22 protein-coding genes and 1 other RNA gene are annotated in these 47,560 nt (G+C 57.9%); 14 read left to right on the top strand and 9 right to left on the bottom strand.

What is annotated here, in order from left to right; genetic code table 11:
- Positions 1–58: 58 nt before the first annotated feature.
- The 5 genes from ffs to VG146_05575 all read left to right on the top strand — a co-directional run bounded on the left by ffs (position 59) and on the right by VG146_05575 (position 3,647).
- Positions 59–155: signal recognition particle sRNA small type (gene ffs, locus VG146_05595), an RNA gene on the top strand.
- An 87-nt stretch (positions 156–242) separates the two neighbouring features.
- The gene (gene dnaX / locus VG146_05590; GenBank protein ID HEV2391821.1) at positions 243–2,033 is read left to right on the top strand and encodes a DNA polymerase III subunit gamma/tau; all 1,791 of its coding nucleotides are present in this window, start codon (positions 243–245) and stop codon (positions 2,031–2,033) included.
- Positions 2,034–2,079: 46 nt separating this feature from the next.
- Positions 2,080–2,391, top strand: coding sequence for a YbaB/EbfC family nucleoid-associated protein (locus tag VG146_05585; GenBank protein ID HEV2391820.1), 312 nt, complete (start codon positions 2,080–2,082; stop codon positions 2,389–2,391).
- 10 nt (positions 2,392–2,401) lie between these two features.
- A complete protein-coding gene (gene recR / locus VG146_05580; GenBank protein ID HEV2391819.1) occupies positions 2,402–3,001 on the top strand; it encodes a recombination mediator RecR in 600 nt (199 codons plus the stop codon).
- A 10-nt stretch (positions 3,002–3,011) separates the two neighbouring features.
- On the top strand, positions 3,012–3,647 hold the full coding sequence (locus tag VG146_05575; protein ID HEV2391818.1) for an HAD family phosphatase: 636 nt from the start codon (positions 3,012–3,014) through the stop codon (positions 3,645–3,647).
- Here the strand turns inward: VG146_05575 and VG146_05570 are convergent.
- Complete coding sequence (locus tag VG146_05570) at positions 3,615–4,331, bottom strand: hypothetical protein (GenBank protein ID HEV2391817.1); 717 nt, start codon at positions 4,329–4,331, stop codon at positions 3,615–3,617. The genes VG146_05575 and VG146_05570 overlap by 33 nt on opposite strands.
- A gap of 637 nt (positions 4,332–4,968) precedes the next feature.
- Here VG146_05570 and VG146_05565 point away from each other — a divergent pair.
- From VG146_05565 to VG146_05545, 5 genes are all read left to right on the top strand, one after another.
- Entirely contained in the window at positions 4,969–5,844 is an 876-nt protein-coding gene (locus tag VG146_05565) for a rhomboid family intramembrane serine protease (protein HEV2391816.1), read from the top strand.
- Positions 5,841–7,166, top strand: coding sequence for an MFS transporter (locus VG146_05560; protein ID HEV2391815.1), 1,326 nt, complete (start codon positions 5,841–5,843; stop codon positions 7,164–7,166). The genes VG146_05565 and VG146_05560 overlap by 4 nt, the downstream gene beginning before the upstream one ends.
- 92 nt (positions 7,167–7,258) lie before the next feature.
- Entirely contained in the window at positions 7,259–8,542 is a 1,284-nt protein-coding gene (locus tag VG146_05555; protein HEV2391814.1) for a C39 family peptidase, read from the top strand.
- A 66-nt stretch (positions 8,543–8,608) separates the two neighbouring features.
- Entirely contained in the window at positions 8,609–13,060 is a 4,452-nt protein-coding gene (locus VG146_05550; protein ID HEV2391813.1) for an acyl-CoA dehydratase activase-related protein, read from the top strand.
- A 266-nt stretch (positions 13,061–13,326) separates the two neighbouring features.
- The gene (locus VG146_05545) at positions 13,327–16,356 is read left to right on the top strand and encodes an immunoglobulin domain-containing protein (protein HEV2391812.1); all 3,030 of its coding nucleotides are present in this window, start codon (positions 13,327–13,329) and stop codon (positions 16,354–16,356) included.
- 165 nt (positions 16,357–16,521) lie between these two features.
- On the opposite strand, the gene VG146_05540 is transcribed toward VG146_05545, so the two are convergent.
- The 3 genes from VG146_05540 to VG146_05530 form a co-directional block, all read right to left on the bottom strand.
- Positions 16,522–17,580 (bottom strand): 3-isopropylmalate dehydrogenase, encoded by a 1,059-nt coding sequence (locus VG146_05540; GenBank protein ID HEV2391811.1) that lies wholly within the window; start codon positions 17,578–17,580, stop codon positions 16,522–16,524.
- A 297-nt stretch (positions 17,581–17,877) separates the two neighbouring features.
- On the bottom strand, positions 17,878–19,161 hold the full coding sequence (locus VG146_05535) for a lactate racemase domain-containing protein (protein HEV2391810.1): 1,284 nt from the start codon (positions 19,159–19,161) through the stop codon (positions 17,878–17,880).
- A 12-nt stretch (positions 19,162–19,173) separates the two neighbouring features.
- Positions 19,174–19,989: an SDR family NAD(P)-dependent oxidoreductase gene (locus VG146_05530; GenBank protein ID HEV2391809.1), complete on the bottom strand. Its 816-nt coding sequence runs from the start codon at positions 19,987–19,989 to the stop codon at positions 19,174–19,176.
- A gap of 123 nt (positions 19,990–20,112) precedes the next feature.
- Here VG146_05530 and VG146_05525 point away from each other — a divergent pair, with 123 nt between their 5' ends.
- The 4 genes from VG146_05525 (at position 20,113) to rimO (ending at position 24,539) form a co-directional block, all read left to right on the top strand.
- Positions 20,113–21,054, top strand: coding sequence for a DHH family phosphoesterase (locus VG146_05525; protein HEV2391808.1), 942 nt, complete (start codon positions 20,113–20,115; stop codon positions 21,052–21,054).
- A gap of 5 nt (positions 21,055–21,059) precedes the next feature.
- Positions 21,060–21,818 (top strand): ribonuclease PH, encoded by a 759-nt coding sequence (gene rph, locus VG146_05520; GenBank protein ID HEV2391807.1) that lies wholly within the window; start codon positions 21,060–21,062, stop codon positions 21,816–21,818.
- A gap of 51 nt (positions 21,819–21,869) precedes the next feature.
- Positions 21,870–22,787 (top strand): 50S ribosomal protein L11 methyltransferase, encoded by a 918-nt coding sequence (locus VG146_05515; protein ID HEV2391806.1) that lies wholly within the window; start codon positions 21,870–21,872, stop codon positions 22,785–22,787.
- Between the two features lie 120 nt (positions 22,788–22,907).
- Complete coding sequence (gene rimO, locus VG146_05510) at positions 22,908–24,539, top strand: 30S ribosomal protein S12 methylthiotransferase RimO (protein ID HEV2391805.1); 1,632 nt, start codon at positions 22,908–22,910, stop codon at positions 24,537–24,539.
- A gap of 74 nt (positions 24,540–24,613) precedes the next feature.
- Here rimO and VG146_05505 read toward each other — a convergent pair whose 3' ends face one another.
- The 5 genes from VG146_05505 to VG146_05485 all read right to left on the bottom strand — a co-directional run bounded on the left by VG146_05505 (position 24,614) and on the right by VG146_05485 (position 47,180).
- A complete protein-coding gene (locus VG146_05505) occupies positions 24,614–25,957 on the bottom strand; it encodes a multicopper oxidase domain-containing protein (protein HEV2391804.1) in 1,344 nt (447 codons plus the stop codon).
- A gap of 78 nt (positions 25,958–26,035) precedes the next feature.
- Entirely contained in the window at positions 26,036–27,388 is a 1,353-nt protein-coding gene (locus VG146_05500) for a hypothetical protein (protein ID HEV2391803.1), read from the bottom strand.
- Between the two features lie 123 nt (positions 27,389–27,511).
- Complete coding sequence (locus VG146_05495) at positions 27,512–28,369, bottom strand: rhodanese-like domain-containing protein (GenBank protein ID HEV2391802.1); 858 nt, start codon at positions 28,367–28,369, stop codon at positions 27,512–27,514.
- Positions 28,366–32,358: a hypothetical protein gene (locus VG146_05490; protein ID HEV2391801.1), complete on the bottom strand. Its 3,993-nt coding sequence runs from the start codon at positions 32,356–32,358 to the stop codon at positions 28,366–28,368. Before VG146_05490 ends, VG146_05495 begins: the two co-directional genes overlap by 4 nt.
- A gap of 5 nt (positions 32,359–32,363) precedes the next feature.
- Positions 32,364–47,180, bottom strand: coding sequence for an Ig-like domain-containing protein (locus VG146_05485; protein ID HEV2391800.1), 14,817 nt, complete (start codon positions 47,178–47,180; stop codon positions 32,364–32,366).
- Positions 47,181–47,560: the final 380 nt, after the last annotated feature.

The raw sequence follows: 47,560 nt of genomic DNA, 5'->3' as shown, positions 1-47,560 counted from the left end.
GGGGGGCAGGCAGGCGAATCTCCTTGAACCCCCCTTTGCGCTGCGGCACATTGAGCCTTGCCAGGGCCCATGGAATGTGGACTTACGAACCCCGCCAGGGCCGGAAGGCAGCAACGGTAGTTTGCTCTGCGTCTGCCGTGGTCACCCTGGCGTTCATAAACTCGAATGCGGCGTGGAATGCGAAACCAGGGCGCCTTGGCTGGCGCTTGTCCAACAATCAAAAGCCGCAAAGGCGCATCTGAATGAGCTATCAAGTCATAGCCCGCAAGTACCGGCCGCAACGTTTCAGCGATGTGGTGGGGCAGGAGCATGTCACGCGCACCCTCTCACACGCCATCGAACAAAAGCGCATCGCCCACGCCTATCTCTTTTGCGGGCCCCGAGGCACCGGCAAAACCACCATCGCCCGCATTTTTGCCAAGGCCCTGAACTGCACCGATGGCCCCAAGGCGGAGTTCGACGAGACGGACCCGCGCTGCAGGGAGATTGCCGAAGGCCGCTCGCTGGACGTGCTGGAAATCGACGGCGCCAGCAATAACGGCGTCGAGCAGGTCCGCGAATTGCGCGAGACCTGCAAATACGCGCCGGCCAGCTCCCGGTTCAAGATTTACATCATTGACGAAGTACACATGCTCAGCACGGCGGCATTCAACGCGTTGCTCAAGACCCTCGAAGAACCACCCGAGCACGTGAAGTTCATGTTCGCAACAACGGACCCGGAAAAGGTCCTCCCAACCATTCTCTCGCGTTGCCAGCGTTTTGATTTGCGCCGCATTCCCGCGGCCTTGATTGCCCAGCATCTGGCTCAAATCGCCAAAACCGAGCAAGTAAAGATCGAGCCTGCCGCGCTCTACGCGATAGCCCGAGGCGCCGAAGGGGCGATGCGCGACGCGGAGTCCACCCTCGACCAGCTCATCAGCTTTTGTGGCGATACAATCCAGGAGGCGGACGTCCTTTCGATGTTCGGCCTTACCGGCCAAACCCAGCTTCTGGAGCTGGCCCAGGCGGTCCTGGAAGGCCAGGTTGAAAAAGCCCTGCGCCAGCTCAACGATCTGGCGGTTCATGGCAAAGACCTGGGCCGACTCGTGAGCGATTTGCTCAACCATTTCCGCAACCTGCTTATTCACCAGGTTTCAGGGGGAGACCTGAAACTGCTGGAGGTTTCTGAGGCGGAGTCCGCCGCGTTGGCGGCCCAATCCAAAATGGTTGGACCAGAAGCCGTCACCCGCATGATGGAGGTCCTGGGAGACACCGAAATGCGCCTGCGCGATGCTGCCTCGAAGAAAATCCTGATCGAAGTGGCTTTGCTCAAATCGATCGAAGCCCGCAATGCGGTCAGCATCGATACGGTGCTCAAGCAACTCGAGGCCCTGCGCGAGGACAAAGGCGGCGAGGTGGTCAGCATCCCGGTTCCTTCTCAGGCGCCGGCCCCCGGACCGAAGCCCTTCCGCGCCGCAATGGATTTGGCTGAACCCGGGCGAACAGCGCCACCCTTGACGCCGGCTGCAGACCAAATGCACGAACAACCGGCCCCTGGCGGCCCGGCGCCGCAGCATGACTTGGGCGGCCTGTGGCTGAACCTGGTCGAAGCGGTTGGCCGTGTGAGCGCCTTTACGCGCACTTACCTGCTCGATGCCCATCCGGTTTCCTTTACAAAGGGCGTGCTCACGATTGGTTTTGACCCGCAATTCGAGGACCACCTTGGGCTTGTCGATAACGCGCGCAATCATACGCTGCTGCAAACCAAACTTGCTGAGCTGGGCCATCCCCATGCGCAAATCAAATTCATAAAAGCCGACGCTCCGGTGGCCTCATCCCTTGCCCCCACAGCGCCTCCTGGGCCTTCAGAACCCGCGCATACCCCAGCGCCAAAGACGGCGCCTGACCCTATCCCAAAAGCCCAAGCGAACGCTGCTGCGCCAAAGGAAAAAACCGAATCCGTGCCATTCAACAAAGACGAATTCAAAAATGACCCGCTGATTCAAAAGGCCCTCGAGATTTTCAGGGGGCAAATCGTGGATGTCCGCGCTTAAGAACCTGTTGTGAAAAACCGTTTAACGAATTTAACCCACTGACCCCATGTCGAGCATTGGCAAATTAATGAAACAGGCTGCGCGCATGCAGCAGCAGATGGAGCAGATTCAACAGGACCTGGCCAAGCGTACCGTCGAGGCCACCAGCGGCGGGGGAGCTGTCAAGGTGGTCGCCAAGTGCGACGGCTCGCTTGCCTCAATCAAGATCGATCCGCAGGCGATTAATCCCGCTGACGCGCAGTTGCTCGAAGACATGGTCCTGAGCGCGGCCAACCAGGCGCTGGGCCAAGCCAAAGAGATTTCCACTGCTGAAATGGGCAAGGTCACCGCCGGCTTCAATTTGCCTGGCCTGACTTGAGCCGGAGAGCATGTCCATTCTGCCTGAGCCGGTTGGGTCGCTGATTAGCGCTTTGGCGCGGCTGCCTGGAATTGGTCCGCGCTCGGCGGAACGCATTGCTTTGCACCTGGTGCAAGCCGAGGCCGGGACAGTCAAGCAGCTCGCCGAGGCCCTGCTCAACGCGCGTGAGCGGGTTGGATTCTGCCTCATTTGCGGGGCGCTCACCGAGCAATCCCCCTGCCCCATTTGCGCCGACGCTCGCAGAGACGCCTCGCTGGTTTGCCTGGTCGAACGGCCAGTGGATATCTTGAGCATCGAGAAATCAGGCACTTTCCGTGGCAAGTATCATGTCCTTGGGGGCAAGATTTCGCCCCTCGATGGCGTCGAGCCGGAGGACTTGCGCATTGCGGACTTGGAAAGCCGCCTTGGCCGCGAGCCGATTAAGGAAGTGGTGCTGGCTTTGGGGACGGATGTCGAAGGCGATGCAACCAGCTTCTACCTGGCCAAGCGCCTCGCGCGCGCCGGGCTGAAGGTCACGCGAATCGCCCATGGCTTGCCTGCCGGCAGCGGCTTGGAATTCGCGGACGAAATCACCCTCAGCCGCGCCCTGGAGGGGCGCCGCGAACTTTAGTTTTTCTCGAATGATTCAAGCTGTTGTTTTCGATTTGGGCAAGGTGCTGGTCGATTTTGATTATGGCATTGCGGCGCAGAAAATCGCCGCACGCGGCAAGATGAACGCCCAGGACATCGTCCAATTCCTTGCGACCTCGCCATTGCTTTATCGCTACGAAACCGGCCTGGTGACCAACGAGCAATTCTATCGCGAGGTGTGCGATGCCAGCGGTTTCTGCGGCAGCCAGGATGAATTCGGCGAGACGTTCGGAGACGTCTTTACTCCGATTGAGCCCATGATCCAAATCCAGGCTGAATTGCGACGACGCTCGATTCCAACCTACATTTTTTCCAACACCAACGAGCTGGCGGTGCGCCATATCCGCCGGAGCTTTCCTTTTTTCAAGCATTTCAACGGCTACATCCTTTCGTATGAACACGGCTGGATGAAGCCCGACCCGAAGTTATATGAAGTCGTTGAAAAGCAGACCGGCAGACGCGGCGCAGACCTGCTTTACGTGGATGATCGGCCCGAGAATATCGCCACGGGCGCCGCACGCGGCTGGCAGACGATTTTGCAGGAGACACCAGAGAAGACGCGAGAGGCGATGCAGAAGCTTGGAATTCCAACCTCAGCCTTGGTTTTTCAGCAGCGCTTCGAGTGAATAGTCGGTATCACCCAGAGAAAAGAGCCGTTCGGCGATATCATTCAGCGCCAGGCGTGTGGCCCCAAAGCGCTCTGAAAGGGTGCTCAGAATCTCGGTCAGTTCATAGCGATGGGCTAATCGGTGATCGCTTGCCACACGATATTGTGTCCGGCCCAAGCCCTCATAATACTTCAAATCCGGATAGCCCCGGGCTTCAGCGCGAAAGCGGATGCGCTCCGGGAAAACTCCTGAGAGGAATAGCGAATAATTGCCTATATGGACGCGGATGAAGAAGCTGGCGCGCTCATCAGCCGTCCTGAGAGCCGTGAGCATTTCAAAAAAGTAGTCCAATGGGTTGGCCTGGCCAGGCACAGTGCACCGAGCCCGTTCCGAACGCGCAAATTCCGCCAGCACCTCGGCCACATAATCCGCGACCCCCCTGTCCTGGATATCCGAGCGCCGAAACACATGGCGCACCAGGATGTAGAAGTAAAAACGCGTGGTGACCCGCAGACATCCCCGCCTTTCGAGCAACGCGTGAAGCAGAGTTTCGTCGTCCAGGATTAAATCTCTCGACTCCTCGTCCGAAAGCAATTGTATCAGGCATTCGGCTGTCCCGATTTTGCCACGGAGCACAGAAAGTATGAACTCGATGTCTTCCGCAGCAAATTGCGCCCGACAATTGGGTTGAATCATTTTCATCGTCTTTAATCTCAATTCATTTGACGAATCGTCTGACTGCGCCTGTTACCTCAGCACCCAAAGGCGCTGTTAGCCGGTTCGCGGTACTATAAAGCAAAATGCATTCCAAGAAAAGTATCCTTTACACTCAAGAATGCATGGAATTCCACTCCCATTTCCGCTATGTGACACCCTAATGAGCCGACCCCGAGGCCAAAGGCCTCGTTTATACCAGCCCAGGCCAGCGGCCTGGGAAAAGAGGCCGTCGCTGCGTCTTGCAGGCCAGGGGCCTGCCTCATAGGGCGAGTTCCAAACCTTTGTAGGAGACGACGCAAGGAGTCTCTGATCAGTAATGCCTCAGTGACGACGAGGCTGCCGGCTGAAGCCGGCGTTCCGGACATGCGGAACGCCGCCTTCAGGCGGCCGCGCCCGCCGTCACTAACCGATTACTCTGATCAAGATTAGCTGCCGACGGCCTTTGCTTCACCTGGAAGCTGTTGATCAGAGACTCCTTACGTTGTCTCCTACACTCAGGAATGGCGGCTCGTTGCTTGGGCTTTGTCATTAGGCCGGGGGAGAGGAGGCAGAGGAGGCCCTTTACCTTGCCTCCACGCTGAGGAGCTTCTACTGTGCCGCTCCTGCGCTACATTTTGAATAGATGAATGAGTCCGCACAGGGCCGGATTGCGGCGCGCTCGCGGCGCCAGGCCATGGACTGGAGCCTGGTGCTCATCAGCCAGGGCATCGAAAGCACCATCGAGCATTCCCCTGAAACCGGGGCCTGGGAGCTTGTGGTCCCCGAACCGGATAATGAGAAAGCAGTGGAAGCGATTCGCCTCTACGAGTTTGAGAATCGACGTTGGGGCTGGCGTCAGGACCTGTTCCAAGGCCGGGTGCTCTTTGACTGGGCCAGCCTGGCATGGGTGTTTTTGATCTGCGTGTTTTACTGGCTGGATGCGCAGGTCCGTGACCTCCGCTCGGTTGGCGTGATGCAGGGTGTCGCTGTGAGCCATGGCCAATGGTGGCGTCTGTTTACTTCGATTTGGCTTCATGCCGACCCGGCCCACCTGGCTGGCAATGCCATCTTCGGCTTTACCTTGCTGGGGCTGGCCATGGCCCGTTACGGTACCGGTATCGGTTTGCTGGGGGCTTACCTGGCGGGGGTCGCCGGCAATGGGCTCGTTTGGCTCCTCTCGCCCGGACCGGGGAGCCTTGGGGCCTCGGGCATGGTTATGGGAGCCTTGGGCTTGTTAGCGGCTCAATCCTTCAGACACGGGCCGAAAGACGTTCACAGCGCAAAGTATGCTGTCATCGGGCTTATCGGCGGTGTGCTGCTGTTCGTGCTGCTTGGATTCGGCCCCGAGACGGACATCCGCGCCCACTTCGGCGGCTTTGTCGCCGGAACAGTTTTTGGGGCACTCCTGAGCTTCGTGCCCAGACCCGCTTTTAATGTGAAACTCAACATCCTGTGTGGGGTGGCTTTTACGGCTCTCGTCCTTTGGCCGTGGTGGCACGCCCTTTCGCGATACAAATGAGAAACCTGGACCTGGGACAACAAGATGAGCCCCTCGAACCTGGAGCTATCGCTCGACAGGCCGACCGGCGGCATCAAGCCCGAACGCTGTGGCTGACAGGGGTTCTGCATGCGTTCACGCACCTGTACCAGGTGGCGTTACTGCCACTGTACCTGCTGATTCAAAAGGACCTGCGCTTGCAGGGTGTTGGACAGGCCACACTCCTATTGACCGTGTTGCTGGTGGCCTGCTTCGGACCGAGCTATCCCATCGGGGTGCTTGCGGATAGGTATAACCGAAAGCGGATGCTGGCAATTGGGCTGGCAATCAACGGTCTGGGTTTTGCAGCGCTATCGCTGGCGCCAAGCTACGGCTGGGCGCTTGCCGCGGTCGTGGTGGCAGGACTGGGAGGCAGCTTTTATCATCCAGCCGCAACGGCGATGATCGCGCGGCTGTTTCCGCGCACGACAGGCAAAGCGCTGGGCCTGGTCGGGATTGGAGCCGGAGCCGGGTTTTTCGTTGGGCCAATCTACAGCGGCTGGCGCGCCACGATGCTGGAACCGGCCCTGGGTTCGGCTGTCTGGCGGCGGCCAGTGCTCGAGTTGGGGCTGCTCGGCGTCGCGGTTTCAATTCTGTTCGCGTTATTGGCCGATGAGGAACGCCCAGCAACCGCTCCTGAGCACCAGCGCGCCGAGGCCCTGTTCCCAACGTTGCCCTTGTGGGGCTTTTTCGGCGCCTATTGCTTCGCCTTCAGCCTTCGTGACTTTGCCGGGGCGGGGATGGGGAGCCTGGGCTCTTTGTTCCTGCAGAAGGCGCACGGTTTTGACCCGAAACTCACCGGCCTGGCCCTGAGCGGCATTTACCTGGCGGCCATCATCAGCAATCCGCTGTTCGGCAGCTTGAGCGATCGAGGCCGCAAGCGCTGGGTGACCGTCGCTATCATCACGGCGGCCGCGATGATTGCCCTATTGCCTCACGTGCCTGCGCATTGGATAATTCCCGTGTACTTCCTATACGGTTTTTTCTTCATGGCCAGTTACCCCATGACTGAAGCGGCCATTATGGAAGCGGTCCCGGACAGCGTCAGGGGACGTGTTTTCGGGCTCTTCGTAATGACAGGCGGTATCCTGGGCAATCTCTCGCACTGGGTGGCAGGCGTGAAAGTGAGGCAACTTGGGGAAGCGGCGGCGAGGCCCGGGTCTTACTTTCCGCTTTACGCCGGGCTGGCAGTTCTCTTGTTACTCTCACTCGCCGGCCTGTTCTGTCTCAAACCCATCCGCAACCGGGAAGCCCTCCAACAGGCGGAGCAAGACAACCGGCCCATGCCGGTGGTGAATCATTGAAGCAGCCCTCTGCGGTCATTTCCAGGCGACATACCTCAACCGAGATGGCAAACTCTTGGAACCTTATGAATTCTCGATGTCCACAACTCGCCATGAGTGCAACCGAAGCGCGCGACTCGTCTGTGTCGCGCCGTTGGCCGGCGCGTTGGCTTGCCGCCTGGCGGACACCTTCAAAAAGAGTCCTATTGAGGCGCACTCCCGATACTTCGCGGCAAGCCCTGCCGCTCCACGTTTCTCGTATTCGCGCAGACGCCCTTTTAAATGGCGCTCTGCTCTTCACAGTTCTCAGCTTTATTGGCAATATCACCGCTGCTTCTCAACTCGATGCGCGCGGCGCTCAGTTCATCGGTTTCCACCGGTTTGGCAGCTTCGAAAAGACCCGTGGCGTCAAAATTGGCGAGCTTGTCCTCACGTCGCCAGTAATCGAGGCGCAAATCCCTTTTAATGAATTAATCACCTCCTGGAATGCTGATGCGCCGGACGGCACATTTCTAAAGGTGGAAGCGCGCGCCATCTATCTAGAAGGCGCAACCAAGTTTTACACGATGGGGCTGTGGTCGAGCAATCCGGCCCGCTTTCCCCGCCAGAGCGTTTCAGAACAGAAAGATTCCGACGGCGATGTTTCGACGGATACCCTGATTCTCAGGCGCCCGGCCCAGCGGCTGCAAATCCGGCTGACCCTGGGCGGGGATGACCTCGCTCGACCGAAATTGAAATTCCTGGGGATGTGCCTGAGCGATACCAATGCTTCTCCGCCCGCCCTGGCGGCGAACCGCGCCGCCTGGGGAACCATTCTTCCCGTGCCCGAGCGCAGCCAAATGGCTTATCCCAACGGCAAAGTGCTCTGCAGTCCGACCACCGTTTCGATGCTCCTGGCCTATTGGTCCCAGCGGCTGCACCGTCCTGACCTGGACCACAACGTGCCCGAGGTGGCCGACGGGGTCTATGACTCCCAATGGCAGGGCACGGGCAACTGGTCTTTCAACATGGCCTATGCCGGCTCGATGCGGCCTCTCCGCGCGTATGTGACCCGGATGAGCGACCTCTCCGAATTAGAGGGGTGGATCGCCCAGGGCATCCCGGTTGGCCTATCGGTCTGCTACGATCGGCTGCGGGGCAAGGGACCCGGTCCGAATGGTCATCTGGTGGTGTGCGTCGGCTTCACTCCCGATGGCGACCCAATCATCAACGACCCAGGGACCTCCAAAAATGTCCGCAAGATTTTCCCTCGCCGCAATCTCGTTTATGCCTGGGCCTATTCTCACCAGACCGCCTACCTCGTGTACCCGGAAGACTCGGAAATCCCCAAAGACCGCTTCGGCCACTGGGATTCCTGGACCGCTCATCAGCGAATCACAATTGTTCATCCGAATTGATTTTACCGATGAACTCCAAAAGATTATCAATTAAGCCAGTCAGTGGTCTTCCAGTAAAATGGAACCATGCGAACCCTGAGTCAGATGGAAACTGGTTGCTCGACAGGCGCGAGAAGGCCCGCTGCTGCCCACGAGCGTTTTCTTGGAATTGATATCGGCACTGAGACGGTGAAACTGGTCGAGTTGGCCTGCCAGCCAGGCGGACTGCGCATTGGCCGGCGCGAGGTATTCGAGCACGAAAAAAATCCAGGTCCCCGCCTCCTCGATGCGCTGCGTCGCTGGGACTGGTCTTCCTTCAGCGGCGCGGCAGTGACCGGTCGCTTTTCCAATCAGGTACAATTGCCGCGGGTTCCCACCAAACAGGCCCAGCTTCGCGGTTACCGGTTCCATTTTGGAACCAAGCCCGCCACCGTGGTGAGCATCGGGAGCCACGGCTTTTCTGTCCTCGAGATTCGGGACAGCGCTCCGAGCGTTTTCAGGGAAAACAGCCGCTGTTCGCAGGGGACGGGCAATTTTCTGCGTCAACTGGTGGAGCGCTTCTCGCTGGATGTCCAGGAGGCCAGCGCTCTCTGCTGCAATGTGCCCGATCCGGCCCCGCTCTCCGGGCGCTGCCCGGTCATCCTGAAAACCGATATGACCCACCTGGCCAACAAAGGCGAGGACCGCGCGCGCATCCTGGCAGGTCTGTTCGATGCGGTCTGTGAGAATGTCCTGGTGCTCATCAAGCCGGGGGTAAGCCCTCGCTGGGTTTTGCTGACGGGCGGCGTCAGCCGTTCGGCTCGCGTGCGGCGTGTTCTGGGCGAAGCCCTGGCACGGCAGCAAATGGAGCTGATTCCTTTCAGTGAGCCACACGCGCTGGACCTGGAGGCCCTTGGCTGTGCAGTCATCGCTTCCGAACAATCGGCCACGCTGCCGCCGCTCGAGTCTTTGTTAGCGCCTGCGCCTCCGCTGAATCTCGAACGGCTCCCGCCTCTTATCGAGGCGCTCGGGAAGGTTCAGCGAATGCCGGCTCGGCCCTGGGCTGAAATCGACGGCGAGGCGCGGCGGTCCGTGCTGGGGTTCGACATCGGCTCGACGGGAGCGAAACTGGTCGCCATCGACATTGCCAACCTGGAAACGCTCTGGGAAGGCTACCGTCAAACCCTGGGCGATCCAGTCGGAGCCGCGCAGGATTTGCTGAGGCGCTTCGTTGCCGGGCCCGCGGGCAAGTGCCCGCTCATTGGCTTTGGCGTCACTGGCAGCGGACGGGATATAGCCGGGTCTTTGTTGACCTCCTGCTACGGCAAAGAGGCTGTCTTCATCGTGAACGAGATCGTCGCTCACGCAACCGGTGCGCTTCATTACGACCAGCGAGTGGATACGGTTTTCGAGATTGGCGGCCAGGACGCCAAGTACATCCGGCTGGCCGAGGGGCGTATAATCGATTGTGCCATGAACGAGGCCTGCAGTGCCGGGACAGGTTCTTTCATCGAGGAACAAGGCCGCAAATTTCCCGGCATTCAGGATGTCACTCAATTGGGCCGGGCGGCGATGAGCGCGCCTTGGGGCATCTCGCTGGGGCAGCATTGCTCGGTCTTTATGGCGGAAGTCATCGATGAAAGTGTCGGAGCAGGCGTCGAGCCGCAGGCCATCATCTCCGGCCTCTATGATTCGATCATCAAAAACTACCTCAACCGGGTGAAAGGCAACCGCTCCGTGGGCAAGGTCATCTTTTGCCAGGGCATGCCTTTTTCGGCCGACGCCCTCGCGGCAGCCGTTGCCCGGCAGACCGGAAGCGAGGTCATCGTTCCGCCCAATCCGGGAACGGTTGGGGCGCTTGGCATCGCGGTGCTTGCGACCCGGGAACTCGCTGGGCTGAGCGGCTGTCAGCAGCCGGTCGCTGCTGGTGTTTCGCATTCAGCCGGTCGCCACCCTTTCTTCGACCCAAACCTCTTTCTCCATGCCAGCGTTGAAGAGAAGGATTCGTTTGTCTGCCGTGCCAGCTCCGGTTGCGGCGGGGTCGGCAACCGCTGCCGGATCGAACGCCTTCGAACAGTCGTCAACGAGCATCGGGCCAATTTTACCTGGGGCGGTGGTTGCGCCTTGCATGATAAAGCCACGCGCAAGAAAAAACTGCCGGACCTTGCCCCGGACCCCTTTCGCGAGCAGTCCGAGTTGGCTCAAAAGCTGGTGGTTCCTTTCTTGGGCGCCCGGGGGAAACCCCGAATCGCGTTGGCCGACGAGTTCATGCTCAAAGGGCTATTCCCATTTTTTGCGGCTTTCTTCCATCATTCAGGTTACGGCCTGGAACTGGTCTCGGGCAGTAACCAAGCGACTCTCAAACGAGGCATCCAGTTTGCCAATGTCCCTTTTTGCGCTCCGATGCAGCTCTTTCATGGATTGGCCGAGCGGATGGCCGAGACCGGCGCGGAGCGGCTTTTTGTGCCAATGGTCCGGAGCCTGGCGCCGGCCCATGACCAGCGGCGACTGGTGGTCTGTCCTATTGTTCAAGCAAGCCCGGATGTGATGCGCTGCTCGTTAAACGGCAGCCACGGACCTGCAGACCGCCTGCTCTGCCCGCTTATCGATTTCGGCCCGGGCGGGTTTGAATCTGAAGAGTTTCTGGCAAGCTGCCGGCGGCTTGGAAAGACGCTGGGGGTAAGTCAAAGAGTTTGGCGTAGCGCCTGGGCAGCCGGGGTGAAGTTGCAAAGGGAATTCGAACAGGGCAGCGGAGAGATTGGCCAGCGCGCGCTGGATTTTTGCCGGCAACGGGAGGTCGTGCCGGTAGTGGTTTTGGGGCGGAGCTATACAATTCATAACAAGCTCCTGAACTCGAATGTGCCGGCCATCCTGCGCGAGCAAGGCGCCATTGGCATCCCGGTGGATTGTTATCCGTTGGAACAGGAAGGGCCGCAGTTTGATGATATGTATTGGGCTTACGGCCAGAGCCTTTTGCGCGCAGCCCACCAGGTCCGGCGCACACCCGGCCAGTACGCCCTCTACTGCAGCAATTATTCCTGCGGTCCAGATAGTTTCAACCTGCACTTCGCGGCTTACGTCATGGAAGGAAAACCCTTCGCCATCATCGAAACCGACGGCCATTCCGGCGATGCCGGCACCAAAACCCGCGTCGAGGCATTTCTGCATTGCGTCGATGAGGACCGCCGGGCGCCTCACGCGGCCCAAAAACCAACCGACTTCGCCTCAATCCAATCCACCGGGTTGCGTCTGCGCGACGTTGGCCGTTACAACGGCGAGACCGAAACAATGCTCATTCCGTGCCTGGGCGCCACTTCGGATGCCGTAGCGGCAGTTTTTCGCGGGGTGGGTCTGAACGCCGAAGCCTTGCCGCCTCCAGATATGGAAGCGATGCGCCGAGGCCGCCGTTTTACCTCCGGCAAGGAATGCCTCCCCATGCCGCTGACCCTTGGCTCGTTGCTGCAGCGGCTGGAAAAGGCGCGCCCGGGCGAACGCTTCGTCTATGTGATGCCCAGCACCGATGGCCCCTGCCGTTTCGGTGTTTATAATCTGTTAAACCGCATCGTCCTTGAGCGCTTGGGCTGGAGCGACCGGCTCAGAATTTGGGCGCCGAAAGATTCTGGCTACTTCGACGATCTTCCCGCAGGCGCCGAAATGCTGATGGTCGCTGGCATCGTTGCAACGGATGTACTCTTTCAAGCGTTGCTGGATGTTCGCCCACTTGAACACGAGCCTGGCCACGCCGATGCGCTCTACCGCCGCTTTTCCTCCGAGCTTCTTGACCTGCTCGAACGGGCCGGTCGCGGTGACCTGCGCCTCAGCCCAGCTTTATGGCAAGTGGCGGGTGGACGGCTGTTCGGTATTCGCGATCTTCTGGCGCGCGCGGCCAAAGAATTTGCTGCCGCACGCGGTTCGGGCAGCCTGCCACGCGTCGAATTGACCGGAGAGATTTATGTCCGGGCAGTGGAGTTCAGCAACGACTTTCTGATTCAAAAGCTCGAAAGCCGGGGACTGCGGGTGCGCCTGGCGCCGCAATCGGAGTGGGTGGCCTACTGCGGCTACGTCGCCCGGCGCAGGAGCGGTCGCAACCTGGTGGCCGATCACTTTGCCGAATATATCCAAAAGCGCATTGAAACGCTGGTGCGCGCTGCCATGGCCCCTCACCTGGGCTGGCCTCGCCCCCCTTCGATTGAGCAGACCCTGGCCGCCGCACAACCGTACCTCAATCCCGAACTCGAAGGCGAAGCGGTGTTAACGGTGGGTGGCGCCCTCGAAGCTTTCCATCGCCGGCAGGTGGACGGAGTCATCTCGGTTGGCCCTTTGGAATGCATGCCGACCAAGATCGCCGAGGCGCAATTTCACTATTTAGCTGAGCGAGAAGGGTTGCTCAATCTCACTCTGGCCTTTAATGGTGACACCGTCTCTGGGGCCGCGCTGGATAACTTTGCCTTCGAGGTGAAAACCCGCTTCGCTCAACGCTCCGACGAGCTTAAGGAGACGCGAATTGCGCCGATTGTCACCAATGGAGCTTTGGTCGAAGAAACTCCTCATTCGCGCTAATTCGTGTCTCCAGCGCTCCGCATTCCCTGCCCCAAAGGCCCCAACCTAAGGGTATTTACGGACGACATGTTCGTTTTGTTAAAAAAAACTTTTTCATTTGACTTCATGCAACACTCTCTCCAAGAATTACGCTCGATTCGGGTGGCGGATCGTTTTCTTCAGCGGGATTCCCCATCCCCACCTCCTTGGCGAACCGTTGCCCGAATCCTTTTTTAATTTCTGTTCGCCATTCGGAATATCCGCGCTAAGCTGGAGCCAGTCTCCTTATGGGTATAATTAGCTTTTTTGCAATCTCCTGCTATCGTTCCGTGCTTTATTGCTTTCAAAGCGCCCGTGGCATCAAGACCGTTCCAAAAGGATTCCTGCACCTTGTGCTGGGGGCTTTGTTGTCTCTCGGGGTTATCGTTGCCGGCGCCGCCACGCCTGTGAGCGTGCTGACGCATCACAATGACAACGCCCGGACGGGGGCAAATCTGTCTGAACCGCTGCTGAACACTCAAAACGTCAATAGCAACGAGTTCGGCTTGGTTTTCACCCGCGTTGTTGATGACCAGGTTTATGCCCAGCCGTTGGTCATCGCCAACGTCGCTATCCCGGGCCAGGGCGCTCATAACCTCCTCATTGTCGCCACGGTTAATGATTCGGTTTATGCCTTCGACGCTGATAATGCCGCGGTGTCCACGCCCTATTGGCAGACCATCTTCATCAACCCGCCCGGCATTGTCCCTCCCTCCAATGATGACATGAGCGCCCTTGGCGCATGCGGCGGATATTATCGGGATTTTAGCGGCAATATCGGCATCGTCGGAACGCCGGTCATTGACGCGATTTCGGGCACGGTTTTTCTGGTGGCGCGGACAAAGGAATACGGGACGAATTTTGTTCAACGCCTGCACGCGCTCGATGTGGCGACGGGACTCGAACGGCCCAACAGTCCCGTCATTATCACAGCGAACTACACCGGCACAGGCGATGGGAGCGTGGGAGGAACCATTGCGTTTGACTCGGCCAGACAAAACCAGCGTCCTGCGCTGGCGCTGGTCAACGGCACGGTCTATGTCGCATGGTCATCGCATTGCGATAATGGGCCGTATCACGGCTGGCTCATTGGGTATAACACCTCGACGTTGCAGCAGACTGCCGTCTTCAATGACACGCCCAACGGCTATAACGGCGGCATTTGGATGAGCGGCCAAGGCCCCGCCGCCGATCCGAATGGCAACCTTTACATCTCCACAGGCAATGGATTGGTGGATACGTCCAGTACAGCCGATCGAGGCGAAAGTTTCCTCAAACTCACGCCCAATGCGGGAATGTTGAGTATTGCGAGTTGGTTTACGCCATATAACTGGCAGCATCTGGAGAATGGCGATATCGACCTTGGTTCCGGTGGGATGCTCTTGATTCCGGGGACAAGCCTGGCGTTTTCCGGCGGCAAAGAGGGAGTGGTCTATTTGGTGGACCGCGACAACATGGGGGGCTTAACCACGTCCACAACCACCAACGACAACATCGTGCAGAGTTTCAGGGTCACGACAGACGAGGTGCATGGCGGGCCCGTGTGGTGGGATGGACCGGATGCTTCATACGGTTACATTTGGCCCTCCTCGGTGTATTTGCAGCAGTACGCCTTCGACCGCGGCAAGGGCCTGTTTGTGCTGCCGGTTTTTGCGCAAAGCCCCACTGCCGCACCACGTGGCCAGCCGGGCGGCATCCTCTCTCTCTCGGCCAATGGAACCAATGCCGGCAGCGCCATCGTCTGGGCTGCCCACCAACTGACCGGCGACGCCAACCAGAGTGTTCGCCCCGGGATTCTGCGCGCCTACGACGCGCAGAACGTGTCTCGCGAACTCTGGAATTCCCAACAGGTGAGCGCGCGGGATTCGGTCGGCAATTTTGCAAAGTTTGTGCCGCCGACTGTCGCGAATGGGAAGGTCTATCTCGCCACATTCTCCGGGCGGGTGAATGTGTATGGGCTGCTGACGAGCCCGCCTTCCATCCTTCAGCAACCTCAGTCCGCAACGGGATATGTTGGCAACCCTGTTACATTTACGGTGTTGGCGGGCGGCACGGCGCCATTATCCTATCAATGGGACTTCAATGGGCAGCCGCTTCCGGGCGCAACGGCCAGCTCGCTCACGTTGCCCAGCGTCAGCCAGACAGCAGCGGGCTCTTACTCAGTGGTGATCAGCAGCCCATACGGCAGCGTTCTGAGTTCCAACGCCGTTTTGACCATCACTTCAATCGTCGGAGAAGGCGATAACTCGCTCGGCCAATTGAACGTTCCGACAGACTCGGCCCGGGCGATCGCCATCGCCGCCGGCGCCTGGCACAGCCTCTTTTTGCGCACAGACGGTTCTGTTGAAGCAGTGGGGCAAAACTATGAAGGCCAATGCACTGTTCCCTCATCTCTTTCCAATGTGATTGGCATCGCCGGGGGCGGTTACCACAGCCTCGCCCTGACCATTGAGGGCGCAGTCGTCGCCTGGGGCGGTAATTCCTATGGCCAGGCGACTCCCCCGCAAGGATTGTCCAACGTCATAGCCATCGCGGCCGGGACATGGCATAGCTTGGCCTTGCGCAGGGATGGGACGGTAGTGGCTTGGGGCGATGACAGCGCCGGCCAGCTCGATATTCCCTCGAATTTGACCAACGTCGTGGCAATCGCCGCGGGCGGTGATCATAACCTGGCCCTGCGCGCAGATGGGACCGTGGTGGCTTGGGGCGAAAACACGGATGCCCTCGCCGATTTTGCCGGCCAATCCCTTGTGCCCGCCGGTTTGTCCAATGTTATCGCCATTGGGGCGGGGGCTTATCACAGTTTGGCGGCGCAAGGTGGCGGCACTGTCGTGGGTTGGGGTGATAATTCCCAAGGCGAATCGCAGGCTCCTGCCAGCCTTGCCGGTGTCGTTGCTTTAGCCGGAGGGGGAAGCCACAGCGTCGCGCTCAAAGCGGATGGGACCGTTGGCGCCTGGGGCAACAACTGGAATGGTCAGTGTTCTTTGCCGGCGGTGACGAATGTGTTCGCCATTGCCGCAGGCCAGGCCCATACCCTTCTGCTGGTGGGTTCAGTTGGCGTTCATCCTCAAATCCTCCGAACCGTCCTGTTGGGAACCCAATTTGCCGTGCTCGTCCAAACCGTCGGGGGAAAGAACTACGCGCTCGAGTATTCTGCAACCTTGAGTTCCCCCACATGGCTGACAGCAGGCACGGTGCGTGGAACCAGCACGCCGCAATTGCTCATCGATCCAAACGCCAGCGGCCCGCGGCGCTTTTACCGTGTCCGACAATGGTAGGGATCTGGAACTAGCCGCAAAGGAACGCAGGGAACGCAAAGAACCGGAGAGCCTTCCGGGCATGCTTCGCGGAAACCGCCGGTCATCTTGAGATTCCTTCCGCCGCTTTCCCGCTTGGTTCTCGTTGCGTTCTTTGAGTTCTCTTGCGGCTAAAAAATCCGGTGCTCAGAGTGCGACCGCGACCAAATCCCCCACTTGCGTGGTGCTGTAGCCCATCTTGCCGGCTGCCAGGCTCTTTATCTTCTCCCGCACAATTTTGATGACCGCGTCTTCAATGGCCTTGGCGGCGGCGGCCTCGCCGAGAAAATCCAGCAGCATCTGCCCGGCGCAGATGGCGGCCAGCGGATTGATGACATTCTGGCCGGTGTACTTCGGCGCGCTGCCGCCAATCGGCTCGAACATGCTGGTCCCCTGCGGATTGATATTTCCGCCCGCGGCAATGCCCATGCCCCCCTGGACCATCGCCCCCAAATCCGTAATGATATCGCCGAACATATTGTCCGTCACAATCACATCGAACCATTCCGGGTTTTTGACAAACCACATCGTGGTGGCATCGACGTGCGCATAATCGCGCTTGATATCTTTGAAATCGGCTTCTCCGATTTCGTGAAACGCCCGCTCCCACAGGTCGAACGCGTAGGTCAGCACATTGGTTTTACCTGAAAGAGTCAGCTTCTTGTCTTTGTTCCTCTTGCGGGCATACTCGAAGGCATAGCGCAGGCAACGCTCGACGCCGCGCCGCGTATTGACGCTTTCCTGCAGAGCCACTTCGTTCGCAGTCCCTTTAAAGACAAACCCGCCCGCCCCGGTATAAAGCCCCTCGTTATTTTCGCGAACGACCACAAAATCGATGTCTGAAGGCTTCTTATCCTTCAACGGACAGAACCGCTCGTCATAAAGCTTTACAGGTCGCAGGTTAATGTACTGTTCGAGCTCGAATCGAGCGCGCAGCAGGATGCCTTTTTCAAGGATGCCCGGCTTGACGTTGGGATGGCCAATAGCCCCCAGGAGAATCGCCGGGAATTTACGCAACTCGTCCAGAACACTATCGGGCAGCACTTCGCCGGTCCGCAGGTAGCGGTCGCCGCCCAGGTCATAATGGGTGAAATTGAGCTTGAGATTAAACTTCCCGGCGGCTGTTTCGAGGACCTTGACCGCCTCACGGACCACCTCCGGGCCGGTGCCATCGCCGCCAATGACTGCAATGTTGTAGTTCTTCATGATATAGGTCGCATCCGGCCTGAGTTTTGCCGGCAAGGGGCAGATGCTAAGGATTCAAACGCTCGTCGCAATGGAAATTAATGAGGTTTTGTGAGAAATGGCCCTAAAGCCCGAATTCGCAGGCTAAATCTTCCAGACAGGAATTTGCCTCTCACGAGCTCCGCCTTCAGTCTGATTTAACTCCTGCTGATAAGGCTTTGGTCAGACGGAACCGCGACCACAAACCTCACCGTGATCTTCCAGCCCTTTAACACAAATCCGCCAATCTCACGTCCTTGAACTCTAGGTCCATGTGGTTCACGCCACGCTCGCGGAGAAGCGCCCATCAGCCCATGGAGGAGGGGTCTCGAGGCGGAAAAGCATTTCGCCCGCCTTGGGCACCAACAGGATGCCTTCCTCCTCGCGATTGGTGAAGTCCCCCGTATGAATGCTCTGCGGATGGCGATAGCCCAGGTTCAGGCGCCGACATTGCTCCTCTGGGATTTGACTGGCCAAGGTCACTCGCGCGCGGCATTCCTCAACTCCATTTTCGAAAGTGCCGAGGCCTCTGACGTGTGTCGAGTGGGCCAGAACGCCCCAAGGGACGTCTTTAAACCTATCCCACTGTTTCAGGAAGTAATCGCGACAATGGTAACCGATTGCTTCGATATGCTGGCCATGGCTGACAGAGACCTCTTTGAGATGAGGCGCATAAATGATCAGTTCACCCCCATCGGCCAGGACCGGCTCAAGTTTGTACATGCACTTGCCGGCCGTCCACAGCTCGTCGTACATCGGCGGGGCGCAGGAAAGGATCGTGTGAAAGGCCTTGAGTTTGCGGGTTATGTGGATTTGGTTGGAAAGGTCGCTCGCCTGGTCCCAAGCCTGCTCGGGTGTGCCGGCAAAAAGTCCTGCCAGATTCTTCTGCTCATCTACCACCAGGCAAAAACAGAGCTTATCCACCTTCACCATCGCCCCAGCCCGATCGACCACTTTCCTCACGGGGGTCCATTTGTTGCCAATAATCATCGGATTGGTCACCACTGCCCCGAGCCAATGGAAAAAGTTCAGAATCTGCGGCCCTCCTACGCCGGGAAAGAGGTACTTGTTGCCACCGGAAAACCCCACCACCTCGTGCGGAAAAACCGGGCCAGCTATGATCACCTGGTCGTACTCGAAGAGCATGCGGTTGATTTCCACGGGAACGTCCATCGCGAACAGGCCGCCCGTGAGCCGGCTGATTTCTTCGGCGGGGATCGTGCCGATTTGCTTTAAGGCAGCAGGTGAATCCCATGCATGATTAAAGAATTTGACCTGGCGGTATTGGTCCAGTCTCTCGTGCTCGGAGATTTCGAGCCGGCGGCGAATGGCCGCTTCGCTCATGGGCCGATGGGTGCCGAGGGCCACCAGCACGTCGAATGCCTTTGTGACACCGGCGATTTGTTCGTGCAAGCTGCGGAACACCAGTCCAATCGGGGCGGTGCGCGTGCCATCCGGAATAATGAGCAGAATACGTTTGCCGCTGCAGGCCGCTGTTGGGCAGGCGCGGGCAATAATCTCGCGGGCATGGGAAGGGCTGAGCTGCGGAACGGTTTCTTTCATGACACCTCCACTCTAAATCGTCTGCGCCAAAAATCCCCCATCCACCCGGATATCGGTTCCGGTGACAAAGCTGCTGGCTTTCTGGCTGGCCAGAAAGAGGGCTGCTCCAATCAGTTCGCGCGGCTCACCAAAGCGGGCCATGGGTGTATGCGCCCAAATGGCCTGTGTTCGGGCGCTGGGCGAGCCGTCCGCGTTGAAGAGGAGTTTGCGATTTTGCTCAGCGGGGAAAAACCCTGGGGTAATTGAATTGACGCGGACATTGCTCGACGCCCATTCACGCGCCAGGAAGAGTGTCAGGTTGAGCAATGCCGCTTTGGCCGCCGAATACGTGACCACTCGAGAGAGAGGGAGATGCGCCGAGACACTGCAGATATTGATGATGCTGCCCTTGCTTCGAGCGACCATGCCAGGGCCAAACTCCTGGCAGGGCAACAAGGCGCCGCCGACCAAATTCAAATCGAAACTCGCTTGCCAATCACTTAAGCCAATCTGTTCGAAACGACGCTCCGAGGTGACTGTGACCTTGGGGTCATTGCCTCCAGCCGCATTCACAAGGATTGTGGGGGGGCCAAAACCATCTTGCACCACTTGATGCGCGGCTTGGAGGCTGCTCTTCTGGACTGCATCGGCGGGCACGAATATCGCCCGCCCGCCTTTGTCCTGGATGCTCTTGGCCCGGGCTCGCCCGCGCTCCGCGTGGCGACCCAGCACGGCGACCGCTGCTCCCGCCTCAGCCAGACCCTGGGCCAGTTCACCGCCCAGCGCGCCGGTCGCGCCAATAACAACGGCGACTTCAGCCGACAAATCAAACAGGTCACCTGGTTTCATGGCGGATGAATTCTGCGCCAAAGCCCGAGGGCACAGAAGAAAAAAAACACAAAGCACCGTTGCAACCTTGCAACCGTTGAATCTTCTGGCCAGCGACAGGAGCATCAGCTAGCTTCCTTGACGATGATGGACTTTTTACCAAAGCCCGAGGTGATCCTCACGCACGAGAGCGATCTGGATGGGTTGGTGGCGGGAGTGCTCTTGCAGCGGCTGGCCAAAAAGCTGTTCCATGCGTCCGTGCGCCTGGAGGCCTGCAATTACAATTACTGGCGCCAACGCGACCTGCGGGAAAAATCCGGGTGGATTACCGACCTCACCTTCGAACCGCGCCTGGACCGCTCGAACTGGCTGATCATCGATCATCATGTGACCGATGCGGCCCCCAAAACCGCCACGCTAATTCATGACGTCAACAAATCCGCCGGCCTGCTCTGCTACGAGATTTGCCGGCATCACGGCCTGGCTACTCCTGCCCTGGACCGGTTGGTGCATCTTAACAATGTTGCCGACCTGTTCCTAGAAGATGACCCCGACTTCGTTCTCGCCTGCGATTACGCGAACATGGTCAAAATCTATCAGTTCTGGAATTTATACACTTTAGTCGAGGGAGAGATCGAGCGACTGCTGGACCATCCGTTGCTCGAAGTCATGGCCGTTAAGCGCCGCGTGGAAGACCCGCTCGGGTTTGCCTGGAGCAAAGATAACATTACCGAGATTAGTCCCGGCATTGGCTTCGTCGATACCGTTGTTGGCAATAATAATCTGATCGTTCACCAATTGCTCGAGCGGCAGGCCACGCAATATCCTGTGTTGCTGACGCTCTTTAAGCGAGGCACCGGGGTCATTATTGCCAGCTTGCGCAGCCGCAACGGCGAGGCCCTCAAGATAGCCGAAAGGCTCCAGGGCGGCGGACACGCCAATGCCAGCGGGGCCTCGCTGCCGCGCTCGGTTAAAACGATTGCCGATGCAGTCCATTACCTGCGCCAGGTTCTTGGCCCGAAAAAGGAGACTGAGATCAACAGTCTCGAGAGCCTGTTTGCCTCTGTGGAAAGCCCCCAGAAGTAGGCGCCATGAGCCAATTAGCAACACCGCCTCCCATAACGCCTGCCCGCCTCGATGGCCGTCAGCCAAATCAGTTGCGGCCTCTGCGCTTCCAAAACGACATCGCCCCCCACGCAACCGGCTCGACCCTGGTCGAGTGGGGCAATACCCGCGTGATTTGCGGGGTCACGGTCGAAGAAACGGTGCCGCGCTGGATGAAAGAACAAGGCGTCACGGGCGGCTGGATTACCGCAGAGTATTCGATGCTCCCCTATTCGACCCTGCAGCGCAAAGCGCGCGACAGCACCAAGGGAAAAATCGACGGGCGCTCCCAGGAAATCCAGCGGCTGATTGGCCGCGCCATGAGGGCGGCCCTGGACCTTGAGAAGCTTGGCAGCCGCACGATCTGGATTGATTGCGATGTCCTCCAGGCCGACGGCGGCACTCGAACTGCCGCCATCACGGGCGCCTATGTTGCCTTGCGTTTGGCTATGAAGAAGATGCTGGCCGAAGGCAAGCTGCTGGCAATCCCGATGCTCCAGGCAGTCGCGGCGGTGAGTGTCGGGTTGGTGGGGGAACGAGCCCTGTTGGATTTGTGCTATACTGAAGACGCTGCGGCAGCCGTCGATTTAAACCTGGTGATGAACGCGGCCGGTGAATTCATCGAATTGCAGGGCACAGGCGAGGAAGCCACCTTCAGCGAGGCGCAACTGGCGGAGATGCTGCGGCTGGGCAGGGCCGGCATACAGGAATTGCTCAAAGCACAACAAAGAGCGCTGGGCGAATGAAACGCATAGCGGCTTGTTGTCCTCAGGGACCAGCTTCCCGGGAGTGTTGCTATTAATCGACCTTGGAACTTAACCGTTCTGACCACAAAGGAGGCTGAGGAGGCAGTCGGGGAATTGCTGCAGACGCTTTTTGGTCAACTCCCCACTTCTTATACCGACGCCGAAACCGGGGCAGCCCGGGTATCCGTGTTTTTGCCGGCGAAACCCGAGCAGTTCCGGGCCAAACGGGCGCAGTTAAAAGCTGGTCTCAAGCACATTCAGAGTTGCGGGTTGCGCCTAGGCCCGGGAAGGTTCTCGTTGAAGCGAGTCCGGCAGGAAGACTGGGCCGAGTCCTGGAAACGGCATTTTCGCCGCATCGAGGTGGGTCCACGGCTTCTGATACAGCCAAGTTGGGACCACAAACGTCCGGCTAAGGGACAACAAGCCATCCAAATCGACCCCGGTTTGAGTTTCGGAACAGGGCGGCACCCGACGACCCGCTTTTGCGCGGAAGAGCTGGTTTTCTGGCGAGACGAGCAGCGAGCTCAATCCTTTTTGGACCTGGGTACCGGTTCAGGCATTCTGGCCATCGCCGCTGCCAAAGTCGGCTACGCACCTGTCGATGCAATCGACATTGATCCCGATGCGATACGCATCGCAACCACCAACGCCCTGTTTAACCGAGTAGCCCATTGCATCCGTTTTAGGCGCGAGGACATCTCGCAGCTTCCTCTGGTTTCGAGAAGGAAATACTCCGTCATTTGCGCAAACCTGATTTCCAACCTGCTGATCGAACACCGCGACCGCATTTTGGCACGAGTAGCCCCTGGTGGCCTGCTGGTCCTGGCTGGAATACTTGAAAGCGAGTTCCACCAGGTTCGGACGGCCTATGAGGCGCTGGGGCTGCGGTTCATACGCTCTCAGACAAAAGGCGAATGGCGCTCAGGAGCCTGGGCTCTGAAAAATCGAGGGCGCAGGACGAGGACGTGAACGTGGAGGAGAGAGTCCGTTAAGAATAAGCTCTAACTGACCTTCATGACTTCATCCTATCATCCTATCCTTCGGCACAGTTGCCCGGGTGCATTTCCTGGCGTAAGCTATTCGCCTTTAATGAAAGAAGAATCTCTAGAGCGCCCGTTGCGGGTTGGAATGATCTCCCTGGGATGCGCGAAGAACCTGGTGGATGCCGAGGTGATGCTCGGGACCTTGCTCAAGGAAGGTGTCCAGATCACCAACGATGCCCAGGAGGCGGACGTGCTGATAGTCAATACGTGTTCGTTCATCGACTCAGCCCAGCAGGAGAGCGTCGATACGATCCTGGAATCGGACGCTGTGCGAGAAGCCGGCAACCGCGGACAGGGCTTAGTGGTGGCGGGCTGCCTGCCTCAACGTTTCCGGGATGAGCTGCCCAAGCTCCTCCCCGAGGTGGATGCATTCATCGGCATCGACCAGGTTGCCGGTATCACGGGCATTGTGAAAGCGGCCGCGCTGCGGCGGAAAGAAAGGCTTAGACGCAAAGAATTGCCCAACAGCGCCGATGCGCCCGGAGGGCAAGCGTCTCGCCCGGTCTTTGGCGGCGAGACGCCGCCAAAACCCGCCGACGCTTCGGACCGTTCAACGCCCACCTCCCCTGCCCTGCTCTCGGTCACCGCCCGTCCACGGTACATCCCGGACTATGCCACCCCTCGTTTCCGGCTCACCCCGCGGCACTTTGCGTATGTGAAGATTGCTGAGGGCTGCAATCATCCGTGCAGTTTCTGCATTATTCCGCGCATGCGCGGCTCGCACCGCAGCCGGGCGCAAGCCGATGTGCTGGAGGAGGCCCGCGCTTTACTGACCGGCGGCGCGCGCGAACTTAACTTGATTTCGCAGGACTCGACCTATTACGGCCTGGACTTGCGCGCCAACCACAGCCCGGCTATCGCCGCCCCGGAGCGATTCAAAGCGGCTGTCCGCTTGCTCCCGTCCGAGGCGCCTACCCTCTGCAGTCTTCTGCGCCAGTTGAATGCGTTGCCCGGGCAATTCTGGATTCGCCTGCTCTATACGCACCCGGCGCATTGGACGGATGAATTGATACAGGCCATCGCCGAATGCCCCAAGGTAGCGCGTTACGTCGATATTCCCCTGCAACACATCCACCAAAACATGCTCGAACGGATGCGGCGCGAAACGTCGCAGGAATACATCGTCAAACTGCTCGAACGAATCCGCTCGGGTATTCCGGGCATCGCCCTGCGCACAACCTTTATTGTCGGGTTCCCCGGCGAGACGGAGGAATATTTCGAGACTTTGCTCGAATTCATTCGCGCAACGCGTTTCGAGCGACTCGGGGTTTTCACGTATTCAAAGGAAGAGGGGACGCGCGCGGGGCAGATGGCAGGTCAGGTGCCGGAGAAGACCAAACGCCGGCGCCGCGACCGGGCGATGGCGGTTCAAAGGCAAGTGGCGGCGCATATGTCTGGGTCGTTTGTTGGCCGCACGATACCCGTGCTCGTCGAGCGCGAGGCAAGCGCCAAAGAGTTGCACAAGGCGCAGGTTAGCTCCTGGGAGCACGGATTGATTCGCCGACCCGGGGAACTTCTTCCGCATCTAAAGGGAAAGTATTTCCTGGCGCGCGGCGAGGCCGATGCGCCGGATATCGATGGACGTGTTTACATCCGAGGGCGAGTCCCCGTCGGCGAGTTTGCCCAGATAAAGGTCATCGGGCACACGGATTATGATTTGATTGGGGAACCCGCATGAGCGGCCATCAGACGAGCTGGAAACGCTATCCGACAATGGCGGTTTGCGGCTTTTGCAGTTTTTGGCGCCGCCGCCTACTGCCCTGGCCTCCCGATGGCATTTGTGCCCCCCGGACTCGGCGAAGGGAAGCCCAGGAATGCTTTGGTTCGCCCCCGGCTGATGCCGGCTGTGTCTTTGGAATAGACGGTGACAAGCGCGAACATACCATTGGCCATGTGATCCGCCACGTGACAATGGAACAGCCAGTCGCCGGGATTATCGGCCAACATGTCGGCCACTTTCATTGAGGCTGGCAGCAACTCGACGGTGTCAGTTCGCCGTGTCCCCTCTTCAAGTACCCGCAGGCCATGCCAGTGCGGCGTGTGCAAATCGGTTTCCGCACCCAAGCCAAAGAGATACCACCGCACCCTTTCGCCCTCATTCATTTCCAGGCCAGGCAGGTTGCCATAGATATAGCCATTAATCGCATAACGCTGGCCCTCGTCCGCGAGATCAGGCTGAGGGCCAGACGATTTGAACCGTTTTTGGCTTTTCTCGACTGTCAGTGCGCTGATCAAGTTGCTCAACGACTCGCTGCCGCCCGCGGCCTCCAATCCTTCCTCGGCTTCTGTGTCCATCCCGTTTTCGTTGAAAATCATGAACAGAGCAGGCATTTCCCGATCCACGTCTTTGGGTGTGCCATCGGGTCTGGCCCGTTTGGGGTCCGTGACAATAATAAAGCCCACGAGGCCGAGGTTGATCTCGCCTTCACCGCTTACGTGGCTGTGATAGAGCCATGCCTTGGAACTGGGTTCCGTAGGAAGCGGCCCGGACTTCTCGTCGAGATACCAAACGTAATCGAACCGGGCATTTGGTCCAACGGCCGCCCCGAGCCCGGGAGAGGAACGCCCTTCTTTGTTTCTTGTTTGGAGCAGTTTTAACTGCCTGCTGTTACCGTAGTAGCTGCCTTCACTGTCCTTGTCATATTTGAGACCATGCGGGTGCATGGAAAGAGGCAAGGCAGCGCGGTTCAAGAAAGTGATCTCCAGATAATCTCCCACCACGCCCCGCAACACCGGCCCAAGAATGCCCAACCGCCGAGCCTGCGGCACGCGCTTGGTAAATGTGGCGTCTGTGTATTGGAAATAACGCACCTTGCGAATGAGATGCCGCGAAATAACATCCGCCGAGGGCGTGGCGCCACAAATCGGATCGGAGCCGATGGGCATAAAATCCCATTGGTCCGGCTCAGCGGCAATGTAGTAGTGGTGGGTCTTGGCGGGGTCGGGGATTTGGCCGAAATATTTGCCGCCCATCTCGCCCATGCTGGAGGTGACCGTGGGGTTGACATCATAGGCCAATCTTTGGCCAAGAGCCTCTAGAAAAACCAGAAGCCATATGAGGATCAGAACCAGTTGGATTGTGCTTCGAGATGACATTGAACCACAGGCCTTCACCTCAACCAACGCGAGAGCGCCAAAAGGCTTGTCTTCAAATGAGGAGCTTTGGAGCTGTAGCTACTTGTAAGCGCGATAAAAGAGGATGGGCGCGGTTGAATTGACGTTCGGAATTATGGCCGAGAGGTTGGTCAACGACACGCCGACCCAATTACTCCAGAAATTGGGAGCGGTTACATTGGTCGAGAATTGAAGCTGGTAGCTGTCGCCCGGGATACCATAGAGGGTCAGCAACCGGGCGCCGTTGGAGATGGAGCCCTCCAGCAGCGGTTGAGAGCCGATCACCACTACCCGGCCCGCTGAAGCTGAGGCGTTGGGCAGCAGCAGGCTTTGAGTGTTAGTCGCCTCGAATGAAATCGGAGAGAGGCTGATAAAGGCCGAGGGCAAATTCGATGCCACGTTAAAATTAATTCGCGCAATTTGCTGGTCGCCCACGAAGCTCTGGCCCGGCGGCGCGGCAAAATCGACCTGAAGCGTATGGGAACCGATGACCCGCAGGGAGACGGCGTTCAGCAGGGTTGCCGTGGGCTGAACGAAAAAGTCGCTGAACTCGGCAATCGGCATGTCCAGGATCAGGGAGAACCCGCTCAAGGCCGCTGAAGAATTCAGCATCACCGAAAGCGACCCGCCCGTGCCGGTGAGTGCAGCCGTCGAACCAAGGCTCAACTGGGCCAACAGCGGCGTGAGAGCGAGTTGCGATTCCTGGGCGACGAGGAAAACATTTGAGAACCCCAAAGCGAAGGGCTGTGAAAGCGAAGCAGGGGCGGCGCTCAGAACGGCTGCTGTGAACCCTTGATTTGAGGCGAAGGCCAGGTTTGTGGCACCGCTCAAAGCCAGGAGATCGTTTAAGTTAAAGAACGCCTGGTTCGTTGCGGCGCCATCCCCAACCACGGCGGCCAGCACACTGGGAGAATTTGTAGCGGAAATCGTGACGATACCGCCTTCAATATTACGGTCGTTAACCGTCACAACCACTTGGAGGTCTTCCAACACGAAGCTGGTCTGCTGGGCGGTGGTGACGGCAGGCAGCGGCCCACTCGCCGGCCAGACGGCGCTTTGGCCGTTCGTATTAGTCACTTTGAGCTGATAATAGTAGGTCGTGCCCGGGGCACAGTAGGAAACCCGGGCATACAAGAGGCCTTGGCTGGCAGACTGCTGGCGCAGAGTGCTTTGATTGAGCAGACGGTCATAAGAATTGGTCAGCAGCGGGTTTCCGGACGCCAGCGGGTAGTACTCGATCCCGATCTGCCCAGCAAGGTTCGTCGTGCCTGCTGGGTCCGAATAAACAGAAAGCGAAAAGGACTGTGCGGCCGAAACAGGGGATACCGCGCCGATAATCGAAAACGTTTCAGGCGTAACGTTGGCTGGCACAACATTGGTAATGAGAATCCCAGCCAAAGCTGAGGTGCTCACGCAAGAACAGGTCGACGCAAACAACGCCCGCCCCCAGCAGCCGGGCCGGCGCAGTCCAGACTTGTGGCCAGTTGCCACGCGATTCGGGAGCTTAAATTGGCGAAATGGCGCGCGCATGGATCTCTAGCTGGAAGGTCTCGATGGTTTATTGGCGCGGCGCGGGCTAAGGGCGCCGGTGCCGGAGCGCTCCAATCCACGTTCACCTTTTCGAGCCAAAACGGCCTCGCCTCCGGCCAGGATGGCATAGTGCCGTGTGCCGCCTGCTTTCAAGAGGCGCGCGGAGCTTTCAGCCGTGCCATCGGTGCTATCGATAAAAACTACCAGCGGCGCCTTGCCCGATGAGCTGGCATTCCTGGTCTCAGCGGCGGATTTCATCACACGGCACCCAGGAAATTCCAAACTCAAATCCGTAAGGGCTAAGGCGGCCTTGCCCGGTGAACCGGGAACCGAAGCCGCCTTTGGTTGCCGCCGCAGGTCCACAAGCACCACGTCGCCCGGCAATGCAGTCTTGAGCTGGGCGTAAGTGATATAATGCAGGGCTTCACGCCTGGCGCCTTGGCCTTTGGTGGTCAGCAGGTGCGCTTCTTCCCAAGCGGCATAACCGCCAGCAAGTGTCTCGGCATGGATGCCCGGCAGCTTGCCCAATTGCGCTGCGGCCCCCTCGGCAGCTCCTGAATCGTTTATGCCCAGTCCGCTGTCATAAACCACTACAGCCCCTAGGGGCGGTAGCTTCTTTTGCGAGCAAAGCGAAGCCGGAATGTTGATTGCCCCTGGGACATGACCTTGGGCGTAAAGCACGGGCGAGCGCACATCGATGATCGTCAGTTTTTCCCGCTGCGCGAGGCGTTGCTGCAACTGGGCCAGGGTGGCTGATTGAGCCTGTAAGGACGTGAACGCCCCCAGCAAAGAAGCTAACACCGCTCCGCCGGCGCACTCTGCCCAATGGCGGAGACAATTCTTGTTCTGATTTGAAATGTTCATGGTGATTGTGGCATAAAGCCGTTAATTGGAGCCGTCAGGTTCACCATCAAGACAGCGACGTTGGGAATGGTAAAATCATCACCTACAATAGAGCCGTTTTGCACCGTCGCCACGCGCCATCGACCCGATTGCGAATCCAGCATGCGTACAGCGGAGGCATTGCCCAGACCGAGCTGGCGCAAGAGGGTGTAGGCGCTATAGCCATCCGGGAAGGCCGTAAAGCTAAACACGTTTGCCCCGGCGGACAAATTGAGCGGTGCGCTATTGTTAAGACCCAAATCGAGCACCTGCTGCCGATCAAATTGCAGCCAGAGGAATAAGCCCGGTACAAGATTGAAATTCGGGCCAGAGGCAATGCCATTGTTCAAGACGGCGGTTTGGCTGGTGACTTGAGGGACCACCGCTGTGTATTCCGTCACCGCCTGCACCCCATTAGACCCCCACAAGGCGAGCAGACCGTAGGCATTGACCGCTTCGGTCGCCATGGCCGGGGTGACGGCGACCACATTCTTATTCTGGAACACCGGCTGTAAAGAAGGCAACGTGGCCGTGACGATACGGGACTGGTTCGAAATGGTTTCGAGCCAAACCGCCCGGTTATCGGCTAAGGTCGCCAAGGTTTTCATCGTAGGTGTGCGGGTAAGCGGTATGGCGATTTGGCTGGGCAGGTGAATCAGGCGGCCATTGCCAGTTTGCGGTCCGAGCGAATTCTCAGTGCAAACCACCCAGGAGCCGTTGATAACCGGCAGCATCTCGTCTTCGGGTGTGCTGGTGATGCGGACCTCGCCATTGCGAAGCAAATCGAAACCATAGAGGTCCAGTTCGAGATTGCGGGCGTCTTCCCAAACAATCCAATTGCCATCGATGGAGGGATGGAATTTCCCAAAGAGATTCGTGGTCAGCCGGGTTACCTGCGTTGTTTCGAGATTGGCAAAATATATCTCTCCAGCCCCCGGGTTGCGGAGGTCCTGCCAAACAACGCGCGCGCCCTGCACATCGGCATCGATTTCATCCTGAGTCGAAGGCGAAACGGCCAGGAGATTCGAACTGATAAGATTCAAGGCAAAGAGTTGCCAGTGGGCAGTGGTGCTTCCAAAGGCGCGGGATTGATAAACAACCCACGGCCAGTCAATGGCCGGGTTGATTTCGTCTGTTGCAGCAGTGCTGGTAAGAGCCTGCGGACCAGAGGCGCCTTCAAGGTCCTGCATATAAACATCCCAGTTCCCATTGGCTTGCTGTGCCTGCCAGACCACATAGCGCCCATCGGTCCTTGGATTTTCCTGGCTTAGAGAAGTGCGAGTGATCTGCTGGATTGCCGCAGTGCTGGTCAGGTCCTGGGCATAAATCTCCCAATTCCCATCGCTCTGGTCCTGCCAAACCGCCCAACGGCCCCGAGCGCGTGGGTTCTGCGGGCCACGCGTAAAATCCGCCAGAACGCTAGTGGACCCGGACCAGGAGCCCAGTTGAGCCAAGCCGACGGTGAAATTGGTGTCGCCAAGGGCATCGATCAGAGTGATTCGGACGGTGTACCACCCAGGAGGCTGGCTGACGCCGGCGCCGCTCAGACCGTTCCAATTATAGGCAACTGGACCGTTGACATTCGTGTACGCCACAGATAGCACATTGCTGAGCGCACTCAGGTCGTAGCCGTATATCGGGTTGACCGTCCAGGCAACCGTCGTCGGATTATTGGTAAGCTGGTAAGTGCCATTGATGTCGCCTAGAATAGCGACCTGTTGGGTGCCGGCCGGCAAGTTGGTCAAGACAAGTTGAGTAGCCACGGGAGTTGGCGCGCGATAATAACTATCGTTCAATGTCCAGCGGTAATTGGTCACGCCTGTGCCCCCCACGCTTAACAATGCTGAGCCTGACAGTGAAGGTGTCGAGGGTGTTCCAGCTATTGTGGTCGCGGGGGCGGCGGCATCCACTACCCAGCTCACGCTGACTGCATTGCTTGGGTCCAGGTAGTTCCCGTATTGTGAACGGCCCAACACCGATACCGTTACATTGCCCGGCGCAAGTCCGGATAGGTTGAGCGGCGTAGTCACCGGGCTCTCAGCACTCCAAGAACCTCCATTGAGCTGGTAGATGTAAAAGTCCACGTTTTGGCCGCCGATACTCAGGGACGCCGAAGTGCTGGCAGTCGGGGAGGAGGGTGCATTTGAAATGGTGGCCCAGCCGACGACGCCCTGGAAGATATCAATTTGAGCATTGAGCGCGGTCGGGCTAAGCGCCGGCTGGAAGGTTATTGGAACGCTGCCGGGCCGGATGGAGAGCGCACCGCCGGCATTGACGATGGGCTGGGATGGGACCGACACCGAACTGAAGGCCAAGGAGCCTGGGCCTGGCACAACCAGAGTCACATTATGATTTGTCTCACGATTGCCGCTGGTATCCTGGGCATAGAAAGAGAGCTGATAGGCGCCAGGGTCGGTGAGGCTGAACGGCAGGGCCACCGCAAAAGGCGCGCCTTCAAGGCTGTCGTAGATAGTGACCGGGCTGGCGTCTTGAGAAAGGAAATACATCTGGGTCGTCGGGGTGACATAATAAATGCCATTGGCCTGAGCCACGGGTCCCGCAAAGTTGAGAGTAGTGACAGGGGGCATTATATTTGGCGGGATATTGGTATAGGTAACCGTGTAGCTGTAGGGAGCCACATCGACCAGGTCGAAGATATTCAAATACGTATCCTTGAAGTTGGTAATGGGCTCGTAGTGGATGCTCGTCCAGTAATTGTTCGGGTTCAGCACCTTTCCATCGGAGCGAACGACCGAGCCGATGGGCAATCGGGCCTGGCCGAGGTCCGTCAGTCGGAGATAACCCCAGCCGGAGAGCGTGGCGTTCAAGTTGATCTGGAAAGGATTGGGACCGCCGACGATCGAGGCGTTCGTGAGAATATTCACCGGATACACCCCGCCCTGGCTTTCATAGAGTGAATCAGGGATGAGATTGTTGATGCTATCGAGCTTGCCGCTCGTATCGGCTAGGAAATCGCGGACATTATCCCGGCTAGGCTGATCGTCGAGCACCTCATGCAGAAAGAGATAGGCATTGACGGATTTAATCAAAGAGGTCTCCTGTCCACCCAAGGCGCTCGAGTGAGTGTAGGAGGCGCTTACGGAAAGAAACGTTCCCGAGAGCGTGACAATCATGTCCCAGGCGCCTTTGGCAGCCTGGCCGGGTTGAAGGGTCCCCAGGTTCACAGTCAGGTCGGCATTGGACAGCGCCGAATCGTTGACACGCGAGCCCAGGAGTTGGGCGACCAGCGGCGTGTTTTGCACGTTCGAGACGATCTTAGGTTGTTGCGAATCGATATTGACATTATTAGCCGGGCCGTAACCCACGTCCTGCACCAGAACACCGAACGTGAAGGGGATTGGGGCGCCCAGGCCCGTGAATGGGTCCATGCCAGTGACATCGCGCGGAGTGAAATAAGTGATCTGCAACTGGGCGTCGGGCATGACTGTAATGGGCGCGGGGCTGACGACCAGCGAGGCCGCTGGGATGGGCACACCATTAAGCTGTCCACTCAAAACGGCGCCCACACGGTAAACGGTCCCAATGGCCGCCGTGCCACCTGCCGTGACCGTTGGGATAATAAACCATCGGATAGTCGCCGTTTGCCCCGGGCCAATCGTCCCCGAGCCAGTGACATCCTGGATGTTGCCAAGCGTTGGGGGTTGAACAAAAAACAGGCTCGAGGAATCGTTTTGAACGCCGTTGGTGGAGTAGAGGGGATTTTCAAATGTCAGGTTCGCAGCGAAGCCCGTAATCGGGTTGTTCGGGTCATTGTCGGTAATCTGGAGCGTCGCCTCGAAACCAATGCGCTCGAGGGTCAGCCGCTGGGAAATGACCATCTTGATTTGGGAACAAATCCCTTGCTGTTGTTCCTGGGCCAAAGAAGAGAAGGCGAGCAGCAGACAGGCCAGGAACAAAAGCAGACCCTGCGGCTTAAGACCGCGCTGGCACTTTGAATTTGCAGCACGCATTTGCATTACTGGGCCTTTTGGCGGGTCAGGTGCAACTGGGCAGGAACTGCCTCAGTGGTTCGAGAGTTGCCGGCTGCTTTTCCAGCCAAAGACGAGGGGCTCTGCTGGCACAAATCGTGAACGAGGATGCCATTGGCATAGAAAGCCGTGTCTCCGGTGAGGCCCAGCGTATAGACCTTTAGTGAACGCTCCACAACCTGGTTACGGACAACTCGAAGACGATGTTCCTGCCAATCGAGAACGTAATCGCCGATACCCAATTCAGCGGCCGGCAACCAACCTTTGCCATCCACCCAAAAGAGGTGCTCGGCCGTTGCAAACAGGCTCCGGACAACCCCACCTGCAGTATCAATAACCTGGATGTTTTGAATCTTGTGGGTATTGAATTCAAGGACCTGATTGACTTTGGAAACGTCTCCGGCCTGGACCCCGCTTTGTACCAGGTCATTGGTAGCCAAAGTGGAGATGGCCCGTTGGGTGCCGTCGGCCATCCGCACAAGGGTATCGGCCGGGAAACACCCCACCGGCTGGCCTACGATTGTGTCACCCGAAGACGGTCCGCCACCGCCACCGCCACCGCCACCGGCGAGACCACCCAGCAGATTGCCAATAATGCAACCAACAGCCTGCGCCACCGCGCTGCCCAGCGCGCTGGCCGCATCCCCGAAATCATTGGCCAGTTGGAGCACACCGTACAATGCCGCCACGGTGGCTGCGGCCGTTTGCGGGTCCAAATCTTTCACGCACCGCTCTTGGGCGCTGAAAATCGCGGCCAGACCACCCATTACATCGGGGTTCATCAAATCGCTGAAACCGAAAGCACCCATGAAGGCACTGGCCACGCAACCCGCGGCGCCACCGCCGTCGAGCTTCGCGGGGCCAGGGCCCGTCGAGGAATTAGTCACGCCGAAGCTGAATACCATGGGCACCGACACGGTTTGCTGCGGCAGCAGCACGGGAATGTAAGTAATCAACGGGGTGAAGCTCGCCGCCCCAGACTGGCTTCCTTTAATCTGGACATCGGTCATTTGGACCAAGCCGTAGTTTTTGGCATTCACGAGGAAACTGGCTTGGAAACCGGGAGTAACGTTGTTGAAATTCTCTGCCGCCGGGTCCAGGACAAGCACCCCGGCCGGGACATAAGTTTCAAAGGTTTGTTGGACCTGCAACTGGTATTGGTCGGAAAAGGGCACCGGCACCACGCTGAAGCTGACCGTGACAAGGCTGCGCGAGAGGCGGGTATGCTGATAAACGACCTGGTCCGGGATGACGTTCACCGTGCCAACGTTGGCCGAACAACCTGGCGCTGTGGCTTCCCAATTCCAACTGCCTCCTTGCAGATTGGTGACCGTTACGAACCCATTGGTATCCGTCAGGACCGGCCCGGCATCCATCCGCAGCGCGTCGTTGTGCAACCGTATAGAAGCGCCCGAGACCTGCTGACCCAGGATGTCATCCACCTCAAACTGAACGCCACCGGTTTGATCGGACGTCACCACGGCATAAACATTAATCGTATAAGGAATACTCAAATTGCTGCCATGGAGCACGACGGCATCCTGGTAGATTGTCAGCGGCGTTGTGTCGGGCGGATTGAAAACAACGCTGAACGTGTTCGACTGGCCGACCGGCAAATCCGGCAGGTGCACCAACCCATCACTGCCGAGCGGCGCATTTACAGCCATCCAGGTTACATTGGTTGGCGGAACCAGGGTAAGTCCGCGCAGGGTATCCAGGCCGCTATTCATGAATGTGATTTGGCCGCTGACTTGGTTGCCCCGGTTCAAGCTGACTTCCAAATAGCCGGACGCAGGTGAAACCACTGTGACCACCGGGACGGCCGGGAACAAATCGACCGTGCCGGTTAAGGTGACTGAAGCCCCTTCGGCAGAAGTGAAGGTAAAATCCACCTGCGCAGTGTCCGGCGCGTTAATCGAGGCCGCCAATTGGAGTTCAACATTTTGACTCTGGCCGGCCGCTATCGACAAAGCCGGGCCGCCCAGGTTGGTCCCGGTAATCGAGGTAATTGGGGTTAAATTAGTCCCCGCCACCTGATAGGCGCTCAAGGTGGTGCTCAAGGCTGTCAGCGCTGTATCGCCAGGATTGATCAACCGCACGCTGAAATTGAGCGTGCCGTTTTTGGACATTTGAATGTCTTCGGCATTGGGCGTGACGTAGAGGCGGTAAATCGTAATTTGGGCCTGGTTCAACTGGTCCAGAACCAGAGGATGACACGCCCAAATGCTAAGGCTGCCCCCAAAGCCCGGCGGTGGGAAGAAGGTAAATGAGTAATTTCCGTTCGTATCGGTGGTGACGCTCTGGTACCATTTGTAACCGCGCGTGGCGAAGCCGATGTTAAGCATTGCCGAAGGCAGCGGCAGGCCGTTGGTCTGGCTGATCGCCTGGCCTGTGATTACCACAGGCTGGTCGTTGGCATAAGCAGGATGGTCGGTTTGAGCCGTCCCATAGTAAGGTGGCAGCGCCAGGCTCGGAGAAATCATGGCGCCGCTCAACGGGCCGGAGGCCATCTGGCCGGCAGCGCCCAACTGATTGTAAATGGCCGTGGCCACTGCAACAAAAGCCACGTTAGTGGCTCCGTCCAGCGCGGCAGGAACCAACACGTTGGGCACACTGAAGGTCAGCGATGACCCGGGCGGGATATCGAGGTAGCCGGTGCCGTCGTTCAGGAAAACTGTCCCCGGCGGCGCCCCTTGGAATGCGGTTCGACTGACCTCCTGGCCCACGTTGTTCTGCACCGAAATGTAAAGGTCACCCGGATGCGCATTGAAACCGCGCGACACAATGAGTTGCATATCCGCATACCCGTGATTGAAAACCTGGACCTGGAAGGTGTTTAGTCCCCCGGCCAATGGCACCTGGTTGGCTGCGACTGTCATCTCGATACCCGGTCGCTCACTATTTGCCAGCACAAAGCTTTCTTGATATGACGCGCTATTGCCCTCCGAATCAGTCTTCTGAAATAGTTGCACTGTCATCACCTGGTTACCGACCACGGGCGATTCCGGCAACACCAACGTCTGCTGCATGTTTGCGCCGGCGGCGAGACTGCCGGTGACGGCTTGAGTAACGCTTAATGAAGCTTGGCCGCTGCCCGCGCGGCTCAAAACCAACTGCGACATCGGCAGGGCTGCCGTACTGCTGAGGTTCGTTACCGCGATCTGGATTTGATCGAAGTAATGAATAAGCACCGGGTTGCTTCCATTGGCGGCGAGGCCCATGGCGAAAGGATAGACGGTTACAACCCGTTGGGGGCTTTCCTGGCCCGACCCGTTGACGGCTGAGACGCCGTACGCGGTGGCATCGCTTAGGGCAAGGTTGTCAAGGTAGCTTGTTGTTCCTGTCAAAGGTGACGCATTCTGCTTAACGCCGTTTCGATAGACGTTGAAACCGACCACCGTGTTATCTGTGGATACCCAATTCAGAAGAGGCGCTTCACCCGCCATGACGGTGACTGAAAGGTTGTTTACAGGGCTAACAAGCAATTGAAGCGATACCGGCGAGCTGGGGCTGGCATTCCCAACTGCATCAACGGCTGATACGACGTAAGTATCGGTGCCTCGAGGGGGATAATCGATAATGGGAACCACGCTGGAGACCGTCTGGATCAAAGTCCCATTGCGATAAATGCTGTAATGATCCGGGGTTAATCCACCCCCCGGTTCCTGCCAGGAAACCTGCACTCCTGTAGCCGCCAGGGTCACTATGACATTTGTTGGCGCCAAAGGCGGCGTGCGAGCTGAAAGTGCATGAACGACGTTGGAGATGCCGCTCTCCGAATCCAGCCTGCTGGCACTCACACCATAGCTGTAGAGGCCATCGGTCGGAGGCAAATCCAGCACGTTATTGCTCGTGATATTATCGATGTCGAGCGTTGCGGGGATGACGAAGTTGGGCCCAGCTTCCCTGTAAAGTCGATAGATTTGCGCGTTGCTGACAGTATTCCACGTCAAGCTGACATAGCCCCCGGCCAGGCTGGTGGCGGTTAAACCCACGGGTGCTACAGGCGGAGAAGGCAGGGCGGTGTTGTAGATTTCAAGCTGTCCGCCGCTGGTGATGCTGGTGCCCACGTTGCCCAGGCTGTCCTGGGCGCTCAAGGCGAACGCTCCAAACCCAGAGCCCATTGCCGGCGTGAGCGTTATGGTTCCATTCCAATTATTGCCCGCGCCTGAGAGCGATATGGGCACGTTGGCGCCCACTGGAGGGTGGAAGCTTAGGGTCGGCGTTGTTCCCGAGCCTGCGGGTTTGCTCAAGATCAGGTTAACGGCGAGGTTTGTGTTGTTGATTGTTTGCACAGGGCCCGCGGGCGCAGTGGCGACCGTGCCGGTGGGCGGGGTGGTGTCGATGACCAGGTTCTGTCCGGCTGGTGAACCCTGGAAAAGATTTCCCGAGGTATCCTGAGCCGTAGCCTGAACGGCCGCCGTTCCGGAAGGGGTGGAAGAGGTGACCGGAAAGACAGTCTGCCACGTGTTGAGTGCAACGTTGGTTAAGCTGAGCAAGATAGGGGAGGTGGACCCAGCGGGTTGAATCGTAAGGGATGGCTTTGCTGCGAGGGCTTTGCTAGAACCGAGGGTAATGTTTAACGGACCAACGCCGACCGGCTGAGACGACCCATAGACAATGCTTAAGGAAGGTGGCACAGGATCGTAGTTAATCGAAACCAAGGATGAAAGCGGGCTGGCATTGCCGGCCGCGTCATATCCGACAACGCCAAAGTAGTACGTGCCTGCTGCCAATCCTTGCAAATTATCCGTTAGAACTCCCAGCGGTCCGGCATGAGCCAGCGCCTGGCCAAGCGAGTTGAATGGGGTGGTATTCCAGAATAATTGAAATGCTGTGGGCTGTTTACCGCTCGCCGGCAAGGTCCAGGTCAGGGTCAATCCGGCTCCAGGTGTATAAATCGGGGCAGCCATCGTCACAGCCGCCGGCGGGATGGTTTCGGCCGTGATATGCCGCGGCGCTGAGGGGGTCGTGCCAGTATTGTCGAAGGCAACCGCTACAAGCGTATTGACCCCTTCGGTTAAAATGACATTAGGCACGGCAAAATTGCCGTTCGCATCTGTATTGGTTGTTAGCAGGAGTTGGCCATTGTCGGTGAGTTGAATGCTCATGTCCGGCTCAGCCGTTCCGCTGACATTCAGCACCCCATTATTCGTGACGTAGTCCGTCGATGGGGAAAGAATCTGAGGTGCCAAAGGCGGAGTGAGCGCCACGACCACATTCTCTTCAAGCGTGGCGGCGTTTCCGGCAGTGTCCCGCGCGAGCAATACCGCCTGATGGGTACCATTATTCTGAGAGCGGATGTCGAAAGAGTAGGAGAAGCTGCCTCCACTGTTTGTTGCCAGACCCACGCCATCCCAATAAAACTCCATATCTTGCATGCCCAGAATGGCCGTTGCCGAACCGGTGACTGTCACTGGGCGGTTCAAAGTTTCACCTTCAGTCAGGCTGAATGAGTTAATAACTGGTCCGGCGGTGATGTAAGTGACATCCACCTCGACCGGCGTATTGGTTTGGCCTGTAACGCTGCGGAATTGCGCAAAGATATGCTTCAAGCCGCCTCCTGCCGAGAGTGGGAAAGTTGCGGAATTGGTGAATGGACCAAAGAACACGCCGTTAAAAGTATAATCCTCGCTCAGGCGCATGCTGGTGGCCGTCCGGCATGCCAGTTGCAGATTGACCGATGAAGTGCCCACCTGCGTAAGGCCCCCCACAACGCCCAGGGCGGGCGTGAGCAAGGGCGCGTACGTAAGGAAAGGGGTATAAGTTACATTGCCCTGCAAGAGCGCCGTGATACTGGATTGTGTGGCTGTGCCCCACCAATTCGAGATGGCGGTCAGCGCAGCGCTGCCGGAATTCCAAAGGTTGGTGTTATTGTCCTGGAGGACTGAATTCTCAATGCTAAGCGTTGCCGTATCGGCTTGCTCGGCCCCAATGCCGTTCAACGAGAGCAAGGCGCTGCTGGTATTCAGGGAAGCCCCATTCTGGAGCGCCAATCCCTGCAGATTATGCTGAGCCGTAAAAGCAAGGACGGAGGGGCTACATCGGTCGATAAGCAGGCCGCCGCCGTACAAAATGGTGACAAAATTCAGACTCGAGCCGCCCGCGCCACTGGTCAGAGTGACCCCAGACCAATCGCCAGGCGCAGGGGAATTTCCAGGCGAGTCATTGGCCGAATCGAACACAATCGGGGCAAGGGCGGTCCCGTTGGCAACCAAGGTGCCTTGCTCGATCGTCAGGCCGGTGCCGGGGGAGAACAGCAGGCTGGTCCCAGGTTGAATCGTAAGAGTCGCGTTATTGGCGACAACCACGCTTTGATAGATAGGCACGACCGTCTGCCCTGCCCCGCCGATGGTTGTGTTCGCGCTAATCTGACCGGCGTATGGATCAGACCAACTCACTGTGGCAACACTTGGATTGAATCCATTCGTGTCGTTAAAACCCACTACGGCGAAATGGTTGGTTTTTGTGCGGTCCAACCCGTTGATTTGAAATGAGGTCTGCGCAGGGCCCACTGTTCCCACAGGAGTTAACCCTGCCACCGAAGTATAATTGGCCGGTTCCGAGTAAATCCAGAACCCGCTCAACCCAAGAAGGGCGGAGCTGTTATAGTTATTCCACGAAACCAGGGCCGAGGAGCCCCCGACCGGGGTTTGCTGAATGCTGACCGGGGGGGGGATTGAACTGGTAAGCAGGATTGGCAAAGGCGTCACCGCCGGCAGGCTGTTGCCAACATTGTCGAATGCCTGCAGCGCCACATAATACGGCGTGTCCAGGCTCAGACCGAAAATCTGGAAGATGCGCGCGCCTGCGCCTAAACCAGTTACGGCCGGCAGGCCCGCGGCGGAGTTAAAGTTGGTGCGTTCGAGAAACACACGGAACCCGGCTAGGTTGGGGGATGCGCTATAGCCGGCCCAACTTACAGTCGCTGAAGAACTGTTCGATGCCGCCAGGAAGGGAATAGGATTCGGCGGCGGGGTCGCTTGAATCAGGAAGGAGACCGGATTAGTCAGGGCGAGAATATTGCCATTCAAATCTGAGGCGCCAGAAACCAATAATTGCATCGTACCGTCCATTCCCGGAGAGATGGTAATGGGTGGGGTAACATAGGTGTCGTTTTGCAGGAATGTTGAGGCCCAGTTCCCATTCGATGAAATGGCCGCCTGGACTGCCGCAGCGCTATTGGTCAGCACAATCACGGGCGAGACATTGGTTGTCATGGTCCGATCAAACTGCAAGCTAAGGACAAAATTGGTGGTAGCCGGAACGGGGCTGCCGAAGTTTGAGGACACGCGGGACAGCACGGGCAGGATGGTCTTGGCGCTATAGACGGCCACATAAAAGAGGTTCGTGGGGTCAAGCGTCGAAAAGGTCTTGCTGAAACTTGCGTTAGGGCTTGCCAGGGTGTTGCTCAAAGTGAACTGCTGGAAGGTATAGATGAAGGGCGGATTGGTGACTGACAGCGGGGCGCTGAAATTTGCGGTCTGGCCATTGTTGTAGCTGCCTGCGCCAGCCACTGGCGCCAAACCCGATGGGGCTGTGGCCGTGGCCACCACATGAACCAGATTGGCCGCGGCATAGTTCGCTGTGAAGAAGTGATTGGAATAAACAACCGTCACCAACGTCGGATTCAGGCCGACGGTATTCGCCCCCTCAGTCCAGGAACTGAATTTATAGCCAAAGACAGGGTAAGCTGTCAGCACGTTGGTCGTCCCGTAATAAAACGAGCCGCCTCCCGTCACGGTGCCAGCCCCGGGCGGCACATTGGTGACCGATACGGTGTAGAGCGGCAGGGTGAAATTGGCCACCAAAGCACGGTCCCGCGTCGAGGGGAACGAATAGCTGTTGTTGGCGCTCTCAAAAACGCCATTCTCTGTCCAACTCTCGAAGAGGTAGGGTATCGTGCCATTGGTCTCCGTAGCGGTCACGGTAACCGTGCTGCCTTGGAGGAAAACTCCGCCACCAGTAGCCGTCCCGGCTGTCGGAGGGTTGACCGACGTGGCGATAGTGAAGCTCTGGCCAGTGAAGGGTTGCAGGACGAAGTTTATAATCGTGTTAGCGTTATTAATGAGTGCGACTTGATTGGCCACGCTATTGTAGCCATGGCCAGGCAAGCCAACCAAGTTCACCAACCAAGTGCCATTGGTGACATTGAGGAGGTAATTGCCATTGGCATCCGTGGCGCCGCTGATATAAGAGCCCACTCCATTGGTCGTATAGGCAAATACGGTGAGGTTGGGCACGGCGTGGCCCTGATTGTCCGTGACCGAGCCGGTGATTTGCTGGTTGAACCCGGCGCTGGAGACCACTTGCAGCAAGAGGGTGCTGGGTGTGTATGAAAGCTGCCAAGCCTGGCCGGCCTCTAACTGCGGAAAATTCACTGAACCAAACGCCCCCGCCTCGGCCGCATAAGAAATGAGCGAGAGGATATCGCCGGTAGCCGGCACATAGCCATTAAGGGCATTGACTGTCAGTGTGCCGTCGAAATTCAGGTTCCCGGCAATCGCTACGTGCCCTGCGCTCGAGAGATTGGTAACGCCAAAATCCATTGTAGCCCCGGTAGGTGCATAGGCTGGATTGCCGCTGAAAGCTACCGTTCCACTCATCAGCGCCAGTGTTCCGGCATCATAAAAGGGTATGCTGATGGAGGTGGTTCCAGCAGTCGCCGACTTCTGCACGGTCCCTGAGTTCTGGAAGTAGCCATTGGTGCTGCTGCAGCTTTGGTTCAAAGTCTGATCGCTGAGGATATTCCACGCAGCCCCCGCCAAGTTCACTATCGGGCCGGCCTCGACTGAACAACTATAAATGTCAAGAACCCCGCCCAGCCAATTGACTGTTCCAGAATTCGTCAGAGCCGCCGTCAAATACATCGTGCTGTTGCCGCCGAGATTCAACACACCCGTCGGCGCGACAAAGAGAGGGCCGCCAACCGTCCCCCCATTCCAATTGAACGTGCCGGTCACGGTATTGGAACCTGTCAAAGTGCCTCCGCCCAAGGTCAGGTTGGTGATTGCCCCTCCCTGAAAACCCGGTCCCAGAGTCAGGGTCCCGTTGTTAAGAGCCAAATTCGGAATAATATCAGAAGGAAGCGTCAGGGTGCCCCCACTGAACTGGATTAGCCCCGAGCCGCTCAGGATTGCCGAGCCTCCCGTAAAATTGCCGCCGGAGAAATTAATTGCGGCCCCAGCAGCCACGTTAAAGGCGCCGGAAAGGGTCGCGCCGTTATTGAAATTGAGCGTGCCGGTTAACGCGGTGATTTGACCGGTATTGTCGGTTGGAATGGAGATATAGGTCGTTCCAAAGCTGCCCGACTTTTGCAAGGTGCCGGCATTCTGGAAGAGGACCGTTATGGTGCCGCAATACGGGGTCATCGTCTGGTCGCAGTAAATGTTCCAAAAACCGCCGGCCAGATTCACGAGAGGAATGGCGGGACCCGAGCAATTGACGACGGTAAAAACGCCGTTCGACCAGTTCACAGTTCCGGAATTAGTCAGTACATTGGCCATGTACATCGTACCGTTGCCTTGCAGGTTCAGCACTCCGTTGTGAGCGATAGTCAGCGGCCCATTGATGGTTCCGGCACTCCAGTTCAGCGTCCCGCTCACGGTGTTGGTCCCCGTGAGAGTGCTGCCCGCGACGGTGAAATTTGTTATTGTGCCACCCTGGAAATTTGGGCCCAGCGCAATGTTCCCACCGGTCAAGGCAAGATTGGCAACGATATCATTGGAAAGGGTCAGCGTCCCGCCATTGAATTGGATGAGGCCCGGCCCGGCCACAACAGGGACAACAGTGGTGAAGTTGCCGCCTGAAAAGTTAATGGCTGCGCCGTTCGAAGCGTTGAATGCCCCGTCGATTGTGCCGCCACTGTTAAAATTGATCGAACCTGTCAGTGCCGCGACCTGGCCGGTGCTGTAGATGGGAACGCTAAAGGAGGTAGCGCCCGTTGTAGTGGACTTCCGCAAAACCCCGCTATTCTGGAAATAGGCATTCCCCCCTCCGCAGCTTGGGTTTAAGAACTGGTCGCAAAGGATATTCCATGTTGCGCCCGCCATATTGAAAATGGCCGCCGTCCCGGAGCAGTTGTTCAGGTAAAGTCCGCCTCCCGTCCAGTTGACCGTACCGTGGTTGGTCAGGGAATTGGCCAGGTAAAAGGGACCGGAACCAGACAAATTGAGGACGGCGTTCGAAGATAACGCCATCGGACACGCAACTGTCCCTCCAGTCCAATTGAACAGGTTCGTGACAGTCAAACTGCCGCTCCCATTCAAGGTCCCTGCGCTCAGGAATAGCGAAGCGATTGCTGCGCTGCTCGACAGCGTTACGGTGCCTCCATTGGTGATATTGACCACATCCAACGCGCCGGGCACACCCGCCGGAGTCCAATTGCCGGGCGTGAACCAGTCGCTGGAGACACCTCCAGTCCAGAAGAAGTTAGTGCTTGGATTGACCGCCGAGTAAACGTTGATATTAATCGGACTCGAAGTCGCGGTTGCCCCGACGGCATCCGTAGCTTTTGCCGCAACAGAATAAAAGCCTGGAGCGACGTTATTCCAGGCCAGCGAATAGGGAATGGTAGTGACCTGGCCGATTTTGGTGAGCCCTTGAAAGAATTCCACCTTGGCGATAGACGCATTGGTGTCGGTCGCCAGTGCCCCAAGACTGATGTTTGCCGGGGCTATGAAGGCAGCCCCGTTAAGCGGGTTGGTAACGGCGACGAAAGGCGCATAGTAGTTCGTAACCAAGAGGCTGGCGGCGTTTGGGCCGTATTGAAATTGCCAAAATAAACCCTGGGCGGGCAAATTTGTGGCGGTGAACTGGCCCGTTTCGGAATTATAGGTAACCAGGGCAAACGAGCTGTTGTCCGCCGGAATGTAACCGCCGTTCAAATGCGCATTGAGCGGCCCGCCCAATGGCGCGATGCCTGGGAAATGGACTTGGCCGTAATTGCCCGGGCCGTTGAGGCCAAAAGTCCAGGCACCGGCCGTCTGCGCGAAATTGCCGTTAATTGCAATCGTGCCGCTTTCCACATCCAGTGGGCCACTGTTTGTGAGAGCCAGATTGAAACTCGTTGTGCCAGTGTATGCCCCCTTGCTGATGGTCCCGGCGTTATTGAAAAACGCGCAACAATATTCTCCATTGAGACCCTGGTCGCTCTGGATGTTAAATAGCGCCCCCGCGAGGTTCCAAATTTGGCCCTGGTTGCCTGAGCTGTTGTTATTGTAAACGTAGAAAGTAACCGAGTTGCTCCAGTTGATCGTGCCGGCGTTGGTCAACGGCGCCCAAAGCGCAATCGAGCCCCCGCCCAGCAGATTGAGTATTCCATTGCTGGCAATATTCACCGGCCCATTGGCCGTGCCCCCGCTCCAGTTTACCAAGGCGCCTGCCGGAACCTGCAGGTTGCCTGCGACGTTGCCTCCATTCCAATTCGCCGTGGCGCCGTTGGTCAGGGTCAAATTCCCCGAAATCGTCCCGCCGCTTAAATTCAAGGTTCCCCCGTTTGTTACCAGCAGGTTGCCCGAAACACTACCGTTGCAATTGAATACCCCGCTCACAGTAAAGCTCCCGTTGAGATTGGCGCCCGAGGTGAGGTTCGTGATTGTGCCACCCTGAAAATTGTTTCCCACTGTAATTGTCCCTCCAATCAGAGCGAGATTGGGAACCAGACTGTTCAACATCGCCAGGTTTCCTCCGGTAAACTGAATAGCGCCCGGGCCAGTAAGGGCCGGCGAGGTGCTATAAACGAAATTTCCCCCATTAAAATTGATGGCGGCGCCGGCGCCGGCTGTGAACGCCGCCTCGATATCGCCGCCCGAGTTGAAGTTGATTGCCCCCTTCGAAACGGTGACCAGGCCGCTGTTGGTAAAGTTCAGGTTAAAGCTCGTGGTGCCGGTGTTGGCGCCCTTGCTGATGGTTCCTGCGTTGTTGACAAACGCACAACAATACTCGCCGTTAAGCCCCTGGTCGCTTTGAATGTTCAATAGCCCTGCCGGCAGGTTCCAAATCGCGCCGTTGTTCCCCGAGCTGTTGTTATTGTAAACATAGACCGTGACCGAGTTGCTCCAGTTGATCGCGCCCGCGTTGGTCAGCGGCGCCCAGAGGGCAACCGATCCGGCGCCAACCAGATTAAGCACGGCGTTGGTCGTGATGTTCAGCGGTCCGTTCGCGGTGCCGCCGCTCCAGTTGAACAGCGTCCCGGCAGGCACGCCCACGCTGCCACGCACGTTGCCCCCGCTCCAATTCACCATGTCCCCATTCGTCAGGTTAAGATTTCCGGAAATCGTGCCACCGCTGAAATTCAGCGCGCTGCCACCCACCAGGGTGACATCACCCGACACGGTTCCACCGCTCAGATTCAAGGCGCCCCCATTGTTGACCAGGACACTGCCCGAAACACCACCACCGCAGTTGAAGACTCCGCTGACTGTGAAGTTGCCGGTAAGCGTCGCGCTGGAAGTCAGGTTCGTAATCGCCCCCCCCTGGAAGTTCGTGCCAACGCTGATGGCCCCTCCAAGCAGCACCAGATTGGGCGGCACAGTATTCGATAACGCGAGGCTGCCGCCCGTCAATTGAATAGCCCCGGGTCCATTGAGCACAGGCGGAGACTGAAAAGTGAAATTCCCGCCATTGAAGTTGATCACCGTGCCCGCAACGGCGGTGAAAGTGCCATCCAGGTCTCCCCCACCATTGAATGTCATCGAGCCTTTCAGCACCGTGACCAAGCCACTATTGTTGAAGCCTAGATTAAAAGTTGACGTGCCGCTGTTGGCCCCTTTGCTAATGGTTCCTGAGTTATTGAAAACCGCGCAACAATATTCTCCATTAACTCCCTGGTCGCTTTGAATGTTAAACAGCGCCCCCGGCAGGTTCCAAATCGCGCCCTGGTTACCCGAACTGTTGTTATTGTAAACGTAGAATGTGACCGAGTTGCTCCAGTTGATGGTCCCCGCATTGGTCAATGGCGCCCAAAGCGCGACCGAACCGCCCCCCAGCAGATTAGCCACGCCATTGGTTGCAATGTTTACAGGCCCATTGGCCGTGCCACCGCTCCAGTTCAGCAAAGCCCCCGACGCAACCTGCAGATTGCCCGCCACATTGCCTCCAGGCCAATTGGCCGTGGCGCCGTTGGTCAGAGTCAGAGACCCTGAGATCGTCCCGCCACTGAAGTTGAGGATTCCTCCATTCGTTACAAAGAGACTGCCCGAAACACCCCCGCTGCAATTGAATACCCCACTCACAGTAAAGTTCCCGTTGAGTGTCGCCCCGGAGGTCAGATTGGTAATCGTACCGCCTTGGAAACCAGCCCCCACATTCACGCTCCCCCCAACCAACGAAAGGTTTGGAACCAGGCTGTTCAACAGAGTCAGGTTCCCGCCGGTTAACTGAACCGCCCCCGGCCCGTTGACCGTTGGCGCATTGGTAAAAACAAAATTGCCCCCGTTGAAATTAAGGTCTGCGCCAGCCGAAGCCGTAAACATTCCATCGATGTCACCGCCGCCATTGAAGTTGATCGTCCCTTTTAGCGCCATGACAGCGCCGGTGTTTGTAAAATTCAGACTGAAAGTGGTTGTACCGGTGTTGGCCCCTTTGCTGATGGTTCCGGCGTTGTTCATAAACGCACAACAATACTGGCCGGAAAGCCCCTGGTCGCTTTGGATGTTAAAAAGCCCCCCGGCCAGGTTCCAAATGGCGCCCTGGTTACCCGCACTGTTGTTATTGTAAACGTAGAATGTGACCGAGTTGCTCCAGTTGATGATCCCCGCATTGGTCAAGGGCGCCCAAAGCGCGACCGAACCGCCCCCAAGCAGATTGAGAACTCCATTCTTGGCAATATTGACGGGCCCCGTCGCGGTCCCGCCGCTCCAGTTGAGAGTCGAACCTCCCACCAAGCCCAGGGGACCTGAAATGGTCCCTCCAGTCCAATTCACCACTCCCGCGCTCGCCACTTGCAGACCGCCCGAAACGCCGCCGCTGCAATTGAGCACCCCGGTGACAGCGTAGCTGCCGTTGAGATTGGCGCCCGCCAGCGTTAAATTTGTTATCACGCCGCCTTGAAAATTGGGCCCCAAACTGACACTGCCTCCGGTCAACTGGAGGTTGGGAATTGTGTTGCTCACCAGCGTGAGGCTGCCGCCAGAAAGCTGGATGGTCCCAAGGGCAGTCAGGGTGGGCGGCAAGCTGTACACAAAAGTACCGCCATTGAAGTTAATCCCCGCGCCGGGGCCGGCAGTGAACGTCCCATCTATATCCCCTCCCCCATTGAAGTTGAGGTTGCCGGCTGTCGCCGTAACTGAGCCGCTGTTGGTAAACACCAGGTTGAAACTGGTCGTGCCGCTGTTCGCCCCTTTAGTAATGGTCCCTGCGTTGTTAAAAAACGCGCAACAATATTGTCCACTGAGCCCCTGGTCGCTTTGAATGTTAAAAAGCCCCCCGGCCAGGTTCCAAATCGCGCCCTTATTGCCCGCGCTGTTGTTATTGTAAACGTAGAATGTGACCGAGTTGCTCCAGTTGATAGTGCCCGCGTTGGTCAGCACGGTGCTGAGTGCGACGGACCCCGCGCCCAGCAAATTGAGCGTCCCGATCGAGGCGATCGTCAGCGGGTTTCCGCTCAGCGTGCCGCCCGACCAATTGAATTGGCCGTTGATAGTGACCGGCGCGCTCAAGTTAATATTGCCGCCATTAAAGTTAACCGTGTCGTTTGCCGCAGGAACACCCGCAGGCGTCCAGTTGGAGGCATTATACCAATCGGTGCTAACCGAACCATTCCAGGTTCGGCTCGTTTGCGCCAAAACCTGCCCGCAGGCCACCAAGACCATTAAACCGCACAGTGTCCATCTCTTGGGATGGGTTCGCTCAACAGGCCCAGTTCTCCGGGCGCGAGTTGGATTTGGCCTCACAACAAAGCTGCGTTTGAATCTTTAATCACCACACGCAAACGTACGACGCACAAATGGCGCAGGGGTTTTGCCCTGAGCTCGTTTCTGGTATCGTGCAAAGTGAACCATGGCGGGAGGGGCCTGTCAAGGAGTTTATGATTGTTTGTGATGCCGCCCGGATCCTTAGCGAACTGGTGCTGCGGGCGCGGCGAGGGGGAGCAGGATCAAACGATGTTCTGATTCCATGGGTAGGGATCAGGAGCGCTACTGAATGGGGCAGTACCAAGTAGGCCGTAGGCCGGATTGGGTCT

Source organism: Verrucomicrobiia bacterium, from assembly GCA_035946615.1.
Lineage (GTDB): Bacteria > Verrucomicrobiota > Verrucomicrobiia > Limisphaerales > UBA8199 > DASYZB01.
Note: the sequence above shows the minus strand (reverse complement) of the source record. Positions and strands in the feature narration are given on the sequence as shown.

Coding starts and splice junctions, on each gene's coding strand:
- dnaX (HEV2391821.1), top strand. CDS start 243: ATGAGCTATCAAGTCATAGCCCGCAAGTACCGGCCGCAACGTTTCAGC.
- VG146_05585 (HEV2391820.1), top strand. CDS start 2,080: ATGTCGAGCATTGGCAAATTAATGAAACAGGCTGCGCGCATGCAGCAG.
- recR (HEV2391819.1), top strand. CDS start 2,402: ATGTCCATTCTGCCTGAGCCGGTTGGGTCGCTGATTAGCGCTTTGGCG.
- VG146_05575 (HEV2391818.1), top strand. CDS start 3,012: ATGATTCAAGCTGTTGTTTTCGATTTGGGCAAGGTGCTGGTCGATTTT.
- VG146_05570 (HEV2391817.1), bottom strand. CDS start 4,331: ATGAAAATGATTCAACCCAATTGTCGGGCGCAATTTGCTGCGGAAGAC.
- VG146_05565 (HEV2391816.1), top strand. CDS start 4,969: ATGAATGAGTCCGCACAGGGCCGGATTGCGGCGCGCTCGCGGCGCCAG.
- VG146_05560 (HEV2391815.1), top strand. CDS start 5,841: ATGAGAAACCTGGACCTGGGACAACAAGATGAGCCCCTCGAACCTGGA.
- VG146_05555 (HEV2391814.1), top strand. CDS start 7,259: ATGAGTGCAACCGAAGCGCGCGACTCGTCTGTGTCGCGCCGTTGGCCG.
- VG146_05550 (HEV2391813.1), top strand. CDS start 8,609: ATGCGAACCCTGAGTCAGATGGAAACTGGTTGCTCGACAGGCGCGAGA.
- VG146_05545 (HEV2391812.1), top strand. CDS start 13,327: ATGGGTATAATTAGCTTTTTTGCAATCTCCTGCTATCGTTCCGTGCTT.
- VG146_05540 (HEV2391811.1), bottom strand. CDS start 17,580: ATGAAGAACTACAACATTGCAGTCATTGGCGGCGATGGCACCGGCCCG.
- VG146_05535 (HEV2391810.1), bottom strand. CDS start 19,161: ATGAAAGAAACCGTTCCGCAGCTCAGCCCTTCCCATGCCCGCGAGATT.
- VG146_05530 (HEV2391809.1), bottom strand. CDS start 19,989: ATGAAACCAGGTGACCTGTTTGATTTGTCGGCTGAAGTCGCCGTTGTT.
- VG146_05525 (HEV2391808.1), top strand. CDS start 20,113: ATGATGGACTTTTTACCAAAGCCCGAGGTGATCCTCACGCACGAGAGC.
- rph (HEV2391807.1), top strand. CDS start 21,060: ATGAGCCAATTAGCAACACCGCCTCCCATAACGCCTGCCCGCCTCGAT.
- rimO (HEV2391805.1), top strand. CDS start 22,908: ATGAAAGAAGAATCTCTAGAGCGCCCGTTGCGGGTTGGAATGATCTCC.
- VG146_05505 (HEV2391804.1), bottom strand. CDS start 25,957: ATGTCATCTCGAAGCACAATCCAACTGGTTCTGATCCTCATATGGCTT.
- VG146_05495 (HEV2391802.1), bottom strand. CDS start 28,369: ATGAACATTTCAAATCAGAACAAGAATTGTCTCCGCCATTGGGCAGAG.
- VG146_05490 (HEV2391801.1), bottom strand. CDS start 32,358: ATGCGTGCTGCAAATTCAAAGTGCCAGCGCGGTCTTAAGCCGCAGGGT.